The sequence below is a fragment of the Sphaerisporangium sp. NPDC005288 genome (assembly GCF_040607475.1).
GTDB classification, from domain to species: domain Bacteria; phylum Actinomycetota; class Actinomycetes; order Streptosporangiales; family Streptosporangiaceae; genus Sphaerisporangium; species Sphaerisporangium rhizosphaerae.
The window spans coordinates 1-57,671 of sequence record NZ_JBEXGT010000007.1; the positions used below are offsets into that span (position 1 = coordinate 1).

General features: G+C 72.0%; 48 protein-coding genes (1 of these 48 running past the window's edge). 23 read left to right on the forward strand and 25 right to left on the reverse strand.

Features of this window, described 5'->3' with window-relative positions:
• Positions 1–176: 176 nt before the first annotated feature.
• Complete coding sequence (locus ABZU32_RS09095) at positions 177–848, forward strand: HAD family hydrolase (protein WP_354851353.1); 672 nt, start codon at positions 177–179, stop codon at positions 846–848.
• 124 nt (positions 849–972) lie between these two features.
• On the opposite strand, the gene ABZU32_RS09100 is transcribed toward ABZU32_RS09095, so the two are convergent.
• The 6 genes from ABZU32_RS09100 to ABZU32_RS09125 form a co-directional block, all read right to left on the reverse strand.
• Positions 973–2,952, reverse strand: a complete 1,980-nt coding sequence (locus tag ABZU32_RS09100) for a nitrate- and nitrite sensing domain-containing protein (RefSeq protein WP_354919316.1) — start codon at positions 2,950–2,952, stop codon at positions 973–975.
• A 79-nt stretch (positions 2,953–3,031) separates the two neighbouring features.
• On the reverse strand, positions 3,032–4,357 hold the full coding sequence (locus ABZU32_RS09105; RefSeq protein ID WP_354919319.1) for an amidohydrolase family protein: 1,326 nt from the start codon (positions 4,355–4,357) through the stop codon (positions 3,032–3,034).
• Entirely contained in the window at positions 4,345–5,166 is an 822-nt protein-coding gene (locus ABZU32_RS09110; RefSeq protein WP_354851362.1) for an energy-coupling factor transporter transmembrane component T, read from the reverse strand. The genes ABZU32_RS09105 and ABZU32_RS09110 overlap by 13 nt, the downstream gene beginning before the upstream one ends.
• A gap of 4 nt (positions 5,167–5,170) precedes the next feature.
• Positions 5,171–5,734 (reverse strand): ECF transporter S component, encoded by a 564-nt coding sequence (locus ABZU32_RS09115; protein ID WP_354851365.1) that lies wholly within the window; start codon positions 5,732–5,734, stop codon positions 5,171–5,173.
• Entirely contained in the window at positions 5,731–7,389 is a 1,659-nt protein-coding gene (locus tag ABZU32_RS09120; RefSeq protein ID WP_354919322.1) for an ABC transporter ATP-binding protein, read from the reverse strand. The genes ABZU32_RS09115 and ABZU32_RS09120 overlap by 4 nt, the downstream gene beginning before the upstream one ends.
• A gap of 303 nt (positions 7,390–7,692) precedes the next feature.
• Positions 7,693–8,571 (reverse strand): hypothetical protein, encoded by an 879-nt coding sequence (locus ABZU32_RS09125; RefSeq protein WP_354919324.1) that lies wholly within the window; start codon positions 8,569–8,571, stop codon positions 7,693–7,695.
• Positions 8,572–8,768: 197 nt separating this feature from the next.
• On the opposite strand from ABZU32_RS09125, the gene ABZU32_RS09130 reads away from it, so the two are divergent.
• Positions 8,769–9,641, forward strand: coding sequence for a tyrosine-protein phosphatase (locus ABZU32_RS09130; protein ID WP_354919327.1), 873 nt, complete (start codon positions 8,769–8,771; stop codon positions 9,639–9,641).
• 11 nt (positions 9,642–9,652) lie between these two features.
• Here ABZU32_RS09130 and ABZU32_RS09135 read toward each other — a convergent pair whose 3' ends face one another.
• Both ABZU32_RS09135 and ABZU32_RS09140 read right to left on the reverse strand, forming a co-directional pair.
• Positions 9,653–10,705, reverse strand: a complete 1,053-nt coding sequence (locus ABZU32_RS09135; protein WP_354919330.1) for a Gfo/Idh/MocA family oxidoreductase — start codon at positions 10,703–10,705, stop codon at positions 9,653–9,655.
• On the reverse strand, positions 10,702–11,607 hold the full coding sequence (locus tag ABZU32_RS09140) for a PAC2 family protein (protein ID WP_354851379.1): 906 nt from the start codon (positions 11,605–11,607) through the stop codon (positions 10,702–10,704). Before ABZU32_RS09140 ends, ABZU32_RS09135 begins: the two co-directional genes overlap by 4 nt.
• A gap of 162 nt (positions 11,608–11,769) precedes the next feature.
• On the opposite strand from ABZU32_RS09140, the gene ABZU32_RS09145 reads away from it, so the two are divergent.
• From ABZU32_RS09145 to ABZU32_RS09155, 3 genes are all read left to right on the forward strand, one after another.
• Positions 11,770–12,078: a hypothetical protein gene (locus tag ABZU32_RS09145; RefSeq protein ID WP_354919332.1), complete on the forward strand. Its 309-nt coding sequence runs from the start codon at positions 11,770–11,772 to the stop codon at positions 12,076–12,078.
• A complete protein-coding gene (locus ABZU32_RS09150) occupies positions 12,069–12,242 on the forward strand; it encodes a hypothetical protein (protein WP_354919335.1) in 174 nt (57 codons plus the stop codon). The genes ABZU32_RS09145 and ABZU32_RS09150 overlap by 10 nt, the downstream gene beginning before the upstream one ends.
• 71 nt (positions 12,243–12,313) lie before the next feature.
• On the forward strand, positions 12,314–13,273 hold the full coding sequence (locus ABZU32_RS09155) for a 4-epi-cubebol synthase (RefSeq protein WP_354919338.1): 960 nt from the start codon (positions 12,314–12,316) through the stop codon (positions 13,271–13,273).
• 323 nt (positions 13,274–13,596) lie between these two features.
• On the opposite strand, the gene ABZU32_RS09160 is transcribed toward ABZU32_RS09155, so the two are convergent.
• The gene (locus ABZU32_RS09160) at positions 13,597–15,708 is read right to left on the reverse strand and encodes an ATPase (protein WP_354919341.1); all 2,112 of its coding nucleotides are present in this window, start codon (positions 15,706–15,708) and stop codon (positions 13,597–13,599) included.
• A 181-nt stretch (positions 15,709–15,889) separates the two neighbouring features.
• Between ABZU32_RS09160 and ABZU32_RS09165 the strand changes: the two genes are divergently transcribed.
• On the forward strand, positions 15,890–16,057 hold the full coding sequence (locus ABZU32_RS09165; RefSeq protein ID WP_354851080.1) for a hypothetical protein: 168 nt from the start codon (positions 15,890–15,892) through the stop codon (positions 16,055–16,057).
• A gap of 195 nt (positions 16,058–16,252) precedes the next feature.
• Here ABZU32_RS09165 and ABZU32_RS09170 read toward each other — a convergent pair whose 3' ends face one another.
• Positions 16,253–17,491 (reverse strand): hypothetical protein, encoded by a 1,239-nt coding sequence (locus tag ABZU32_RS09170; protein WP_354919344.1) that lies wholly within the window; start codon positions 17,489–17,491, stop codon positions 16,253–16,255.
• Between the two features lie 662 nt (positions 17,492–18,153).
• Complete coding sequence (locus tag ABZU32_RS09175; protein ID WP_354919347.1) at positions 18,154–18,786, reverse strand: MerR family transcriptional regulator; 633 nt, start codon at positions 18,784–18,786, stop codon at positions 18,154–18,156.
• 110 nt (positions 18,787–18,896) lie between these two features.
• Here ABZU32_RS09175 and ABZU32_RS09180 point away from each other — a divergent pair, with 110 nt between their 5' ends.
• Entirely contained in the window at positions 18,897–19,931 is a 1,035-nt protein-coding gene (locus ABZU32_RS09180; protein WP_354919350.1) for an aldo/keto reductase, read from the forward strand.
• A 138-nt stretch (positions 19,932–20,069) separates the two neighbouring features.
• Here the strand turns inward: ABZU32_RS09180 and ABZU32_RS09185 are convergent, their stop codons facing one another.
• Entirely contained in the window at positions 20,070–20,900 is an 831-nt protein-coding gene (locus tag ABZU32_RS09185; RefSeq protein WP_354919353.1) for an ABC transporter permease subunit, read from the reverse strand.
• A 548-nt stretch (positions 20,901–21,448) separates the two neighbouring features.
• The gene (locus ABZU32_RS09190) at positions 21,449–24,325 is read right to left on the reverse strand and encodes an alpha/beta fold hydrolase (protein WP_354919356.1); all 2,877 of its coding nucleotides are present in this window, start codon (positions 24,323–24,325) and stop codon (positions 21,449–21,451) included.
• Positions 24,326–24,448: 123 nt separating this feature from the next.
• Here ABZU32_RS09190 and ABZU32_RS09195 point away from each other — a divergent pair, with 123 nt between their 5' ends.
• Positions 24,449–25,675, forward strand: coding sequence for a hypothetical protein (locus ABZU32_RS09195; RefSeq protein WP_354919359.1), 1,227 nt, complete (start codon positions 24,449–24,451; stop codon positions 25,673–25,675).
• Between the two features lie 85 nt (positions 25,676–25,760).
• Here ABZU32_RS09195 and ABZU32_RS09200 read toward each other — a convergent pair whose 3' ends face one another.
• The gene (locus ABZU32_RS09200) at positions 25,761–27,020 is read right to left on the reverse strand and encodes a CopD family protein (protein ID WP_354919362.1); all 1,260 of its coding nucleotides are present in this window, start codon (positions 27,018–27,020) and stop codon (positions 25,761–25,763) included.
• The gene (locus tag ABZU32_RS09205; protein WP_354919365.1) at positions 27,017–27,673 is read right to left on the reverse strand and encodes a copper resistance protein CopC; all 657 of its coding nucleotides are present in this window, start codon (positions 27,671–27,673) and stop codon (positions 27,017–27,019) included. The genes ABZU32_RS09200 and ABZU32_RS09205 overlap by 4 nt, the downstream gene beginning before the upstream one ends.
• Before the next feature lie 123 nt (positions 27,674–27,796).
• Between ABZU32_RS09205 and ABZU32_RS09210 the strand changes: the two genes are divergently transcribed.
• Together ABZU32_RS09210 and ABZU32_RS09215 are read left to right on the forward strand one after the other, a co-directional pair.
• Positions 27,797–28,582: a class I SAM-dependent methyltransferase gene (locus ABZU32_RS09210; RefSeq protein WP_354919367.1), complete on the forward strand. Its 786-nt coding sequence runs from the start codon at positions 27,797–27,799 to the stop codon at positions 28,580–28,582.
• 94 nt (positions 28,583–28,676) lie between these two features.
• Positions 28,677–29,966: an MFS transporter gene (locus tag ABZU32_RS09215; protein WP_354919370.1), complete on the forward strand. Its 1,290-nt coding sequence runs from the start codon at positions 28,677–28,679 to the stop codon at positions 29,964–29,966.
• 4 nt (positions 29,967–29,970) lie between these two features.
• On the opposite strand, the gene ABZU32_RS09220 is transcribed toward ABZU32_RS09215, so the two are convergent.
• Both ABZU32_RS09220 and ABZU32_RS09225 read right to left on the reverse strand, forming a co-directional pair.
• The gene (locus tag ABZU32_RS09220; protein WP_354919373.1) at positions 29,971–30,900 is read right to left on the reverse strand and encodes a cupin domain-containing protein; all 930 of its coding nucleotides are present in this window, start codon (positions 30,898–30,900) and stop codon (positions 29,971–29,973) included.
• A gap of 427 nt (positions 30,901–31,327) precedes the next feature.
• Positions 31,328–32,341, reverse strand: coding sequence for a LacI family DNA-binding transcriptional regulator (locus ABZU32_RS09225; protein ID WP_354850789.1), 1,014 nt, complete (start codon positions 32,339–32,341; stop codon positions 31,328–31,330).
• 246 nt (positions 32,342–32,587) lie between these two features.
• Between ABZU32_RS09225 and ABZU32_RS09230 the strand changes: the two genes are divergently transcribed.
• The 7 genes from ABZU32_RS09230 to ABZU32_RS09260 all read left to right on the forward strand — a co-directional run bounded on the left by ABZU32_RS09230 (position 32,588) and on the right by ABZU32_RS09260 (position 44,120).
• Positions 32,588–33,883: an extracellular solute-binding protein gene (locus tag ABZU32_RS09230; RefSeq protein WP_354850792.1), complete on the forward strand. Its 1,296-nt coding sequence runs from the start codon at positions 32,588–32,590 to the stop codon at positions 33,881–33,883.
• A 141-nt stretch (positions 33,884–34,024) separates the two neighbouring features.
• On the forward strand, positions 34,025–35,023 hold the full coding sequence (locus ABZU32_RS09235) for a sugar ABC transporter permease (RefSeq protein ID WP_354850794.1): 999 nt from the start codon (positions 34,025–34,027) through the stop codon (positions 35,021–35,023).
• Entirely contained in the window at positions 35,020–35,877 is an 858-nt protein-coding gene (locus ABZU32_RS09240; protein WP_354919376.1) for a carbohydrate ABC transporter permease, read from the forward strand. The genes ABZU32_RS09235 and ABZU32_RS09240 overlap by 4 nt, the downstream gene beginning before the upstream one ends.
• Positions 35,878–35,937: 60 nt before the next feature.
• On the forward strand, positions 35,938–37,323 hold the full coding sequence (locus ABZU32_RS09245; protein ID WP_354919379.1) for a cellulase family glycosylhydrolase: 1,386 nt from the start codon (positions 35,938–35,940) through the stop codon (positions 37,321–37,323).
• Positions 37,324–37,527: 204 nt separating this feature from the next.
• The gene (locus ABZU32_RS09250; protein WP_354919382.1) at positions 37,528–40,530 is read left to right on the forward strand and encodes an endo-1,4-beta-xylanase; all 3,003 of its coding nucleotides are present in this window, start codon (positions 37,528–37,530) and stop codon (positions 40,528–40,530) included.
• 36 nt (positions 40,531–40,566) lie between these two features.
• Positions 40,567–42,105 (forward strand): glycoside hydrolase family 43 protein, encoded by a 1,539-nt coding sequence (locus tag ABZU32_RS09255; protein WP_354919384.1) that lies wholly within the window; start codon positions 40,567–40,569, stop codon positions 42,103–42,105.
• Between the two features lie 350 nt (positions 42,106–42,455).
• Positions 42,456–44,120 (forward strand): ricin-type beta-trefoil lectin domain protein, encoded by a 1,665-nt coding sequence (locus ABZU32_RS09260; RefSeq protein WP_354919387.1) that lies wholly within the window; start codon positions 42,456–42,458, stop codon positions 44,118–44,120.
• 102 nt (positions 44,121–44,222) lie between these two features.
• Here ABZU32_RS09260 and ABZU32_RS09265 read toward each other — a convergent pair whose 3' ends face one another.
• Positions 44,223–45,029, reverse strand: coding sequence for a hypothetical protein (locus ABZU32_RS09265; RefSeq protein WP_354919389.1), 807 nt, complete (start codon positions 45,027–45,029; stop codon positions 44,223–44,225).
• Between the two features lie 255 nt (positions 45,030–45,284).
• On the opposite strand from ABZU32_RS09265, the gene ABZU32_RS09270 reads away from it, so the two are divergent.
• The gene (locus ABZU32_RS09270) at positions 45,285–45,848 is read left to right on the forward strand and encodes a TetR/AcrR family transcriptional regulator (protein WP_354919391.1); all 564 of its coding nucleotides are present in this window, start codon (positions 45,285–45,287) and stop codon (positions 45,846–45,848) included.
• Positions 45,849–45,898: 50 nt separating this feature from the next.
• Complete coding sequence (locus ABZU32_RS09275) at positions 45,899–46,345, forward strand: SRPBCC family protein (protein WP_354919394.1); 447 nt, start codon at positions 45,899–45,901, stop codon at positions 46,343–46,345.
• Positions 46,346–46,526: 181 nt separating this feature from the next.
• Here the strand turns inward: ABZU32_RS09275 and ABZU32_RS09280 are convergent, their stop codons facing one another.
• Positions 46,527–47,504: a superoxide dismutase gene (locus ABZU32_RS09280; protein ID WP_354919397.1), complete on the reverse strand. Its 978-nt coding sequence runs from the start codon at positions 47,502–47,504 to the stop codon at positions 46,527–46,529.
• Positions 47,505–47,878: 374 nt separating this feature from the next.
• Here ABZU32_RS09280 and ABZU32_RS09285 point away from each other — a divergent pair, with 374 nt between their 5' ends.
• The 4 genes from ABZU32_RS09285 (at position 47,879) to ABZU32_RS09300 (ending at position 52,304) form a co-directional block, all read left to right on the forward strand.
• Positions 47,879–48,232 carry a tetratricopeptide repeat protein gene (locus tag ABZU32_RS09285; RefSeq protein WP_354850821.1) on the forward strand — a complete coding sequence of 118 codons (354 nt, stop codon included), beginning with the start codon at positions 47,879–47,881 and terminating at the stop codon, positions 48,230–48,232.
• A 419-nt stretch (positions 48,233–48,651) separates the two neighbouring features.
• Positions 48,652–49,365 (forward strand): HAMP domain-containing sensor histidine kinase, encoded by a 714-nt coding sequence (locus ABZU32_RS09290; protein ID WP_354919400.1) that lies wholly within the window; start codon positions 48,652–48,654, stop codon positions 49,363–49,365.
• 321 nt (positions 49,366–49,686) lie between these two features.
• Entirely contained in the window at positions 49,687–50,598 is a 912-nt protein-coding gene (locus ABZU32_RS09295; protein WP_354850827.1) for an RNA polymerase sigma-70 factor, read from the forward strand.
• 956 nt (positions 50,599–51,554) lie between these two features.
• The gene (locus ABZU32_RS09300) at positions 51,555–52,304 is read left to right on the forward strand and encodes a hypothetical protein (RefSeq protein ID WP_354919403.1); all 750 of its coding nucleotides are present in this window, start codon (positions 51,555–51,557) and stop codon (positions 52,302–52,304) included.
• A gap of 20 nt (positions 52,305–52,324) precedes the next feature.
• Here the strand turns inward: ABZU32_RS09300 and ABZU32_RS09305 are convergent, their stop codons facing one another.
• From ABZU32_RS09305 to ABZU32_RS09330, 6 genes are all read right to left on the reverse strand, one after another.
• Positions 52,325–53,677 carry a HAMP domain-containing sensor histidine kinase gene (locus ABZU32_RS09305; protein ID WP_354919406.1) on the reverse strand — a complete coding sequence of 451 codons (1,353 nt, stop codon included), beginning with the start codon at positions 53,675–53,677 and terminating at the stop codon, positions 52,325–52,327.
• Between the two features lie 81 nt (positions 53,678–53,758).
• Positions 53,759–54,739 carry a M24 family metallopeptidase gene (locus tag ABZU32_RS09310; protein WP_354919408.1) on the reverse strand — a complete coding sequence of 327 codons (981 nt, stop codon included), beginning with the start codon at positions 54,737–54,739 and terminating at the stop codon, positions 53,759–53,761.
• Positions 54,736–55,650 (reverse strand): ABC transporter ATP-binding protein, encoded by a 915-nt coding sequence (locus tag ABZU32_RS09315; protein WP_354919411.1) that lies wholly within the window; start codon positions 55,648–55,650, stop codon positions 54,736–54,738. The genes ABZU32_RS09310 and ABZU32_RS09315 overlap by 4 nt, the downstream gene beginning before the upstream one ends.
• Positions 55,647–56,459 carry an ABC transporter ATP-binding protein gene (locus tag ABZU32_RS09320; RefSeq protein WP_354919414.1) on the reverse strand — a complete coding sequence of 271 codons (813 nt, stop codon included), beginning with the start codon at positions 56,457–56,459 and terminating at the stop codon, positions 55,647–55,649. Before ABZU32_RS09320 ends, ABZU32_RS09315 begins: the two co-directional genes overlap by 4 nt.
• On the reverse strand, positions 56,456–57,337 hold the full coding sequence (locus ABZU32_RS09325; RefSeq protein WP_354850843.1) for an ABC transporter permease: 882 nt from the start codon (positions 57,335–57,337) through the stop codon (positions 56,456–56,458). The genes ABZU32_RS09320 and ABZU32_RS09325 overlap by 4 nt, the downstream gene beginning before the upstream one ends.
• Before the next feature lie 31 nt (positions 57,338–57,368).
• Positions 57,369–57,671: the 3' portion of an ABC transporter permease gene (locus ABZU32_RS09330; protein ID WP_354919417.1), read on the reverse strand. Its footprint extends 936 nt past the window's final position; 303 of the gene's 1,239 nt are visible here — the last part of the coding sequence; the start codon falls outside the window, past its right edge — the gene reads right to left on this strand; its stop codon occupies positions 57,369–57,371.

Consider the following 57,671-nt stretch of genomic DNA (forward strand, 5'->3'; position numbering starts at 1 on the left):
GTAACTGGTCATCTGATACTCGCCCTGGGTCTCTTGAATGGGGGGGTTGTGTCCGCCCGGGGCCCTGGCGGGGGCCCCGGCGGGGAAACGGCCGTGGCGTGGCGCCGCGGCGGTCGCCACGCCACTGCCGTTTCCCCGGCAAGTAAGGTCGGACACACGCATACGGGAGGAGTGTCGTGATTCGCGCGCTGGTGTTCGACGTCGGGGAGACGCTGATCGACGAGACCCGCATCTGGACGCGCTGGGCCGACCGGCTGGGGGTCTCGCGTTTCACCATGCTCGGCGTGCTCGGCGGGATGGCCGCGCTCGACCGGTCCTACAGTGAGGCGTTCGAGATCGTCCGCCCTGGTCTGGACGTCGAGGCCGAGGTGGAGGCCTGGCGTGAGGACGACCCGGACGGCCTGCGGGAGAACTTCGACGCCGGCGACCTGTACCCCGACGCGCGGCCCGGCCTCGCCCAGCTCCGCGCGGCCGGATACGAGCTGATCATCGCGGGCAACCAGCCGCCGCAGGCCTACGACGCGCTCGTCGCGATGGACCTGCCGGTCGACGCCGTCCACACCTCGGCGGGATGGGGCGTCAGCAAGCCCCACCCGGACTTCTTCGCCAAGGTGGTCGCGGTCGCCGGTCGCGAGCCCGGCGAGATCCTGTACGTGGGGGATCGGCTGGACAACGACGTGCTCCCGGCCCGCGAGGCCGGCCTGCGCACCGCCCTGTTCCGCCGCGGCCCGTGGGGCCACCTGCACGCCGACCGCCCCGAGGCGGCCGCCGCCGACCTGGTCATCGACGACCTGCCCCACCTCGCCGCCCTCCTCGCCGAGGGCCGCCTGGACGGCGCCCGCTCCTGATCACCCGCCGGGCCGCCCGCGCGGCTCCTGGCGGTGATCACAGACGATCGCCCGGCCCTTTCCCGGTCACATGAGGTGGCCGGGCCGGGTCCTGGTCACGTGAGGCGGCCGGGCCGGGTCCTGGTCACATGAGGTGGCCGGGCTCGGGCGCCGGCGCGTGGCGGGCGTCCGGCTCGCGGCGGGTCTCCGGCTCGTGGTCGGGGTCCGGCGGCAGGTCGTCGGCCGTGGTGATGATCAGCTCGTGCGGTACCAGGACGACGGCGGTGGTGCCGCCGTACGGGGAGCGGCGCAACGTGATCTTGACCTTGTGCCGCTCGGCGAGCTGGCTGACCACGAACAGGCCGAGCCGATCGCTGTCGGCCAGGTCGAACTCGGGCGGGTTGGCCAGGCGCCGGTTGAGCTCGGCGCGGTCCTCCTCGCCCATGCCGAGGCCGCGGTCCTCCACCTCGACGACGAAGCCCCGGCCGACCAGCTCCCCGCGGATGTTGACCCGGGTGCTGGGCGGGGAGAAGACCGTGGCGTTCTCGATCAGCTCCGCGAGCAGGTGGATGACGTCGGCGACGGCCGTGCCGATCAGCGAGGCGTCCGACATGGGCAGCACGGTGACCCGCGTGTAGTCCTCGACCTCCGCGACCGCGCCCCGCACGACGTCGTGCATCGGCACGGGCTTGCGCCAGGCCCGGCCCGCGGGGGCGCCGGACAGGATGATCAGGCCCTCCGCCTGACGGCGCATGCGGGTGGTCAGGTGGTCCAGCCGGAACAGGTCGGCGAGCGCGTCGGGCGCGCTGGTCTTGCGCTGCATCCCGTCGAGCTGGGTGAGCTGGCGGTGCAGCAGCGACTGGTTGCGCCGGGCCAGGTTGCGGAAGACCAGGCTGACCCCCTTGCGCAGCTCCGCCTGGCCGACGGCGGCCTCCACGGCGGTGCGGCGCACGGTGGTGAACGCCTGGGCGACGTCCTGCACCTCCATGGTGGTGCCGGTGGCCAGGATCGGCGGCGCCTCGCTCTCGACGTCGACCGGCTGGCTCTCGCGCAGCTTGGCCACGACCCTGGGGAGCCGCACGTCGGCCAGGTCGATGGCGGCGCTGCGCAGGTCGGCCAACTCCTGGGCCAGGCCGCGCCCGAACCGGGCCGACAGCACGACGGCCAGCAGGATGGCGACCAGGCCGAGGCCGGCGGCGGCGACGATCTGCGCGATGATGCCCGAGGCCGTAGCGTCGGTGCGGGTGTTCAGCAGCGTCGCGCGGTCGGTGGCGAGCTGGTCGAGCCGTGACCCCAGCGTGCCGGCGAGCGGCTGCCAGGCGGCCGCCTGCGCGGGGGTCCCGCCTCGCGAGATCACCTGGTTCTCCATGGTGGTCAGCCGCTTGTAGTCGGCCGAGGCCACCAGGTCGTCATAGGGGCGGCGCAGTTCGGCGTCCAGGGCCTCGGCCCCCCGGGCGAGCAGCAGGCGGCGCCCGGACACCATGTCGGCGAAGACGCGCCGCTCCTCGTCGCCGAGCGAGTTCTGCTGGATGGCCCCCGACAGCAGGGCGTCCTCCTGGGACAGCAGCTCGCGGGACCTGGCGATGGTCTGCAACCCGTTGGACTTGCGGTACAGCGCCAGGTCGGGCACGGTGATCAGCTCGTCGTACATCTGGTACAGCGCGTCCTGGATCTTGGTGTACTCCTGGATGGCCGACAGGCGGCTCAGCGTGCGGCCGTCGACGTCCTGGCGCACCGAGCTGAGCCTCAGCAGCTGCCTCTCCAGCTCCGCGAGGCTCTGCACCACCTCGGGCCCGGTCGCCGACTGCCCCTCCAGCGAGGTGGACCGCTGGTGGAACAGCCGCGCGGCCAGGTCGGTCTGCTCGCGCGCGGCCGACAGGCGCCCGCCGTCCGGGGCGCTGCCGCTGAGGAAGATCGCCGAAAGCTGGCGTTCCTGCTGCACGTGGTCGGCCAGCACTCCGGCGGGGGTGGCCACCTGGTCGAACAGCGTGACCGCCCTGCGCAGGTCGAAGAAGACGCCCACGAGGTGCGCGGTCATGACGACCCAGAGCAGGATGAGCGCGACGATGGGCAGGCTGAGCAGCGAGTACAGCTTGAAGCGAATGGTGCGATTCTGGGAAGCCATGTCTCCGCGCCTTGCGTGGAGGCCTACGAGAGGCCTTCGGGGGAATGCCGCGCGCACTTTCGTGGAGATCGCGGCGAGGTCAGTGCCCATGGCGCCGCTCCTGGGTCGAGCCGGCGAGGTGCACCCGTCCGGACGGGTCGCCGCCGGTCACCGTCGCGACGCACCTTCCCGGCCCGTCCTGGATCAGGGCGAGGTAGGGGTCGCGTTCGCCGGGATCGAGCGGGAAGACGGCGAAGTCGCAGCGCGAGCCCGCCGCGAGGACGCCGATGCGTCCAGGGCCCTCGTCCAGGCCGAGCGCGCGGGCGCCGCCGGCGGTGGCGGCCTCCACCAGACGGCGCGGCAGGTCCTGGCCGCGGTATCCCTGCCGCCGGGCGAGCTGGTGCAGCAGCCGCACGTCCTCCAGCAGGTCCAGCGACGGGCTGGAGGCCAGCGAGTCGGTGCCCACGGCGATCGGGGAGCCCTCTTCCAGCAGGGCCGCGATCGGCGGTCCGTCCAGGCCGAGGGTGCGGTTGGAGCGGGGACACAGCGCGACGCTCACCCCGCGCTCGCGCAGCAGCGCCCGCTCGGCGGCGTCCAGGTGGACGCCGTGCGCGACGTGGCAGCGCCGGCCGAGCAGGCCGAGGGCGTCCAGGAAGTCGACCGGCCCCTGCCCGGTGCCGCCCGCGCGCAGGATCTCGAAGTCGAAGCCGAGGTCGCGCACCAGGCGGGCGATCGGCCCGGTGCCCGAGACGGTGTACTCGCGTTCGTGGGCCGACTCCAGCAGGTGGATGTGCTGGCGCAGGCCGTACCTGCGGGCCAGGACGCCGAGGTCGGCGAGCACGCCGGTGTCCAGGGTGTAGGGGGCGTGCGGGGCCAGCCCGACCAGGCCCGCCCGCGGGGCGTCCCCGGCGCCGCGCAGTTCGCGCACCGTGGAGGTCAGGTGCTCGCGGCCGGTCCCGGCCCAGCTCTCGTCGGTGTCGCCGAGCACCTCCAGGTAGGAGACCCCGGCCAGCCCCGCCTGGTGCAGCACCGGCATGGCCTCGATGTCGGTGACCACGTCGGCGGCGGCCGTGGTGCCGTGGCGCAGCGCGAGCCGCGCCCCCTCGCGGGCGCTGGCCGCCCAGTCGGCGCCGCCGGAGGAGAAGTAGACCGCGTCGAAGGTGGTGGACCACTCCTCGAAGGAGCCGTACACGCGCGCGCCGACCTTCGCCATGCGGGTGAACTGCAGGTGGGTGTGCGCGTTGACGAGCCCGGCCACGACCATGCCCGGCCAGCGCAGCTCCTGCGCGCCGGGGTGGGCGGTCAGCATCTCGCGCCGCTGGCCGGTCGCGAGCACCCGGCCGTCCCGCACGGCCACGGCGCCGTCGCGGATCGGCGGGCGGGCGATGGGGAGCAGCAGCGGCGCGGAGTGGATCACGGCGCCCATACGGTGCCCGTCAGGCCGAGGATCTTGGCGGTGACCATGACCGCGGTCATGGCGGCGAAGCCGGCCAGCACCAGCAGGTCGACGCGGTCGAAGGCCAGCTCGCGCATCCAGGTGCGGTGCCGGCCGCCGAAGCCGCGCAGGTCCATGGCGTTCACCGTGTCCTCCGCGTCGATCAGCGCGTTCACCGTCAGGGGGATGACCACCGGCCGCAGCGACAGCAGCCGCCGCACCGGGTTGCGGCTGCGGCTGTGCTCGTACCCCCGGATGCGCTGGGCGTCGATGGTCTCGTGCAGGCTCGCCCAGGTGGAGGGCAGGAACCGGAAGGTCAGGTCCACCCCGTAGGCCAGCCGCTGCGACAGCCCGAGCCGCGCGAAGGCCACGCCGAAGTCCGAGGGCGCGATGTTGAACGCCACCGGGAAGCTCACCATGGCCAGCGAGATGTAGCGGACCAGGGTGGTGGCGGCGTACGACAGGGCGGCCCAGGTGATGGGGGTGTGGGTGAGCGGGACGGTGAACAGCACCTCGCCGGTGCCGCCGCCGCGGCTGATGGACGAGGTCAGGACGCTGTTCACCAGGACCAGGACCGTGGTGACGGTCAGCATGAACGCCCAGTTGGCCCGCACACCGCGCCACGGGATGCCCGCGGCGCGGTAGTACAGCAGGGCGGCCGCCGTGCACGCCAGCACGGCGCGCAGGTCGTCGACCCCCGCCACGGCCACGATGTAGAACACGGGAACCAGCAGGAGCACCCGCGGATCGCGGCGGCTCAGGAAAGAACCCGCGCCCAGGTAACGCGGCGTGACGTCCACCCGGTTACCGTCCGGTCCGCTTGGACAGCGGCTCCCAGATGGCGTCCAGCGCGGGGGTGAGGATGACGACGGCGATGGCGTCGGCGATCAGCGCGGGGACGTAGTTGATCGAGATGACGGTCGAGACGTCGATGTTCTGCACCCAGATGTCGGTGAACACGAACAGCAGGCCGATGGCGGTGGCCAGCAGCGATCCGAGCGCGGTGACGACCAGGCGCAGCGCCTCGCCGGCGATCGGCGGCAGGTAGGCGAAGAACAGCCCGGCGAAGGCGCCGACCAGGCCGTTGGCGACGCTCCAGTTCCAGTACGTCAGGCCGTACCCGGAGATCAGGTCGATGATGGCGTTGCCGACCAGGCCGACGAAGAAGCCGGCGATCACGCCGAAGCGCTTGCCGAAGAACGGCACCAGCGCGAACGCGGGTCGCACCGTGACGGCCTGCGTGCCGGGGATCAGGAAGCTGAACAGGCCGAGCACGCCGTACAGCGCCGCGCCGACCGCGCCGAAGACGACCGTCCGGGAGGAGATCGATAAGACGGGCTCTCGCGGGGTGGTTGCGTCTGTGGTCATGAGGGGGTGGTTCCTTCCGTGGGGGAAGAGGGGGAAGGGGTGAGGAGGGAGACCCGGCGGGCCAGGTCGAAGGGATGGGCGATCGCCCCCGAGGCGGGCAGGTGGTCGCGCACCGCGGCCACCAGGCTGGTCGCCGCCAGGCCCGCCCGCGACCAGAGGGCGCCTTCGGCGGCCAGTTCGGCCGGGGAGGCGTCGGCGGCGACGCCGCCCTGGTCCACGACGATGATCCGGTCGGCGTAGGTGAGGGCGAGATCGACGTCGTGGGTGATGAAGTACAGGCTCTCCACGCTGGGGGCGGCGAGCGCGTGGCCCATGAACTCGGTCGTGGTGCGCAGGTCCTGCCCGGCGGTGGGCTCGTCCAGGATCAGCGTGCGCGGCCGCATGGCAAGGGCGAGGGCGACGGTGAGGCGGCGCTGCTGGCCGAACGACAGCGTGCGCGGCGGCCGGTCCATGATGTCCTTCTCGTCGTCGAGCAGCACGGCGCGCAGCGCGGCGCGCGCGTCGGCGTCGATCTCCTCGGGGTCGCGGCCGAGGTTGCGCGGGCCGAACGCCAGCTCCTGGCCGACGGTGGCGCTGAACAGGGCCTGGCCGGGGTTCTGGAACACGTAGCCGAAGGTGGTGGCCAGGTTCCTCACCGAGCGCTCGGCGACGGGGGAGCCGTCCACCAGCACCTCGCCGCGCGAGGCCGTGATGAGCATGACGGCGGCGCGCAGCAGGGTCGACTTGCCGGCGCCGTTCGGGCCGAGGACGGCGACCCGCTCGCACGGGCCGAGCGCGAGGTCGACGCCCGACAGCACCGTGCGCTCGCCGTACCCGAGGCTCACCCCGCGGTATTCCAGCCGGGGGGTCGTCGTGTCGGCGGCCCGCGCCGGCGGTTCGGGGACGGCGGGCAGCTCGGCGGCGCGCGACACCAGTGTGGCGAAGGGCAGCTTGACGTGGCCGACGGGGGCCACGCGCAGGAAGCCCTCCACCGGGCCCTGGTAGCGGGGGGCGCCTTCCTCCAGGTAGAGCACCTGCGTGGGGGAGAACTCCAGGATCTCCTCGACGCGGTGCTCGACGACGACGACCGCGCCTCCCTCGTCGGCGAACCTGCGCAGTTCGCGCATCAGGCGCAGGCCGGCCGCCGGGTCGAGGTTGGCCAGCGGCTCGTCCACGACGACCGCCTTCGGCCGCATCGCCAGCACGCCGGCGAAGGCGACCATCTGCAGCTCGCCGCCGCTGAGCCCGGCGGTGGCGCGGTCGAGCAGGTGGCCGATGCCGACGCGGCCGGCGACCTCGGCGATCCGCTCGCGGATCTCGGCGCGGGGGAGGCCCAGGTTCTCCGGCCCGAAGGCGATCTCGGCGGCCACGGTGGTGCCGACGATCTGCTTGCGCGGGTCCTGGAGCATCGTGCCGACGACGGTGGAGAGCTCGCGGATGGTGCGGCCGGCGACGGGCAGGCCGCCGATCAGGACCTCGCCGGTCACCTCGGCGCGGTAGGAGTGCGGGATGAGGCCGTTGACCAGGCGGAGCAGGGTGCTCTTGCCGCAGCCGGACGGGCCGCTGACCAGGGCCAGGTCGCCGGGGCGCACGGTCAGGCCGGCTCCGCGGAGCGCCGTCTGACCGGTCGAGAGGTAGCGGACGCTCGCGTCACGGACCTCGATGAGCGCGGTCATGACGGATCACCCTTCTCCCTCCCGTGTTCTGGTGCCGGGCGGTGCGCGCCGGACATCGGTCCAGTGGAGATTAAAGGGGAGATCCATTGTCTTGCGCAATTGCTGGTGAAAGGCCGGGATTTGAGTGGCATGGCCGAATCATGGCGTTTCGGGCGGCTCGATTACGCGCACATGAACCGGCTGCCCGGACCGGTTACGGGACCGTTTCCGTGGCAGCCGTAAGCCACCTTTCATGGATTATTGCCGACGAAATGCACTTTCAGGGTTTATAGCGGACGTGTGGCGCGTTACATCGCATTCCCGTCATGCGGCGGAAAGTAGGAGGAGATGGGTGCCGGCCCGCCGGGCCTCCTCGATGCTGCTGCGGAAGACCCGCTCCACCTCGTGGGCCTGACCGCTCAGCCCCTCCACGGCGGGCAGCGCCGTCTCGTCCTCGGCGGTCTCCGCCAGCAGCCGCTCGTAGTCCGGGGTGCGCTCCCGCAGCACCCCGAGCTGCCGGTAGGCCCGGTACACCGCGTCCGCCCGCCGCACCTCGCGGGCGTAGTCCTCCAGGGATTCCACGCGGGCGGCCAGCGAGCGGTGCGCCCGTTCGAGCACCTGGTCGTAGGGCGTGAACATCCCGGCGATGTCGGCCGGCACGTCCCTGGGCACGATGCGCTCATGCTCGCGCCGGGTCCGGGTGAGGTCGGCCAGCCGCACGCCGAGCCGCCACAGCTCCGAGGGGAGGGTCACGGTGTTGGCGATCGCGTCCAGCAGGCCGTCACGGTTGACCCTGGACTCCAGCACCTCCGCGACCGCCCGCTGGGCCCTGGCCAGCAGTTCGCCGCATCGCTCGTCCAGGTCCTCGGGAAGGATGTATCGGCCGGCGTGCCGGTGCGCCACGCGCAGCCGGCGGCGGGCCTCGCGCAGTTTCGGGTCGCCCGCGAGGGCCTGGGCGCCGCCGAGGCCGGTGACGGCGGCGCCGAGCGCGATCATGCCCCACGGGCCGGCCAGCGCGAGGGCGAGCAGCAGCAGCACGGTGACGGCGCAGACCAGGACGGGGTTCGGGGCGTAGGGCCGGGGCACCGCCCCCGCGCGCACCGCGTGGAGCGCGTCCGGGCTGGTCCGCAGGGTGGCGGCGACCTCGGCGGGCAGCGCCGGGTCGAGCACGAGCCGGGGGAAGGGCGCGGATGTGTCCACCATGACCTCCTTCGGGGAAGGCGGTTGAGTCGGCGAGCCCCAGGCTCCGGGGGGCGCGGACCCCGGAAGGGCCCGCTCCTTTACATCACGGCCGGGCCGGCGTCACGATGGCAGCCGCCACGTAACGGACATGTTCTTTTGACACTCTGCCCCTGTCGCCTTCTTCGCGCGGACATATAGCGCATATAGGGTTGGATGTGATGAATGAACTAACGAGGTGGATAGCCCTTGACGGCGCCGTGAACGTGCGAGACCTCGGCGGTCTCCCCACGATCGACGGCCGGACGACGCGGTTCGGGCGGGTGATGCGCTCGGACAACCTGCAGGGATTGACCGACGCCGACGTGCAGCGGCTCGTCGGCGAGCTGAAGCTGCGCGACGTGGTGGACCTGCGCTCCTCCGCCGAGGTCGAGCTGGAAGGCCCCGGCCCGCTGACCCGGGTGCCCGAGGTGAGCATCCATCACCTCACCCTGTTCCCCGAGGGCGGCCGCCACACCGACGTCGAGGCCGACACCCCCGCCCAGGACGCCGACCCCGTGGAGGGCACGGCCGCGGGCGCCGGGAACGGGCCGGACGGCCGCGCGCGTCCCCGCATCGAAGGCGACCGCGTGCTGCCCTGGCAGACCAGGAACGAGGAACGCGCCGAGATCAGGGTGCTCGGGTTCTACTACGCCTACCTGCTCGACCGGCCCGACTCGGTGCTCGCCGCCCTGCGCGTGCTGGCGTACGGCGACGGCTCGGCCCTCGTGCACTGCGCGGCCGGCAAGGACCGCACCGGCGTGGTCTGCGCGCTCGCGCTGTCGGTGGCCGGCGTCGCCCGCGACGCCATCGTGGCCGACTACGCGGCGACCGGCGAGCGCATGGAGGCCATCCTCGCCCGCCTGCGCGCCAGCGACACCTACCGCGACGACCTGGACTCACGCCCGGCCGACAGCCACCTGCCCCGCCCCGAGTACATGGACCATTTCCTGCAGATGCTGGAGACCAGGGACGACGGCCCGCTCGGCTGGCTCGCCCGCAACGGCTGGACCCCCGAGGACTCCGCCGCCCTGCGCTCCCGCCTGCTCGACTGACACCGGACCCGTCATCGCCCGGGCTGCGCCACCTGCGGGTCCAGGGGGATGACGCGGCGTTCCGCCGCCGAGACGCGCGCCGCGCCGAGAACGGCGAGGGCCTCGGCGACCTCCACCGGGTCGACCGGCGGCGGCGCCCCCTCGGTCAGCGCGGCGACGACGCCGGCGTAGAAGTCCTGGTAAGCACCGGGCAGTGTCTCGACCCTGCGGGCCTCCCCGTCCACGCCGAGCAGGCCCCAGCGGTCGGCGGGCTCGGCGCCCCACCCGGGGCCGCCCGGCCGCTCGCCGGCGCGCAGGCGCTCCTCCTGCGGGTCCAGCCCCCACTTGACGTAGGCGCCACGCGAGCCGAGCACCCGGAACCTCGGCCCGAGCTGCGCGGCGACCGCGCTCATCCACAGGTGCGACCGGGCGCCGCTCGCATGGGTGAGCGCGATGAACGCCTCGTCGTCCGCGCCCACCCCGGCCCGCCGCACGTCGGCCTCGGCGTACACGTCGGTGACCGGGCCGAGGAACCGCAGAGCCTGGTCGACCAGGTGGCTGCCCAGGTCGTACAGCAGGCCGCCCAGCTCCTCCGGGCCGCCGTTCTCACGCCACCCGCCCTTGGGCACCGGCCGCCAGCGCTCGAAGCGCGACTCCAGGCGGTGGACCTCGCCGAGGTCCAGAGTGCCCAGGGTGCGGAAGTCGCCGTCCCAGCGGCGGTTCTGGAACGCCGTCAGCATCAGGCCGCGCCCGCGCGCCAGCTCGGCCAGTTCCAGGGCCTCGGCGGCGGTGGCGGCCATCGGCTTGTCCACCACCACGGGGACCCCGGCCGACAGGGCCTGCCGGGCGAGGGGAACGTGGGTGCGGTTGGGGGAGGCGACGACGACCAGGCCGGGGCCGCGGGCGAGCAGCTCGTCCACCGAGGGGACGACCGCGGCGTCCGGGTGATCGCGCGCCACCTGGGCCGCCCGCTCCGCGCTGCGCGTCACCACGGCGGAAAGGCGCAGCCCGGGGGTGGCCGCGATCAGGGGCGCGTGGAAGAACGCCCCGGCCGGGCCGTATCCGGCCAGGCCGACATCGATCATGAGTCCTTCTCGTCCCGCTCGGCCAGGAAGCGCTCGAACTGGGCGGCCAGCTCGTCACCGGTCGGCATCGGCGTGCTCTCGGCCATGAGGTTCTCCCGCTCGGCGCCGGCGTTGAAGGCGTCGTACTGCTGCTCAAGACCCTGGATGGCCGTCGAAAGCTCGGTCGAGGCGATGATCTGCTCCTCGATCTCGGCCGTGGTCTTCTCGGCGGCGTCGCGCAGGCCGTCCAGCGGGAACACCAGGCCGGTGCCGCGGCTGATCGCCTCCAGCGCCGTCACCGCCGCGCTCGGGTACTCGGCCTGGGCCAAGTAGTGCGGGACGTGGATGGCGTAGCCGACCGCGTCGTGCCCCCGCGCGCCGAGCCGCAGCTCCAGCAGGGCGGCGGCGCTGCCGGGCACCTGGATGCGGCCGAACGGGCTTCCCGGGCCGGCGGCCAGGCCGGGCCGGGTGCCGTGCGCGGTCATGCCGAGGGGACGGGTGTGCGGCGCGGCCATCGGGATGCCGTGCGCGGTGACCAGCCTGCCGACGTTGAGCCGGGTGGCGAGCGTGCCGATCGCCTCCACGAACAGCTCCCACTCGCGGTCGGGCTCCGGGCCGCTCATCACCAGGAACGGGGTGCCGGAGGCGTCATGGGCCAGATGCACGGCCAGCTCGGGCGACTCGCAGTCGACCCAGCGGTCGGTGTCGAAGGTCATCAGAGGGCGGCGCGAGCGGTAGTCCAGCAGCCGGTCGACGTCGAACGTCGCCACGACCCGGTGCTCCAGCTCGGCGAGCAGGTGACCCACGGCGAGCCGTCCGGCTCCTCCGGCGTCCACGAAACCCTCGAAGTGGTAGAGCAGCACCGGATCGGTCAGCTCAGGGACATCACCGCTGAGCCGGTAAAGATCCGTCGGGTCGAACACCTTGGGTCCCAGCCTTTCTATCGTCTCTCAACACAGAACCTATGGGATGCGCTGACGATTCCGCCCGGGCGGTCTCCGGCTACGGAAGCGGCCTGCACCCGCGGCGCCACCGGTGACCCCGCCGCGGCGCGGGGGTCGCTCGCGGGACCGCCCGGCGGGCCGGTGCACGACGGAGGCCGTGCGGAGGCGCGGGACGTCGAGGAGCTCGCCACCCGGCTGTTCCAGATGGCCGGGGCGGGGCAGGCCGATCGGCTGTGCGCCTACGTGGACGCCGGGGTGCCGGTCGACCTCCACGATGACAAGGGCGGCACCCTGCTGGTGCTCGCCGCCTGCCACGGGCACGCGGCGACCGTCCGGGCGCTGCTCGCGCGGGGCGCCGACCCCGAGCGGCTGGGCGACCGCGGTCGGAGGCCCGCTCGCCGGGGCCGTGTCCTCGGCAGGGTTCCACGCCGTGTCAGGCAGTGTTCCTGAAGAAGCCCGAGGTGGTGCGGGCTCTGCCGGAGGCGGGCGCCGACCCGGCGCGGGACACCCCGTCCGCGTGGGAGACCGCGCAGGTGTTCGGACACGCCGAATTCCTCGAATGGTTCGCGCGTGAAACGAAAGAACCGCGCACATCCGGGCCTATCGCCGTGTAGTTATATGGCCCCTTTGTTGTCATGATGTGGGGATGGCTGATTTAGCGCCTTCCAAGCTCCTTCTTCCGCCTTTGTCGTCCCCATTCCCCAGCCTGGTCAGCCCCTACGCGGAACAGATCGACGCCGAGACCTTCTCCTGGCTGGTCGCCAGCCGGATGATCGTCGACCCCGCCGAACTCGACCGCTACCGCGAGGCCGGATACGGCTGGCTGGGCGCCCGCACCTACCCCTACGCCGCCCACGACATGCTCCGGCTGGTCACCGACTGGTGCGTCTGGCTGTTCGCCTTCGACGACGCCTTCTGCGAGTGCGACCGCCGCGCCGCGGAGATCGCCCGCGCGCTGCCGCAACTGCTCGCCGTCCTCGACGAGGACCCCGCCCCGGGCGCGCCCGTGGACAACCCCTTCGCCCGCGCCATGCTGGACATCAAGGGCCGCGTGCGCGCCGCGGGCAGCCCCGACCAGCTCGACCGCTGGCGCACCGTCACCAAGGACTACCTGTTCGCCCAGGTGTGGGAGGCGGCCAACCGCGAGGACGCCGTGGTCCCCACCGTCGGCGACTACATCTTCATGCGCCGCAGGACGGGGGCCATGCTGACGGTCTTCGCGCTGATCGACCTGGCCACCGGGCGCCCGCTCACCCCGGACGAGTGGCGGCAGGCGGACCTCGCCGCGATCACCGAGAGCGCCAACGACGTGGTGGTGTGGGACAACGACCTGCTCTCCTACGCCAAGGAGCGGCGCGGCGTCAACGCCCGCAACAACCTCGTCAACGTGCTCGCCCGCCACCGGCACCGCTCGATCCAGGAGTCGATGAACCAGATCGGCAGGATGCGCGACGCCGCCGTCACCCGGATGGTCGCCCTCCGGGCCGTCCTGGAGGCACTGGGCTCGCCCGCCGTCTCGGCCTACGTCCGGGGCCTGGAGCACTGGATCAGCGGCAGCGTCGCCTACTCGCTCACCAGCAGCCGGTACACCAAGGCCTGGCAGGGAGCGATGCCCGTGTGCGTCGGCCACGCCGGGACGAACTGAACCCCGCCCCCGGGCGCCCGACCACCGCGCCGGGACGAACTGGACCCTGCCCCCCGGCGCCTGACCACCGTGCCGGGGCGAGCGGCCACGCGGAGACCGACCGAACCCCTCGCCGGGCGTGAGAGGCGGGCGGGGATCTCCGCGGGGTCGCTTGCCCGCGGCGTGGGCGAGCGGCTAGTGCGGTGACCACATACGTTCACCGGGCGCGGCTCTCCACCCTCGGCCACGTGCTGCAGTGATCGGCGCCGGGTCGGCGGGTCGTGGTACGGCGATGCCGGCGCCTGCTACGGCGCCCGAGCCGGTGAACGTTCGTGGACAGCGCACTAGGAGGTGACCTCGCCCGGGTCGATCTCGCCCATGGCGTAGCTGACGGCTTCCTCGAAGTTCATCAGAGAGCCCTGCTGGTAGTGCTCAAGGTAGTCCTCGTCGCCGAGCAGCCGCTTGCACTCCTTCACGCACGCCTCGTGCTCGGTGCCGAAGAACGGCGAGCCGAACTGCGGCAGGCCGAACAGGCGCCAGTTCGCCTGGGCGGCGCCGAGGATGCGCGCCGCCCTCGCCGGCTCGCCCTGGTCGACGGCGAGCTGCGACAGCGTCTCCATCGCCAGGACGGCGCCCAGCACGTCGTGGAAGTGCCGCTTGATGCGCAGCGACTCCTGCGCGCTCTGCACGGCGTCGTGCGTGCGGCCGGTCATCCGCTCGATCGCCGAGGTCGCCCACACCGCGTACGAGCGCAGCCACAGCTCGCCGCGCTCGGTGCACAGCTGGCGGCAGTCGCGCAGCAGCGACTCGGCCTCGGTCAGCTCGTTCTGCTGGGTCAGCACGACCGCCAGCTCGACGATGGCGGGGAGCAGGCCGGGGTTCAGCTCGCGCCCGCTGCGGTGGAACTCGATGGCCACCCCCAGCAGGGCCGTCGCCTTGTGCAGGTCGCCCTGCAGGAACGCGGCGGACCCCTGCATCTTCGTCGCCAGGATGACCGCGATCGAGTCGCCCACGCGTACGGCGTCGGTCGCGCACGCCTCGGCGGCGTCCAGCGCCGCCGCGGTGTCGCCCTGGGCGCTGCGGACGTAGGCGAGGACCCACAGCGCCTTGCAGCGCTCCTTGCTGGGCTGGGGGCTCGCGTGCAGCGCCCGCTCCAGATACAGCCGGCCCTCGCGGGCGAACCCGCAGGCGACCCACATGAACCACAGGGACGACAGCAGTTCGAGGCCGGTGCGCGCCTCGGCCGGGTCGCTCAGGCAGTAGTCCAGCGCGGCGCGGATGTTGTCGTGCTCCTGGCGCATGCGCCCGAACCAGTAGACCTGCCGAGGCCCCGACCAGGCGTGCTCGCCCCGTTCGGCGAGCTGCAGGTAGTACTCGCGGTGGCGGCGCCTGACCCGGTCGGTCTCGCCGAGCTTGTCCAGCCACTCCTTGCCGTAGTGCCGCAGCGTGTCGATGAGGCGGTAGCGGACCCCGGCCCGCTCGTTGCTGCTCAGCAGGATGGACTTCTCCACCAGGCCGGAGATGAGGTCCATGACGTTCTCGGCGGGCAGGTCCTCACTGGCGCAGACGTAGCGGGCGGCCTCCAGCTCGAAGTCGCCGGAGAAGATGGAAAGGCGCGCCCACAGCAGCCGCTCGGCCGGCTCGCACAGCTCGTGGCTCCAGCCGATGGCCGCGCGCAGCGTCTGGTGGCGGGGCAGCGCCGTACGACTGGCGCCCGCGAGCAGGCTGAAGCGGTCGGTCAGTAACGTGAGGATCTGCTCCACCGACAGCGCGCGCAGGCGCACCGAGGCCAGCTCGATGGCCAGCGGGATGCCGTCGAGCCTGCGGCACAGCTCCGACACCGCGGCGATGTTCTCCTCGTCCACCGTGAAGCCGGGCAGGACCGCGCAGGCGCGCTCGGTGAACAGCTGGACCGACTCGTTGACGAACGGGCTTTCGCCGCCGTCGTCGCCGGGCACCAGCAGCGGCGCCACCGGGATCGTCTGCTCGCCCTGCACGCCGAGCGACTGCCTGCTGGTGGCCAGCACCCGGACGTGCGGGGCGTCGCGCAGCAGTTGCTGGATCAGATGCGCGCACGGGTCGAGCAGGTGCTCGCAGGAGTCGAGGACGACCAGCAGATCGCGCGGGGTCATCCACTCGGTGAGCGTCTCGACCTCGGGCCGGGCGGACTGGTCGGCGATGCCGAGCGCGGCGTTGACGGCGTGCGGCACCATCGTCGGGTCCTGCAGCCGGGACAGGTCGACGTACCAGACGCCGTCGGTGAACTGCGGACCCACCTGGTGGGCGATGCGCAGCGCGGTGCGCGACTTGCCGACGCCTCCGATGCCGGTCACCGTGACGAGGCGGGACTCCTGGAGGCGCTGCCTGATGGTGGCCAGCAGGCGTTCTCTGCCGACGAAGCTGGTGAGCTCCGCGGGCAGGTTGCCCTCTCTGCGCCATCCTGACGGGGGTGCCATGGGCCGCCTCACGGGGGTCGTTCCGGCGTGCTACCTGCTTCCGCATCGTACCTGTGCGAGCGGTTGGCTGTCCTTGCGCCGCGAATGTACGGCGGCGCGTGGTCCCGGCGGTGACACTGGGACCGATGGTGCCGGTGGGGGTGGCGATCGCACCGCCCGCCGGCCGCGTAGCATTGTCCACGTGACTGTGCATGAGCCGGATGACCTGCGTCCGGTGGACCTCTTCGATGAGGGGCTGCCGGTGCTGCCAGACCAGACGAGCGACGACACCGACTCCGGTTGGGGCGAGTGGCGCTCATCCGACGATGTGTCCCACCTGCTGGAAGAGCGCCCACCCCACTGGGGCTGACGCCGGGAAGGCCCGCGAACGGCCACCTGGAGGAGCGGCCTTCAAGCCGGGGACTCACATCGTCGCCCGGGCTCCGCAGCTCGCGGAGCCCATCACCTGTCCGTCACGGCCCGAAGGTCCTCAACCGGCCTTCGGGCCGCCGCCGTCTTCCCCGGCTTCCTTCCTCTGTCTTCCCTCCGCCTTCCGGCCGCGCGGTCAGGCGCCGACGGCGTCGGCCGCCGGGGCCGAGCCGTTCACGCTGAGCACGCGCTCACGCTGCTCGGTGCGCTCCGCCTTGTCGGGCACCACGATCGCGGGGAAGGTGCCGGTGTCGACGATGCCGTGCTCGTTGTAGGCGATCTCGATGAGCGCGTGGGCGCGCGGCTCCAGCTTCCACAGCGCGCGGTACTCCCTGGCCGTGGTGAGCGAGATGCCGATCTCCCTGGCGATGTCGGCCGCCCGAGGGACGATCTTGCGCTCGATCTGCCGGTCCCAGTAGGAACGGGCCGCGCGCAGCAAGGCGGCACGCTGGGCGGTGTCCACCACCTGCGGGGCGGACTCGGCCTCCATGATCTCGGCCTCCTCGTCGTCGTCGGCGATGTACGCCGCGACGGGGGAGGCGGCCACCGGGAGCGCGTGCTGCCGCTCCTCCTCCGGCTCCGGGCCCCACGGCACCGGCGGGCGCAGGTCGATGAGGGCGCTGGTGTTGTACAGCGCGCCGATCTGCTGGAGCAGGGCCTCCTGGCGCCCGGCGTCCACCGCCAGGCCGGTGTGCTCCACGGCCTGGTCCATGACGCGGTCGAGCCTGGCGAGCGCGGCCCGCATCTTGCGGTCGGGGGCGCCGGCCTCGCGCAGCGCGCGCGCCCGCTTGGCGGCCAGGGCGACGCGGGTGAGCCTGCGATGGGCGTCGACCTCGCTGGCGGTGCGGTCGCTGACCTCGGCCAGCCCGAGCCGGACCATGGCGCGTTCGGGCGTCAGCCGCCACTTGATGCGGGAACGGCCGGTGATGCGGTGCCGTTCGATCGCCATGCCGCGCTCCCACAGCCACGCGGCGACCAGCGGAGCGGCCAGACGGAAGATGGCCTCGGCCATGCTGCGGGCGTCCAGGCTGGACAGCACCGCGGAAAGGCTCGTCAGCGCCCACACGGCGATGCCGTCGATGCCGGCCGAGAAGTTCTCGCGCATGTTGCGGCGGGCGCGCACCGCGCTGGTGATCACCGCGACCTCGATGAACGCGAACAACAGCAGCCGCAGCGGGCCGTCGAAGCCGAGGACGTCGCCGGAGAAGCGCCACATGCCCTGCGCGGACACGCCGGTGGCGATGCTGGCGGCGACGATGGTGAGGATGTCCTCCGCCGGGCGGTTCTCGGCGAACTTGCGGTAGGCGCGGGAACCCGCGCGGTAGGCGGTGCGAAGGACGAAGAAAGTCAGAACCAGAACGACCAGGGCGGACACACAGATGATGGCCGTCTGACCCGGATGTTCGGCTGCGAACGTAGATATCTGCTCGAAGGGGGGCATCAGCTCTGTCCGTCATTCTCGATGTCCGACAGGATTACCGAGAGGATCATTCCAGAATATCGCCGGGTTGTTCACACCAATGCGCATTCGTCTCCGGAAAGTCACATCGCCCACCAGCCCCAGGCGCCCCGCGCGTGCACCCATGGCCGGGGGATCCCCCCATGGTCAGCGGATTCGCCCATGGCCCGGCGGATTCGCCCAGGGCCGGTGGGCTCCCCTATGGCCGGCGGGTTCGCCCATGGCCGGCGGATTCGCCCATGGCCTCACGCCATGGCGCCGTAGGTGGCGTCCACGGTGGGTTCGCCCAAGGCCGGCGGATTCGCCCATGGCAGGCGGGTTCGCCCATGGCCGCTTCGCCGCGCCGCCGGCCGTCAATGCTTCACACGCCCTCGTGCCGGCATGCCCACCACGGCTCCCTGAGCGCCGCCGCGACCTTTCGCCACCGCCCGGTACCGGAACAGTGAGCGGCGGTCGGCCGGCGTGCGGGCGATCGAAGATGTGCGGTGGCGCGGCTCCACCGCGGCCCCGCGCGGCGCGGCTCTGCCGCCCGGGGCCGCGGTGACCTTCCCCGGGGACATGCGGCGCGTCCGGCCGCCCTAGTGCTCCGCCGGGCGCCCTTCGTAGGCGATGTCCTCCTGGGCGAGCCGGCGCAGGGCGCTGAGGACGAGGTCTCCGACGGCCGTCCAGACCACGGCGGTCTCGAGCATCGTGTGCGGGTCGGTCTCCCGGGCGATCAGCCCGAGGTCGGCCTCGGCGACCTGGCGTGCGGCCCGAGCGTACTCCGGCAGGAGCGTGAGCTGCCCGGTCTGGCCGAGCCGGTACAGAGTGGCGAGCGCCGAGGCGAGCGTCCGCCGTGCCGGGTTGGCCGGACGGACCCGCCAGCCGAGCTCTTCGATGAGCGCCTCGGTGTGCTCGGTGGCCGCCGCCCACGCCTCGTCCTCGATCACCGGCCGCGGGGTCGTCATCGCGAACTGGGCCTTGCCGGCCGCGTCGATGACGCTCATGCCCGGCGCGTACATCTGGCCGAGGACCTCGCGCGTGGCGGCGACGCTGAGCCCGCCGACGCCGATGAGCGCCTTGATCACCCTGAGCCGGTGCAGGTGGCCCTCGCCGTACCGGGCCTGGTTGTGGCTGGTGCGCTCGCCGGGAGGCAGGAGCCCTTCGCGGAGGTAGTACTTGATCGTCGGCACGGGCACGTCGGCACGCCGGCTCAGCTCGGCGATGCGCATCGATTCCTCCAGCGGTGACCCCGGAGTAGCCCGGTGGGGCTTGTCAGCGTACCAAGAAGATAGTAGACATCACTGCTATCCGTATTCCGTTCGGTCGAGGAGCTGATCCCATGGAGTACCGCCCCTTCGGACGCACCGGCGTGAAGGTCAGCCCGCTGTGCCTCGGCGGCATGATGTTCGGCTGGTGGGGTGAGAACGGCTACGACGAGTCGGCGAAGATCATGCAGCGGGCGCTCGACGCCGGCGTCAACTTCATCGACACGGCCGACATCTACTCCGGCGGCGAGTCCGAGGAGCTGATCGGCAGGTTCCTGGCCGAGAACGGCCTGCGCGAGCGCGTCTTCCTCGCCACCAAGGTGCACGGCCAGATGGGCGAGGACCCCAACCAGGGCGGCAACAGCCGCCGCTGGATCATGCGCGCCGTCGAGGACAGCCTGCGCCGCCTGCGCACCGACCACATCGACCTCTACCAGGTGCACCGCCCCGATCCCACCGTCGACATCGACGAGACCCTCGGTGCCCTGACCGACCTGGTGCGGGCGGGCAAGGTCCGCTCCATCGGCACATCGACCTTCCCCGCCCACCAGGTGGTCGAGGCGCAGTGGACGGCCGAGCGGCGCGGCAGGGAGCGGTTCGCCGCCGAGCAGCCGCCCTACTCGGTCGTGGCCCGCGGCATCGAAGCCGACCTGCTGCCCGTCTGTCAGCGGTACGGCCTGGGCGTGCTCGCCTGGAGCCCGCTGGCCGGCGGATGGCTCACCGGCCGTTACCGGCAGGAGGCCGAGCTGCCCCAGAGCAGGCGCTCAGCCCTCCTGCCCGCTCGCTACGACATCGAGCTCCCCGAGAACCGGCGCAAGCTCGCCGCCGTCGAGGCGCTCGCCCGGCTCGCCGAAGACAGCGGGCTGACCCTCATCGAGCTGTCGCTGCGCTTCGTGCTCCAGCACCCGGCCGTCACCTCCGCCATCATCGGCCCGCGCACGCTGGAGCACCTGGAGAGCCAGCTCACCGCCCCCGATGCCCCGCTTTCCGTGGACGTGCTGGACCGGGTGGACGAGATCGTGCCGCCCGGCCTGACCATCAACCCCGCCGACGCCGGCTGGCAGCCCCCCGAACTGACCACCCCCTCCCTGCGCCGCCGCCAAGGCTGAACCTCCCGCACCCCCCTTCAGGTGAGCACGACCCACTCCCACGAGGTCACCATCGGGGGAAGCACACCCACTTCCACGACGTCACTATCACCGCGAGGCCCCGCTGCCGAGCCGCTGAGCGCCGGAGCGGGCGAGGGGTCAGGACACGACGTCCTTGTGACGGAAGCGGCGGAAGGCCAGCGCCGTCAGCACGGACGCGTACGTCACCGACAGCGCCGCCCCCTTGGCCATGCCGCTCCAGTCGAGCTCGGGGACCAGGGCGTCCAGCCAGGCGGTGTTCCAGAAGGTCGGCAGGAACTCCCGCAGCGCGCCGAGCGCCTCCACCGCCTGCAGGATGTTGCTGACGATCACCAGCCCCACCGCGCCGCCGACCGCGCCCAGCGGCGAGTCGGTGCTCACCGACAACAGGAACGCCAGCGCCGCCACGACGAGCTGGCTGACCAGGGCGTACCCGACGACGATGGCGAATCGCGGCAGCACCGCGGTCGCCGGGAAGACCTCCCCGGTGCCGGGCAACCGCACATCGTTCCACCCGAAGGTCACCGTGCCGGCGAGCAACGCCATCAGCGGCACGGTGATCACCGCCACCGCGGAGAAGCCGAGGGCGACCACGAGCTTCTGCCGCAGCAGCCGGCCGCGCGGCACCGGGGCGGCCAGCAGGTAGCGCAGCGACGACCAGCTCGCCTCGCTCGCCACGGTGTCCCCGCAGAACAGGGCGACCGCCACCACCAGCAGGAACGTGGCCGACACCGACAGCGTGAACGCCGCGAAGTTCAGCCCGCCCTGTGTGGCGAGATCGGACAGCCTCAGAGAGTTCTGCTGCGTCGGCGCGGGGCCGAGCGAGAACGCCACGACCAGCACCCACGGCAGGGCCAGCAACAGCCCGAACATCACCGCCGTCCGGCGCCGCTTGAGCTGGCGCACGATCTCCACCCGCAGCGGCAGCGTGCGCCCCGGCGCATACGACACGCCCGCCGGGACATCACGAGCCCCCCCGGCCGCCACCCCCGGCGGCGTCACGCCGCGTCCCCCATCAGTCCGAAGAAGACGCCTCCAAGACGTTCCCCAAACCCGTCGGCCATCCCGCCCTCCAGGCGTGTCATGCCGTGTCTCCGATCAACTCCGGAGAAGACGTCTCGAAGACGTCCCCGAAAGCCGTTGCACATCTCGCCCTCTGGAGTGTCATGCCGTGTTGCCGGTCAACTCCGGAGAAGACGTCTTGAGGACGTACCTGGAAGCCGTCGGACATCTCGACTTTCAGGGCTGTCATGCCGTGTCTCCGGTCGGCTGGGGGAGGACATCTTGAGGAGGCCTCTGGGAGCCGTCGGACATCCCGCCCTCCAGGTGTGTCATGCCGTGTCTTGGGTCAACTACGGAGAAGACGTCTTGAGGACGTCCTCGAAAGCCGTTGGCCATCCGGCGTTCCGGGGGTGTCATGCCGTGTCTCCGGGTCGGCTTGGGGAGGACGTCTTGAGGACGTCTCTGGGAGCCGTTGGACATCTCGACCTTCGGCGGTGTCATGCCTTGTCTCCGATCAGGTCGAGGAAGACGTCTTCGAGACGTCCCCTGGAGCCGTTGGAGGGTGCTGTGCCGCCGAGCAGGTCGGTGACCGGGCCGGCGGTGACCAGGCGGCCGCGGTGCATCACCACCACGTGGTCGCAGGTCTGCTCGACCTCGGCCAGCAGGTGGCTGGAGACGATCACCGTGCGGCCCGCGGCGGCGTAGCGGGTCAGGACGCGGCGCATCTCGGCGATCTGCGGCGGGTCGAGGCCGTTGGTCGGCTCGTCCAGCACCAGCAGGTCGGGCAGGCCCAGCATCGCCTGCGCGATGGCCAGGCGCTGGCGCATGCCCTGGGAGTAGGTGCGCACGGCGCGGTCGAGCGCCGCGCCGAGGCCCGCGATCTCCAGTGCCTCTTCCATATGGGCGTCACCCTTCGGCCGGCCGGTGGCCCGCCAGTAGAGCTCGAGGTTCTCCCGGCCGGACAGGTGGGGAAGGAAGCCCGGCCCCTCGACGAAGGAGCCCAGCCGGGACAGCACCGGCGCCCCCGGCGTGACGCGGTGGCCGAAGATGCGGATCTCGCCCGCGTCCGGATGGATGAGCCCCATCATCATGCGCATGGTGGTGGTCTTGCCCGCGCCGTTCGGGCCGAGCAGGCCGAGCACCTGCCCCCGGTCGACCTGGAACGACAGCTCGTCCACGGCGGGATCGCCGTCGCGGTATCTCTTGGTCAGGCCGGTGATGCGCAGCGGCACCCCGGCCAGCGCCGGGTCGAGGTCGTCCGCGCGGCGCCGCCGCCCGGTGAGCACGATGGCGGCGGCGACGGCCAGCGCGGCCAGCGGCAGGGCCCAGGTCCACCAGCCGAGACCGCCGCCCGCCGCGCGCAGCGCCGGGTCGGTGGGCGCGGTCAGCGTCGGGGAGGCCAGCCCGACGCGGTGGACGGCCGGCGCGGTGGGGGAGGCGTATCCCATATCCGTGGTGCTCAGCACCAGGCGCAGCCGGTGCCCGGCGTCGAACCGGTGGTCGATGACCGGCAGGGTGAGCGCGACCGGCGTGCCCGCGGGGGTCGCCGTGACCCGGAAGGGCGCCACCAGGCCCTGGGGGAGCGACGGGCGCTGCCCGCCCACGTCGTACAGCTTGGCGAACAGCGTGACCTCGCCCTCGCCGTACACCTTCACCGTGGCCGACGGCGCGCCGGTGACCTCCAGCGGCGCGGCCAGCGGCGCCGACTCGAACGCGGCGACCTGGCCCGGCATGTCGATCGCCACGCCGTCGCCGCCGAGCCCGCCGAGCAGGCCGCTCATGCCCGGCACTGTGGAGATCGCGGCAGGCGAGCCGCCCGGCGGGCCCGCCACCTGCTGGTCGGGGCCGGCGAGCCGCACCGACGCGGACGACGCGCCCGCCAGGCCGGAGTAGCGGCTCGCCGCGGCGTGCACCAGGACGGGACGACGCGTGCCCGGATCGCGGCCGCCGTCCCGGGTGACGGTGAAGGCGTCGCCGAGCGGCGTGCCGTCCTTCTTCAGCCAGTGGCCGAACCAGGCGATGGTGCGCTCGGCCACCCAGTCGGGTTCGCCGTCCCCGCCGTCGTGGCCGCCGTCGAACCACGCCACCTGGACAGGAGCGCCGGTGGCCGCGATCGCCCGGGCGTTGGCGTCGGCGTGCGAGAGGGGGAAGAGCGAGTCGTGCTCGCCCTGGATGAGCAGGGTGGGCACGCGGATCTTTCCCGGCACGGAGATGGGGCTCGACCTGCGCAGGGTCTCGACGGCCGCCGGGGTGGCGCGCCCGGTCTCGGCCACCTGCAGGTACATGTCGCAGATGGCCGGCAGGAACCGCCCGCACTGCGCCTCCCGCACCCCGGCATCCGGCCCCGTCCCCCCGCCGGAGATCCCGCCGGAGATCCCGCCGGAGGTGCCGGAGGAGGTGCCGGAGGAGGTCTTGTCGGACGTTCCGCCGGACGTTCCGCTGGAGGCGCCATCGGCTGTTCCGCTGGAAGTGGCGCTCGGGGTTGCAGGGGATGTTCCGCTGGAGGTGCGATCGGCTGTTCCGCTGGAAGTGGCGCTCGGGGTTGCAGGGGATGTTCCGCTGGAGGTGCGATCGGCTGTTCCGCTGGAAGCGGCGCCGGGGGTTCCAAGGAGCGTTCCGCTGGAGGTGCCGCCGGACGTGCCGCTGGAGGTGCCGTTGGACGGGGTGCTCGAGGTGGTGGTCGGCTGGGTGGGGTCGGTGGGCACGTTTCGACCGTCGGCGCCTGGGGCGAGGGGGGAGTCGGCCGCGCGGCTGAAGAACAGGCCGGCCCACATGCGCTTGAAGACGCCCTCGGCCGGACCGGCGCCGGTCGCGTCGGGGAACAGCGCGTCGGCCAGGTCGTGCCAGGTGATCTGCGGGACGATGGCGTCGACGCGGCCGTCGTAGGCGGCGGCCATCAGCGTGATCGCCCCGCCGTACGAGCCGCCCGCCAGGCCGAGCCGGGGGTCGCCGGGGCCGTCCAGCAGGACCTCGGGACGGCGGGCCACCCAGTCGATCAGCTGCTTGACGTCCTTGACCTCGTAGTCGGGGGAGTTGAGCGCGATCTGCCCGGTGGAGGCGCCGAAGCCCCTGGCCGACCAGGTGAGAACGGCGTACCCCTCCTGCGCCAGCCGCACGGCCTCGTCGCGCACGCTGCGCTTGCTGCCGCCGAAGCCGTGCGCGAGGAGCACGGCCGGGCCCCTGCCCCCGGTGGCGGGGGGGAAGAAGGTGGTGTCCAGCAGCACGTGCTGGTCGCCCGAGGGGCCGTCGGTGACCGGAATCACCTGGTCGAACGCCCGCACCGCCGGTGAGGGCCAGACCGCCCACGCCACCGCGCCGATCACCGCCACCACCACGGCCGCCAGCGCGACCCGCGGTCTCCCCCGAACCCTCATGCCGAGAGCCTACTTACCCGCCGCTGAGAGATCGCTGAGACGCCAACCCCGAGGTGGATACAGGGTTATCTCGGGGTAACTCCCGATTGCGGAGCATGTCCGGTGACGGGCATCATGCTTGGCGTGAAGCAAGGCGCAGGTAACGAGGCCGAGGCCACCCGGACGGGCGGTCGCGCGCCCTCCCCATGGCGGTGGGGCAGGGGCAAGGCCGTCGAAGCCCTCGAATGGGCCCGCCCCTACTGGACGCGGGGGGAGGCCGGCCGCGAGACGCCGCCGGAGCTGCTCCGCGTCCTCTACCTGAGCTGGGTCGCCGCGTTCGTCCTGAAGGTCCTCGGGGCCTCGTGGGACGTGTCGTGGCACTTCAAGTGGCTGCGCGACGACCTGGCGCCGCCGCACCTGCTCAACAGCGCGGGCACGGCCATCGTGCTGGCCCTCACGATCGTGCACAGCTACACGGGGTACGGCGTCGACCGCACCGCCCAGCGGCTGGTCCAGTGGGGCACCGGCGCCTTCCTCATCGCGGTGCCCATCGACCTGATCAATCACCGGATCAACGGGGTGGACATCACCTCGTGGAGCCCGTCGCACATGCTGCTGTACATCGGCACGGCGTTCATGATCGCCGGAGTGATCCGAGGCTGGTACCTCTACGCGCCCGAGGGCAGGGCGCGCACGGTCGTGCTGGGCGCCTTGTTCGTCTTCATGCTGGAGAACACGCTCTTCCCGAGCGAGCACCAGGAGTACGGCGTGCTGGAGCTGGCCTCCTTCGTCCGCGGGGCGCCGTACGCCGAGCCGACACTGCTGGACTTCGCGGCCAAGCAGATGGGCCGGCCCATCGACGTCACCATGGCCGAGAAGTTCTCGCTTCCGGTGCCCGACTGGGTGTACCCGATGTGGTTCGGCATCGCCGCGGTGCTCGTGCTGATCATGGCCCGGGCGCTGGTCGGCCGCCGGTGGACCGCCACCGCGGTGGCGGGCGTCTACGTCGGCTACCGCGCCCTCATCTGGCCGATGTTGTACTTCACCGGCTTCCCGCCCTCGGCCGTCCCGTTCTTCCTGCTCGCCGCCGCCGTCTGCGTGGACGTGGCGTTCCTGCTGCGGCTGCCGGTCGCGCGGGCGGCGCTCGGCGCCGCCCTGGTCACCGTGGGCGTCTACGGCGGCCTCGCCGTGCAGGACCGGCTGCTGGAAGCCCCGCCGTACCTGCTGGCCTCGGCCCCGGTGACCCTCGTCGCGCTGGGCGCGGCCTGGTACGGGGTGGAGTGGTACCGCCGCCGTCGTTCCGGCGAGCCCGAGACCCCCGCCGCCCTGCCCCTCGGCACCCCCGCCGCCCCCGGCCCGGCGACCCCCTGACACAACCCCGGCCCGGCGTCTCCCGCGAGAGGCCGGGCCGGCGTCGTCCTGTGCCTTCGCGCCGAACGGGTGCCGCGGTCCCGCGTCAGGCTACGGGGGCGCGGGTGAGGGCGACGGCCACGCCGTAGGCGACGCCCATCACCGTTATCTCGAGCGCCGCCCAGGCGGCGAACGCCGTCGCCCGCCGCTGGGCGACGGCCGGCAGCAGGCGCCAGCGGATGTTGGCCCCCAGCAGGGCGACCGCGCCCACGCAGAGGACCTTGACGATCACCAGTTGGCCGTAGTGCGTGGTCAACAGCGACCCGGGCAGCCGCGTGGTAGGCGACAAGGCCAGCTCGACCAGCCCGTTGAACAGCCCGGACAGGGCCACCACGGCCAGGGCCACGGTGGCCAGCCGGGAGAACCTCGGCAGGGCCCGGGCCAGCAGGTCGCGGTGCCGGGCGAGCAGCACGGCCATCGCCACCAGGCCGCCCGTCCACATCGCGGCGGCGACGACGTGCAACTCCATCGAGACCATGCTCAGTTCGTGCCAGTACCAGTTGGACGCGTGCCCGCTGACCGGCAGGGGGAGCAGGCCGAACACCGCGACGACCACCCGGATCTCGGCGGGCACGTTCTCGCCGAAGCGCACGGCCAGCAGGCCGAAGAAGGTGAAGGCCAGGGCGCACGCGGCGCTCATCACCAGCCCCTGGCCCGAGCCGATGGCCTCGACGTAGGCCGCGGGGTCGGGCGCTCGGCCGGGGGAGAGCTCGGCCGCGCTGAGCACCATGGCGGCCAGCGCCGTGACGGTCCAGCCGAAGGCCGCGAGCACCGCCCAGGTGCGGGCCGTGGACAGGACGGGCTCGGTGCGTCCTGGGTCGTCGAAGCCGACCAGCTTGGGCAGCAGGCTGAGTCCGATGGCGGCCAGGGCGCACAGATTCATGGCCAGGCGGGTCACCGGCAGGCCGTACTCCACCAGCGGCCCCGGGATCGCGATGCCGGGAACGCTGTCAGGCGAGGTCCACCACGTCGCCACCACCACCGCCACCAGCGCCGCCCCGGCCAGCCTCCACACCGGCCCCCGTCGCGCTCCTCGCGACGCCGTCGCGACGCTCCGCCCGACGGTGTCCCTCTCCTCTCCGAGCCCGTCCTCCGCGCCCCGGCCCATGGCGTGCTCACCCTCGGGGGCCTCCTCCGCGACTTGGGCGATGGTCTGCTCGCCTGCGGGACCGGTCTCCGCGGGCCGAGCGGTGTCCTGTTCGCTTCTGGGACGGGCCGTCGCGCGGGGGTCGACGGGCGGGGGAGTCCGGTCGGTGCCGGAGTGCCGGGGGACGGTCGCGCTGGTGGTCTCGTCGGTGGGACTCACGCGTCGCCTCCGGGGGCCGGGCGGCTCTGGCGGGCGACGACGAGGATGCCGAGGCCCGACAGCAGCAGGGCGGCGACGAGCAGCCCCCATACCCAGCCGCCGCCGCTCGTCCCCGGTGCCGCCGCGCCGGCGATCGGCTGCGCGGCTGGGGGAGCCTGCCCCGCTACCCCGGACGGCGCCGGTGGCTCCCCCGCTCCGCCGGAGCCGGTCGCCGGTGTGGTCCCGCCGGGTTCGGCGGGGCCGGCGGAGGGCGTCGTGGACGGGGAGGCGGGAGCCGCGGACCCGGTGGCGGCGACGGTGAAGCCGATCTTGCCGGTGACCGGATGCCCGTCGTTGGAGACGATCTGGTATCCGATGACGTACGCGCCGGCCGCGCCCGCCGCGACCGACGCCGGCACCTCGGCCGTCACCTTGGCGTCCACGACCCGCACGGCCGCCTTGGCGACCCTGCCGTCGGGCCCGGTCAGCGCCACCTGGGCGAAGTCGGCCCGCACCGGCTGGTCGAAGGTCAGCGTCACCTGGGCGGGCAAGGAAGCGAGCCGGGCGCCGTCCTTGGGGTCGCTGCCCGTCAGCACGTTGTGCGCCAGGGCGGGCGCGACCGCCACCGCGAGCGCCGCGAAGGCCACCGCCAGGACCGTCAGCAGTCGTCTCACTCGGCGCTCCGGCCGTGACAGGACCTCAATTGACTTGACCTTTCCGTCGTTTCCACCGGACGCTGCCATGGTGCCACCTATGAGTCCCGGTGAGGCGGCCGAGGGCGTGGCTAGGATTGGCGGGTGGAGCCAAGGCTGCTGTACGACGGCGCGGCCGCGCATTACCGCCGCTACCGCAACGCATACGGCGACGAGGTCATCGCCTACATCGCGCGCGTGCTGGCCCTCGGCAAGCGCTCCAGGGTGCTCGATCTCGGCTGCGGTCCCGGCACGCTGGCCATCCCGCTGTCCCGCTTCGCCGGCACGGTCCTCGCCGTCGACCCGAGCGAGGACATGCTCGCCGAGGGTTCGCGCCGGGCGCCGTCCGGCATCCTCTGGATGCAGGGGGACTCCACCCGTCTCGCGGGGCTGCCGCTCGGCCGTGTCGACCACGTCGTCATGGGCCGCTCGTTCCACTGGATGCGGCGCGCGCGGGTGCTGTCCGACCTGGACGCCATGCTCCCGCCGGACGGGGCCGTCGTGCTCGTGGGGCCGACCCGCGATCCGGTGGAGCCGCCGTGGGAGCCGGTGGTGCAGGCGGTGCGCAACCGGTTCGGCCTCGAATGGCGGGTGAACGACGAGTCCTTCCGGCAGTCGGGGCGCCATCACAGGGAGGTGGTGGCCGAGTCGGCGTTCCGCGAGATCTCCACGGCGCGGTTCGACCGCGTGGTGCGGCGCGACACCGAGCAGGTGGTGGGGTTGCAGCTGTCGTTCTCCTACTCCACGCCGGCCCGGCTCGGCGACCGCACCCTCGACTTCGTCGAGGCCCTGGGCGCGGCCCTGGCGGCCGCCAACCCCGGCGGCGTCTGGGAGGAGCGCTTCACCACCGAGGTCCTCACCGCCCGCCGCCCCCCGACCACCGGGTCCTGACGCCGCCGTCGGTTCGGGGGAGAAGTGGGTCTTTATCGGAGGGGGGTGCGGCGACTACCATCCGGGCACGCCTCGTCACTCAGGAGCCGCGCCGGTGAGCACCCTTCCCCCCGTCACCCCGCCGTACGACCCGCCTCTCGCCTTGGCCGAGCCGGTCAGGAGGGTCGGCCCGCGCTGGGTCGCCTTCATCTCGCTGGCCAACCTGGTCCTGTGGATGGCGTACTTCGGCCCGCTCCAGGTGCTGCTGCCACGGCAGATCGCGCTGGTGACGGACCTGGGAGGCAAAGAGGGCGCCCTGGCTTGGGTGACCGGCGCCGGCGCCGCAGTGGCGATGGTGTTCAACCCGGTGGCCGGGGCGTTGTCCGACCGCACCGCCGGGCGTTTCGGCAGACGCCACCCGTGGACGCTGCTCGGTGCGGTGGCCGGTGGGCTCGGCCTGGCCTTTCTCGCCTTCCAGGGCTCGTTCGCGGGCGTGCTCATCGGCTGGTGCCTCGCGCAGGCCGGGCTGAACGCCATGCAGGCCGCGCTGACGGCCGGCGTCCCCGACCACGTGCCGGTGGGCCAGCGCGGCGAGGTGTCGGGGTGGATCGGCGTGCCGCAGACGCTCGGGGTGGTGCTGGCGGTCGTGCTGGTGACGATGGTCGCGACGACCACGGGGGCCGGATACCTGCTGATCGCCGCCCTGGTGCCGCTGGGCGTGCTGCCGTTCGTCCTGACCACGCGGGACGCGCCGCTGCCGGCGCGGCTGCGGCCGCCGTTCAGCCTGAGGGGGTTCGTGGGCGGCCTGTGGGTGAGCCCGCGCGCGCACCCCGACTTCGCCTGGGCCTGGCTGACCCGCTTCCTGATGCAGCTCGGCAACGCCGTCGCGCTGTTGTACCTGCTGTACTTCCTCACCGACGCGGTCGGCTACGAGCGGCTGTTCCCCGGGAGCAGGGCCGAGGACGGCCTGCTGGTCCTCATCCTGATCTACACCGCGGCGGTGGTGGTCACCGCCGTGGCCGGCGGGGTGGTCTCCGACCGGATGGGACGGCGCAAGATGCTCGTCACGGTCTCGGGCGCGATCAGCGCGGCGCCTTTCGTGATCATGGCGTTCTGGCCGCTGTGGCCGATGGTCGTGGCGGCCGCCGTGATCATGGGCGTCGGCTTCGGCATCTATCTCGCGGTGGACAACGCCCTGGTCACCCAGGTGCTGCCCGCGGCGACCGGCCGGGCCAAGGACCTGGGCCTGATCAACATCGCCAACTCGGGCCCCCAGGTGCTGGGGCCGGTGATCGCCGGCCCGATCGTGTCGGGCCTGGGCGGCTATCCGGTGCTCTACCTCACCGCGGCCGCGCTGACGCTGCTCGGCGCCGGGCTGGTGTGGAAGATCCGCGCTGTTCCCTGATCGCTCATTCGCCCAGCCGGTAGGTCTCAAGGCGCCCGCACATGCCGAGACGCGGCTCGGCGGCCGCGGACATGACGCGCGCCTGCCTGAGGTGCGCGGTGTCGCCGTCGCGAAGCGCCCGCAGGTGGGCGCCGGTGGCCTCGGCCGCCCGCAGGGCCCCCGACCGCCACCGCTCCTCGAAGGAGCCGAGCTTGCCCGACACGATGCGCGCGGCCTGCCGGTGGAAGGCGGCGAGCCCCTCCTGGCCGCGCTCGCGCAGTGCGAGGAACCCCTCGATGGCGACGTCCCTGCGCCGCCGCGCGTCGGCCTCGTCCGTGACCGCCGCTATCTCGGCGTACGCCGCCGGGTCGTCGAGCACGTCGGGCGGGAAGGTGAACACGGCGTCGCCCGCCTCGGGCAGGCCGCTGTTCTGCATGACGACCACGATGCGCAGGCGGGCGTCGTCGTTGACCAGCCGGTGGATGGTGCCCGGTGTGAACCACACGACCGCGCCGGGCGCGAGCGGGGTCTCGTCGTACCCCTCCCACGTCAGCGTCTGGACCGAGCCGGCGCCCTCCACGACGACGTACGCCTCCGAGCACAGCAGGTGCATGTGCGGTGAGCCGCCGCAGGCGCCGTCGGCCGAGGGCCAGTCGTAGACGCGCAGACCCGAGACGCCGACGCCGCCGGGAAAGCCCATGACGGGGCCCATGACGGGGCCAACGGCAGAGGGCGTGACGGTGGGCATGGTGGAGGGCATGGTGGAGGGCACCTCGAGCGCCCTTGAGATGCCCTCCACGTCTTGGGCGGCCGGCTCGCGGACCATGCCGGCCGAGGACTCCGCGTACGCCGGGGACCCTTCGGGCGTCGGGGACTCGGAGGATTCGCGCGGCTCCGGAGCCTCGCCGGCTCCGGGACCTTCCGGGTGCCCGCCCGGGCGTCGGTGCGCGCTCATCGGGCGGCGTCCCCGGAGAGACGGGCCCGCCGGCGCTCCTCGGACGCGCCCGTGGCGACCCCGTCCGGGAGCGGCGCTGGAAGATCACGGCGGCGCAGGTGCCGCTCTCCGCCGCCGTGATCCGATCGTGTCCCGCCGGCGACGGGCGTCGCGGCCGGCGTCCCGCGGGGAACTCTGGCGCCGGGGACGGTGGCGGCGGGCGCGATCGCGCTGCGTGCGCGCGCGCAGGCGGTGGCCTGGCCGGACGCGCCGTCCGTCCGAGACGTGGCGGCCCGCGCTCGTCTGCGCACCCGACCCTCCGAAACATTTCATAAGTTTTATGACAGTTTTCGTGGCAGCAACCTAAAACGGCCGGGCGATAAACGTCAAGGCCGTCCACCCGTGGGGTGGACGGCTGAAAGTTTCACGGACGGGACGCGACGGGCCGTTAGAGCTGCGGCCGGGCGGTGCTGTCGCGGATGAGCAGGTCGGTGGCCAGTTCGACCCGCCGGGTCTCCAGCGAGTCGCCGCGCGAGATCTCCAGGGCCATGCGGGTGGCCAGCGCGGCCATCTCCTCCAGCGGCTGGCGCACGGTGGTCAGCGGCGGCCACGCCGAGCGGGCCAGGGGCAGGTCGTCGAACCCCACGACGCTCAGGTCGTCGGGCACGCGGAGCCCGGCCCGGCGCACGGCCTCGAACACGCCGAACGCCTGCATGTCGCTGCCGGCGAAGACCGCGGTGGGCCGGTCGGGCAGTTCCAGGAACGCCTTGCCGTGGATGTGGCCCGAGTCGACCAGGAAGTCGCCGTAGCGGATCAGCTCGGGGTCGACGGCCACCCCGGCGGTCTCCAGGGCGGCGCGGTAGCCGTCGATGCGCGCCCGGCTGCACAGCATCTCGGCCGGCCCGCCGATCATCCCGATGCGGCGGTGGCCCAGCTCCAGCAGATGGCGGGTCGCCGCCAGGCCGCCGTGCCAATTGGTCGCGCCGACCGAGGCGACGTCGGGAGCGGGCTCGCCCTCGGGGTCGACGATGACGAAGGGGATGGACCGCGCGAGGAGCTGGCCGTGCTGGCGGCGGGTCAGCTTCGAGGCGACCAGGACGACGCCGTCGGTGCGGCGGGCGGCGATGCGGTCGAGCCAGTCGCGGCCCGGCCCGGAATGGGTGTGCAGCACGGAGACCACCACGGCCGCGTCGGCCTCGCGGGCCGCCGTCTCGGCGCCGCGGATGATCTCCATGGCCCACGGGCTCTCTATCTCGGCGAAGACCAGGTCGATGAGGCCGACCGGGCCGTCCCCCTGGCCGGTGCGGCGCCGGTAACCGTGTTCGTGGAGCAGGCGCTCGACCCGGCGGCGCGTCTCGGGCGCCACCTCGGGGCGGCCGTTGACGACCTTGGACACCGTCGGGACCGAGACTCCGGCCTCCTCGGCGATCAGAGCGATGGTGACCCGCCTCTTCGCTGACATGCGACGGAGTGTATCCGAAAGCTTTCGGAATTTCCCGGCCGGGGCCACTGTTCCGTGCGGCCCTCGGGACGCCATGCTGTCCTCGGCATCGCGAACCCGTTCCTGTGTGGCTATTGACGTGTTACGTGCGGTTTACGTACTCTCCGGGTCACGAAATATTCGGGGGTGCCAAAGAAACTTTCAAAGTTCTCGGGGCGGAGTACGGAGCTCTCGCAGCGGGTGCGTTATGAGGAAGGAACCACGAGGATGTCGTTGAGTCGGCGAAGTGTGGTCTTACTGGCCGCGACGGCGGCGCTGCTGGCGGGAGGCTGCGGCGGGCAGACGAACACGGGCGGCGCGGCGACGGGGACCGCGTCGGCGGGCAAGGTCACCGTCGAGTGGTGGAACATCTCCACCACCGAACCCATGAAAAGCTTCTACGCGCAGAAGGTCAAGGAGTACCAGACCGCACACCCGAACGTCACGATCAAGAACGTCCCCATCGAGAACGAGGCGTTCAAGGCCAAGCTCGCCACGGTGACGCAGTCGGGGAAGACCCCCGACGTGTACACCACCTGGGGTGGTGGCGTGCTGAAGCAGCAGATCGACGCCGGGCTGGTGAAGGACCTCTCCTCCGAGGCCGCCACCTGGATCGCCGACTTCACTCCGGCCTCCCTGGCGGCCTACCAGTTCGACCAGAAGACCTACGCCATCCCGCAGGACATCGGCATGGTCGGCTTCTGGTACAACAAGGACCTGTTCAAGAAGGCCGGCATCGCCGCGGCGCCCGCCACCTGGACCGAGTTCATCGACGCCGTCAAGAAGCTCAAGGCGGCGGGCGTCACCCCCATCGCCCTCGCCGGCAAGGAGAAGTGGCCCGGTCACTACTACTGGGCCTACCTCGCCATGCGCATCGCGGGCCTGGACGCGCTCAAGCAGGCCGCGGTCGACCACGACTTCAACAAGCCCGACTTCGTCGCGGCCGGCCAGAAGCTCAAGGAGCTGGCCGACCTGCAGCCCTTCCAGAAGGGCTTCCTCGGCGCCGCCTACTCCACGCCCGACGGCCAGGCCGCCCTCATGGGCAACGGCAAGACCGCCATGGAGCTGATGGGCCAGTGGGCGCCGACCGTCGAGAAGGACGCGAGCAAGAAGGACCTGGGCGACAAGCTCGGCTTCTTCACCTTCCCGTCCGTCGACGGCGGTAAGGGCTCGGCCACCGACGCCTTCGGCGGCGGCGGCGGGTACGCGGTCGGCGTGAACGCCCCGCCCGCGGCCGTCGACTTCCTGAAGTTCCTCTCCAGCAAGGACGTCCACGCCGCGGCGGTGGAGACCGGAGGCATCCAGCCCGTGCTCAAGGGCGAGGAGAGCGTCGTGAAGGACCCGAACCTCGCCGTCGTCGCCAAGACGCTGGCCGGCGCCTCCGGGTTCCAGCTCTACCTCGACCAGGCCTACCCGCCGGCCGTCGGCCAGGAGGTCAACGACAGCGTGGCCGCGCTTATCGCCGGCTCCAAGACCCCCGAGCAGGTCACCCAGGCCGTCACCGAGACCGCCAAGTCCGAATAGCCGGAAGGCGGACGGGGGACCACGCGCGCCGGGACGGGCGCGCGTGGTCCCCCATCCGCGGCCCGCCCCCCATCGACCACCGAGCGGCACCGCGCCGCTCTTCCCCAGGGCTGCGCCCGGGGCTCCACGCTGAGGAAGACGATGACACGACCCGCGCTGACCGACAGGCCCGCGGCCGCGGCCGACCTGCCGCGCCGGGCCGGGCCAGGCTCCGCGCCCTCCGCACGCCGTCGCCGGTTCAGGGGTCTGGCGACGATCACGCTGTTCCTGCTGCCGGCGCTCGTGTTGTTCGGGCTGCTGGTGCTGGCGCCGATCGTGCTGGCCGCCTACACCAGCCTGTACAAGTGGAACGGGCTCGGCGGACTGCCGCAGAACTGGATCGGGCTGGACAACTTCACCCGGATGTTCGCCGACGACGTCTTCCTCGGCGACCTCCGCCGCGGCGCCGTGCTGATCATCCTGTCCCTGGTGATCCAGCTCCCGCTCGCCCTGGCGATCGCCATGCTGCTCAACCAGAAGATGCGCGGCCGGGCGTTCTACCGGCTGCTGTTCTTCGCCCCGTACGTGCTCTCCGAAGTGATCACCGGTGTGCTGTTCAACATGATCCTGTCGCCGGAGTCGGGCCTGGCCAACCAGATCCTCGGCGCCATCGGCCTTTCGAGCCTGGAGTCGAGCTGGCTGGCCGAGCCGGACACGGTCATGATGTCGCTGTTCCTGGTCATGGTCTGGAAGTACTTCGGCTTCCACATGATCCTCTACTTGGCCGGCCGCCAGTCCATCCCCAAGGAGCTCGGCGAGGCGGCCTCGATCGACGGCGCCGGCCCCTGGAAGCAGTTCCGGTACGTCACCTTGCCGCTGCTCGGGCCGACGATCCGTATCAGCGTGTTCCTGTCCATCATCGGGGCGATCCAGCTCTTCGACCTGGTGTGGGTGCTCACCGCCGGCGGGCCCATCCACTCCTCCGAGACCATGGCCGTCACGATGTTCCAGTTCGGCTTCAAGCGCTCCCAGATCGGCTACGGCAGCGCCATCAGCGTCGTGATGTTCCTGATCAGCCTGGTGTTCGCGCTCGGCTATCAGCGGTTCGTCATGCGCCGCGACACACAGGGAGCGATCACCACCATGGGAGACCAGCGATGACCGCGCACGTCAGGGAGCGGACGGGGCCCCGCCTCGGCATGCTCCGCTCCATCTCGCTGCACACGGTCGTGATCATCCTCGGCGCGTTCGTCGTGGTACCGCTGCTGTTCGCCGTGATCGGCGGGTTCAAGGACACCGGCCAGCTCTCGACCAACCCCTTCGGCCTGCCCTCGCCCTGGGTCCCCGAGAACTACACCGACGTGCTCTTCTCCGGCTCGTTCTGGCGCCAGCTCGTCAACAGCATCTTCGTCGCGGTGGCCACGACGCTCATCGTCGTCGGGCTGTCGGCCATGGCGGCGTACGTGTTCGCCCGGTTCGCCTTCCGCGGCAGGGAGTTCCTGTACACGCTGTTCGCGATGGGGCTGATGTTCCCGTTCGCCGTGGCCATCCTGCCGCTGTTCGTCCTGCTGCGGACCCTGGGGCTGCTGGACAACCCCTTCGGCGTGATCCTGCCGCAGGCCGCCTTCGGGCTGCCCATGACGATCATCATCCTGCGCGCCTTCTTCCGCACCATCCCCCGGGAGGTGGAGGAGGCCGCGACGATCGACGGCTGCACTTCGTTCGGCTTCTTCTGGCGCATCCTGCTGCCGATGGCCCGGCCGGCCCTGGCCACCGTGTCGGTGCTGGCGGTCGTGGCGAGCTGGAACAACTTCTTCCTGCCGCTGGTGATCTTCAACGACCCCAACTGGTGGACCATCCCGCTCGGCGTGCAGCAGTTCACCGGGCAGTACTCCGCCGACACCGCCCGGATCCTCGCCTACATCGTCCTGGCGATGGTGCCCGCCCTCGCGTTCTACGCCGTGGCGGAGCGCCAGCTCATCGGCGGACTCACCGCGGGAGCGACGAAGGGGTGACCGACCCGAACGACATACCGAGCTTCCACGGCCGATAAGGCCATCTCCGAAGGAGCGCTGATGACCCTGCGTGTGTCCGGACCCCAGTTAGTCGCCGCCGACGGTACCCCGGTGCGGCTGCGCGGAGTGGGTCTCGGGGGCTGGATGAACATGGAGAACTTCATCACCGGCTACCCGGCCAACGAGTCGACCATGCGCGACGCCGTGCGCGACGTGCTGGGGGAGGAGCGGGCGGCGCTGTTCTTCGACCGGTTGCTCACCTCCTTCTTCGGCCCCGACGACGCCGCCCTGCTCGCCGCCATGGGAGCCAACTGCGTCCGGATCCCGGTGAACTACCGTCACTTCGAGTCCGACGACCGGCCGATGGAGATCATCGAGGACGGCTTCCGCCACCTCGACCGCGTGATCGGGCTGCTGGCCGAGCGGCGCATCTACAGCGTCATCGACCTGCACGCCCTGCCCGGCGCGCAGAACCAGCACTGGCACTCCGACAACCCCACCCACGTCGCGTCGTTCTGGCGGCACCGGCACTTCCAGGACCGCGCGGTCCACCTGTGGGAGGTGATCGCCGACCGCTACAAGGACAACCCGTGGGTCGCCGGGTACAACCCGATCAACGAGCCCGGCGACGTCGGCGGCCGGGTCATCGGGCCGTTCTACGACCGCCTGGTCAAGGCGCTGCGCGCCGTGGACCCCGCCCACGTGCTGTTCCTGGACGGCAACACCTACTCCACCGACTTCTCGATCTTCCGTGAGGTGTACGAGAACACGGTGTTCGTCTGCCACGACTACGCGCTCGCCGGGTTCGCCCACGGCGGCCCGTACCCGGGGTACACGCGCGGCGAGTGGGTGGACCGCGGCGAGCTGGAACGGGCCTTCGAGAAGCGCACCACCTTCCAGCGGCAGACCGGCACCCCGCTGTGGGTCGGCGAGTTCGGCCCGGTCTACACCGGCGACCCCGCGATCGACGCGCAGCGCTACCAGATCCTGGCCGACCAGCTGGAGATCTTCGACGGCTACCAGGCCGGCTGGTCGCTGTGGACCTACAAGGACGTCGGGTTGCAGGGCCTGGTGCACGCCGACCCCGAGGGGCCCTACCTGCGGCGCTTCGGCGACTTCGTGGCCAAGAAGAAGCGGCTGGGCGCCGACCGCTGGGGTTCCACGATGGAGGAGTCCTCCGACGTGCTCGCCCCGCTGCACCGGCTGGTCGAGGAGGAGTTCCCGCACTGGGAGCCCTACCCGTGGGGCGCCCGCTACCAGACCGACGACCTGCTCCGGCACATCCTGGTCGCCCAGGCGCTGGTGCCGGAGTACGCCTCGCTGTTCGGCGGGCTGGACGACAGCGAGCTGCTCGCCCTGGCCGACTCCTTCGCCCTGGCCGGCTGCGCGCGGCGCGACCGGCTCATCGAGCTGCTCACCGCCAACCTCACCTCGGGCGCCGCCTGACCGCGGGACCCGCCACGACCCGAAGTGCTCCTGCGACCGGTTCCCCGCGCTCCTCCGGCACCTGACCTCGGGGGAGGCGCCAGAAGCAGGACCGCCCGTATATCCGGCGCATGATCGCCGGGGCCGACGCCGGCCCCGGCGATCACTGTTGACCGGCCCGCTCCATCCATGGCCCTACTCGGCCTGACCCTGAGGAGACCAGTCATGCGCTTCCCGCGCTCGTGGGCGGCGGCCGCCTTGTTATGCCTTCCGCTGTCCCTGTCGCCGTGCATCACGGCCGGGACGGCACAGGCCGCGGCGCCGGTGACGATAGCGAGCTACGACTTCGAGGACGGCACCGCCCAGGGCTGGTCGCCGCGCGGCTCGGGGGTGTCGGTCGCGGCCGTCCAGGACGCCGCCCACTCGGGCTCGGCGTCGCTGCTGACCACCGGCCGCACCGACACCTGGAACGGCGCCTCCGTCACCCCGCCCCTGGAGAAGGGGGTCACCTACTCGGTCACCGCCCATGCGCGGCTGACCGCGGGGACGTCCGCGAACACCATCGCCCTGACCGTGCAGCGCACGCCCGACGGCGGCACCACCACCTACGAGCGGGTCGGCGCGGGCACCGTCACCGACGCGGCCTGGGTGGAGATCAGCGGCACCTACTCCTTCACCACCGACTCGCCCGACCTGCTGCTGTACGCCGAGAGCTCCGACGCCACCGCCTCGTTCTACCTCGACGACGTCACCATCACCGCCGACACCGACCCCGGACGGTCCGGCGTGACCACCGACTTCGAGACCGGCACCGCCCAGGGCTGGTCGCCGCGCGCCTCGGCCACGCTGGCCGTCGCCACCGACCAGGCCCACGGCGGGACCGCCGCCCTCCTCGCCACCGCCAGGAGCGCCTCCTGGGACGGCCCGGCGCGGAGCGTCCTGGGCAAGATGACCAAGGGGTCGAAGTACACGCTGTCGGTGTGGGTGCGGCTCGGACCTGACACGACCGCCGGCGACCTCGGGCTGTCGGTCGAACGCCGGCTGAACGGGACGGCGAGCTACGACCAGGTCGCCGCGCCCACCGCGATCGCCGCGGGCGGATGGACGCAGCTGAAAGGTTCATACACCCTGGCCTACGACGTGGACTTCCTCAGCGTCTACGTCGAGTCGTCCAGCGGAACCTTCCCGTTCTACATCGACGACTTCACACTGACGTACGTGCCCGCCAAGCCCATCCAGACCGACATCCCGGCGGTCAAGGACACGCTGCCGTTCCAGGTCGGCGCCGCCATCTCCCGCGCCCAGACCCTCGGCGGCCATGAGGAGCTGCTGACCCGGCACTTCGACAGCGTCACCCCGGGCAACGCGCTGAAGTGGGACGCCACCGAGCCCCGCGAGGGCGAGTTCACCTTCGCCGACGGCGACTACCTGGTCGACTACGCCGCGGCGCACGGCCTGCGGTTCCGCGGGCACACCCTCGCCTGGCACAGCCAGACCCCCGACTGGGTGTTCAAGGACGGCGACCGGCCCCTCACCGCCGCCCCCGCCGACAAGGCCCTGCTGCTCAAGCGGCTGGAGAACCACATCAGGGCCGTGATGGGCCGCTACAAGGGCAGGATCCAGACCTGGGACGTCGTCAACGAGGTCGTGGACGAGAACCAGCCCGACGGCATGCGCCGCAGCCCGTGGTTCCAGGTCACCGGCTACGACTTCATCCGCACGGCCTTCCGCGTCGCCCGCGAGGCCGACCCGGCGGCCAAGCTGGTGCTCAACGACTACAACACCGAGCTGCCGCGCAAGCGCCAGGCCGTCTTCAACCTGGTCAAGAAGCTCAGGGCCGAAGGCGTGCCGATCGACGCCGTCGGCCACCAGCTGCACGTCAACATCGAGCAGCCCGCCGCCGCCGAGATCGAGAAGACCATCGAGCTGTTCGCCGGGCTCGGCGTGGACCAGCAGGTCACCGAGCTGGACGTGAGCGTCTACACCGACTTCGTCTCCACCTACACCACCGTCCCGCCGGAGGTCCTGGCGCTCCAGGGGTACCGCTACAAGGAGATCTTCGACGTCTTCCGCCGCCAGGCCGCCCGTCTGTCCTCGGTGACGCTCTGGGGCCTGGCCGACGACGGCACCTGGCTGTCCACCTTCCCGATCACCCGGCTCAACGCGCCGCTGCCGTTCGACGACGAACTGCAGGCCAAGCCGGCGTACTGGGGCATCGTCGACCCTGCCCAGTTGCCGCCGCTGACCCGCCGCCTGGACGCGCCGCAGGCGAGCGTGAAGATCGACGCCGAGCGCGAGCAGCAGTGGAACCTGCTGCCCGACACGCCGATCGCCCGGGTGGGCGACCTGGCCGCCCGCTTCCAGGCCCGCTGGTCGGCCGCCGGCCTGGCCGTGCTCGCCGAGGTGGACGACCGCACCTGCGACAAGGCCGACACGCTCACCCTGCGGCTCGGCGGCGCCGCCCGCGTGGTCGCGCGGGACGGCCGCGCCTCCTGGTACCGCACCGCCGCCCTCACGGGCGGATACCGCGCCGAGGCGCTGCTCCCCGCCTCCGCCGCGCTCGGCGGGAAGCTGCCGTTCGAGCTGGTCGCCCACGACGCCAAGGGCGGCAAGGACGTCTCCTGGAAGGGCGAGCTGACGCTGACCGCGCCGGTCAAGCCGACCACCGCCGCCAAGGGCACCCCGGTCGTCGACGGCGTCGCCGACGCCGCCTGGTCCAGGGCCCCCGAGGTCACCACCGCCACCTGGATCCAGGGCGGCTCCGGCGCGACCGCCAAGGTGCGGGCCCTGTGGGACGCCGGGCACCTGTACGTGCTCGCCCGCGTCACCGACCCCGCGCTCAGCGAGGAGTCGCAGAACGCGTGGGAGCAGGACTCCGTCGAGATCTTCGTCGACCCGAACAACGGCAAGAGCAAGGGATACGACGATGACGACGGGCAGTACCGCGTCTCCTTCTCCGGCCGGCAGACCATCGGGGGCACCTTCGACGCCGCGGGCGTGAAGAACAACCTGGTGAGCGCGGCCAAGGTCGTGCCCGGCGGGTACGTCGTCGAGGCGTCGATCGCGCTGCCGACCATCACCCCCGCGAAGGGGGACCTGCTGGGGTTCGACGTCCAGGTCAACGACGCGACGGGGGCCGCCCGCACCGGCGCCGTCACGTGGAACGACTCCTCCGGCCGGTCCTATCTGAGCACGGCGGGATGGGGAGTGCTCGAACTGGGCAAGTAGCCCGGATCGTACAGATCGCAACGAGAAAGGCCGTCCGTGGTGCGCTTCAGCAACCCGATCCTGCCGGGGTTCCATCCGGACCCCTCGATCTGCCGGGTGGACGAGGACTACTACCTGGTGACATCGAGCTTCGAGTGGTTCCCCGGGGTGCCGATCTTCCACAGCAAGGATCTGGTGCACTGGCGGCAGCTCGGTCACGTGCTCGACCGGGCGTCGCAGCTGCCCCTGGACGGCGTACGGCCCAGCGGAGGCATCTACGCACCCACGCTGCGCCACCACGACGGCCTCTTCTACATGATCACCACGCTGGTCGACGGGCTGATGGAGTCGGGCAACTTCATCGTCACCGCCGCCGACCCCGCCGGGCCGTGGAGCGAGCCCTACTGGCTGCCCGAGACCGAGGGCTTCGACCCGTCGCTGTTCTTCGACGACGACGGCCGGGCGTGGGTGCACGGCGCGCGCCCCGCCCGGCAGCGGCGCCACGAGGGCCACACCGAGGTCTGGCTCCGCGAGCTGGACCTCGACGGCATGAAGCTCGTCGGCGAGGAGCACATCCTGTGGGACGGCGCCGTCAAGGGCGCCGTCTGGGCCGAGGGGCCGCACCTCTACAAGATCGGCGGGGCCTACTACCTGCTGGTGTCCGAAGGCGGCACCGAGCACGACCACGCCATCAGCGTCGCCCGCGCCGGCAAGGTCACCGGCCCCTACACCGGCAGCACCCGCAACCCGATCCTGACCCACCGCAACCTCGGCCGCGACCACCCGATCGTGGGCACCGGCCACGGTGACCTCGTGCAGACTCCCGGCGGCGACTGGTGGATGGTGCTGCTGGCCATGCGCCCGTACGGCGGCTACCACTACAACCTCGGCAGGGAGACCTTCCTGACCCCGGTGCGCTGGGAGGACGGCTGGCCGGTCGCCGGCCTCGTCGAGCCCGCCGGGGACGCCCCCTCCGTCCCGCCCTGCCGCTGGCCCGCCCCGCCGGCCTGCGACAACTTCGACACCCCGCGGCTGATGCCCCAGTGGAACCACCTGCGCACGCCCCGCGAGCCGTACTGGACCCTCACCGAGCGCCCCGGCTTCCTGCGGCTGCGCGGCCGCCCCGAGTCGATCACCGAGCGCACCAACCCCAGCCTCATCGCCCGGCGGCAGGAGCACGCGCACTTCGCCGCGCACACCGCCATGGAGTTCGTCCCGGAGAACCGCGAGCGGGCCGGGCTGGCCCTGGTGCAGAACGACGACTTCCACATCCTGCTCGTCATGACGGCCTCCGGCCTGACGGTGATCCGCAGGCAGGACGGCGTGGACCACACCATGGTCCAGGCCGACGTGCCCCCGGGCCGGCTGTGGCTCGGCGTTGAGGCCCACGGGCAGGAGTACCAGATGCTGTACGGCACCCGGCCGGGCGAGTGGCGCCGGCTCGGCGAGCCGGTCGACGGGCGTGTGCTCAGCAGCAGCATGGCGGGCGGCTTCATCGGCGCCTACATCGGCATGTACCTCAGCGGCGAGAACCACCCCACCGGCAACGTCGCCGACTTCGACTGGTTCGAGTACCTCCCCCTCCCGGAGCACTGAGTCACTCCGGCCGCCGGCGGGGCATCGGCCGGCGGCCGCGGCGGGATCGTGGTCGCGCGTCTCTCGTTCGCGGCGCCCGGTGGACCGCGGCGGTCCCGCGCACACCGTGGGGTCCGGGCTGCAACTTTCAGGCGGGATGCGGCGTCGGCGCAGCTCGCGTGATCACGGCTCGTCCCATGCTTGACAGAGATCCAGTGCCGAAGCACTCTCCACTGGACCACCTACGCCCTTGCGTCCGTGACCCACCCGGCGATCGATTGTTAGCGCTAACAACCGAAAGCCGCCGGTCCGGACGGCGCTCGTCCAGCCTGCCGGACCGAACCGGCCGCCCGCACCCCCGAGGAGCCTCTTTGCACAGCAAACGGATACGCGCCATTCTCGCCCCGGTCGCCGCCGCGGCCCTGGTCCTGGCGTCGGGTGCCGCGGCCGTGACCGCCGCCGCGCCGGCGCAGGCCCTGGAGAACGGTGTGGCGCGTACGCCGCCGATGGGCTGGAACAGTTGGAACACCTTCGGGTGCAACATCAGCGAGTCGCTGATCAAGCAGATGGCCGACGCGATCGTGAATTCGGGGTTGCGTGATCTGGGTTACCAGTACGTGGTGGTGGACGACTGCTGGATGAACTCCACCCGTGACTCCGCCGGGAACCTGCAGCCCAACTCCTCGCGGTTCCCCAGCGGGATGAAGGCGCTGGGGGACTACCTGCACGGCAAGGGGCTGAAGTTCGGCATCTACCAGGCTCCGCTGGACAAGACCTGCGCGCAGTACTTCAACAGCTACCCCGGCGCCACCGGCGCCCAGGGGCACGAGGTCCAAGACGCCAGGCAGTTCGCCGCCTGGGGGGTGGACTACCTGAAGTACGACTGGTGCTCGCCGAGCGGCACCATCGACGACCAGGTGCGCACGTTCGCCAAGATGCGCGACGCGCTGGCGTCCTCCGGGCGGCAGATCCTCTACAGCATCAACTCCAACAGCGTGCACGACAAGACCGGGCCACGACGCAACTGGGGCGATGTCGCCAACATCTGGCGGACCACCGAGGACATCACCAACAAGTGGGACACCGGTCAGACCAACGGCTACCCGATGGGCATCCAGAACATCGTCAACGTCACCGTCCCGCTCGCCTCCTACGCCAAGCCGGGGGCGTTCAACGACCCGGACATGATGGAGATCGGCCGCGGCGGCATGACCGACACCGAGATGCGCAGCCATTTCGCCCTCTGGGCGATGATGGCCTCCCCGCTGATCATGGGCAACGATGTGCGCAACATGGACTCCGCCACCCAGACGATTCTGAAGAACGCGAACCTGATCGCGATCAACCAGGACACCCTCGGCCTGCAGGCGACCCAGATCAGCAATGACGGCACCCGCCGCGTACTGGCCAAAAAGCTCAGCAACGGCGACGTCGCGGTCGCCCTGTTCAACCAGAGCGGCAGCACCACCACCATCTCCACCACCGCCTCCGCGATCGGCAAGTCGGGCAGCTCGTTCACCTTGACCGACGCCTGGACCAACGCCACCACCAGCAGCACCGGCTCCATCTCGGCCGGCGTCCCGGCGCACGGCACCGTGGTGTACCGCGTCAGCGGCGGCGGCACCGTCACCCCGTCCCCGACGCCGTCGAGCACGCCGTCGAGCACGCTGGTCAGCGCGGCGTCCGGTCGTTGCCTGGACGTGCCCAACAGCAGCACCACCAACGGCACCCAGCCGGTCATCTGGGACTGCAATGGCCAGGCGAACCAGCGCTGGACGTTCAGCGGGCAGAGCATCCAGGCTCTCGGCAAGTGCCTGGACGCGCCGTCCGGAGCCACGGCCGGTACGAAGGTGCAGATCTGGGACTGCAACGGCGGAACCAACCAGCAGTGGAACCTCACCGCCGAGGGCACGATCCGCAGCGTGCAGTTCAGCAACCTGTGCCTGGACGTCTACAACAACAACACCGCCAACGGCACCACGGTGATCCTGTGGACCTGTGGCTCCGCTGCGAACCAGCGATGGAGCCGGGTGTAGGCGAGCCGCGGCCACCGGCCACGGAGTTCCGAGAGACAGGCCGTCGCGCGGCGGGCAGGGTCGACGTCCTGCCCGCCGCGCCGGCGGGTCAGGCGGCCACGGTCAACGCGCGCTGGTCTCCCAGACCTGGTTGAGCTGACCGCTCAGTGGCGTGTAGTCGATTCTGACGGCGACGGGGCGCTTCGCGGACCTCAGGGCCTTGGTGAAGTCCGCCGTCGAGCAGTACTTGTGGCCGAGGCCGTTCTTCTGGGCGTTATGGCGGTCGGCCGCCCAGGCGGCGCCGCACGAGCGGGTGGTGCGGCTGAACGACAGCCCCGTATACCCGAGCTTGGTCGACTTCCCGCCCCTGGTGAACATGACCGTCGTGTCGTTCACCCGCTTGATCGTGCCGTAGGCGGTCTTCGGCGAGCCGGGCATGGCGAGGACCTCGTAGACGCGCGTGGTGGCGCCCAGCGAGATCCTGACCGGCGTGGGCCCGAGGCCGAGCGCGAACGTGAGATCGGCCGGCTTGCAGCGGGTGGTGCCCAGCCCCTTGGCGTCGACCTTGACGACGCCCTCGGTCTCCTTCAGACCGCACGCCGAGGTGACCCTGCGGACGTCGGCACGCGCGTAGGCGACGCGCTTCTCCTTGGCGCCCGCGATGGGAGCGAAGGTGTAGCGAGGAGGACCGCCCTTCGGGTGGAGGGTGGCCTTGAGCGGCCTGACGCGCAGGACGCCCTTCCCGTCCGCCCACGCGAACCCGTAGATGACCCTCGCCCCGGAGGCGGCGAAACCCCCGGACGTCGCGGAACCCCCGGACGACGGGGACGTCACGGTCATCGCGACCGGTGCGGCCGCCTGAGCCGAGCCGGTGAGCGGAGCGGCGACGCAGAACGCGACGAGCGCGGTGACGGCGAGCGGGCGCAACATGAAGATGATCTCCTGGGGTGGATCGGGCCAGATGTACGGCCCGACCTTATGTTCCCTGATCGCCCATCCAAAAGGGACAAATACCCATAAACAAAGAACCGACCGGTCGCCGAGCCAGGACGACTCCCCGCTCGTCGGCCCCCCCAACGTTCAGACCGGTCCGGCGTCTGAACGACCGGCGACGGTGATCGCCCGTCCGCGGTGGTCAATCGCGTGCCCTGCGGCCGCTACATTACAGTCGTAATGGAGGTGGGCATGCGAGAACGGTGGATGCCTGATGCGCGCCGCACCGCGGTCGCCGACGCGGTGGGAAGGCTTCTGATGCGCGGCCACGGCACGTTCCCCGGCATGCGGGAGATCGCCGCCGAGGCCGGGGTGACGACCGGGACCCTGCAACACCACTTCAGCACCAAGGAGGAGATGCTCCTGTTCGCGCTGGAACACCACTGCCGGCGCTGCGCCGACCGGCTCCGGGCCCAGTCAGGAGAAGACGCGCGATCCCCGCGTCAGGTGCTGTCCGCGATCGTCAGGGCGTTGCTTCCACTGGATGAGGAGCGCGCCGCCGAGACGAGCGTGGCCAAGGCGTTCATGTCGCACGCCACGACCCACCCGGGTTTCGCCGAGCACTACCGCGCGCAGCGGGAGATCCTGCTCGATCTGCTCAGGGAACAGTTCGAGCGCGCGGACGTCCCGCGTCCCGCGGTCGCCGCCACGATCCTGTCGCAGGCGATCGACGGGATGCGTACGGACTGCCTGCTCCTCGGCCCGGACGCCGTCCAGATCGACGCCGTCCTCGACCAGCTCCTTCCGCGCGCGTGACACCAACGCCACGCCGTCTTCGCATTCACCTTCGTTCACCGGGATGCCGCATGAGAAGCGTCGAGTTCAGCACCACGACGATCCTGTCCGCTGCCGTCGAGGAGGTCTTCGAGCACCTGGCCGACCCGGACAACCACGTTGGCCTGTCCCCGCTGGTCGTCGAGGTCCGCGACGTCCGCCGCGGGCAGGACGCGGTGCACTTCACGGCGGTCGAGCGGTTCACCTTGGGGCCGTTGCGACATGACAACGTCATCGAGGTCACGCTGCACCTGGGGGAGGGCGCCATAACCGGCGACGTGGTCAGCCCCGGCGGCGTCCGGGTGGCCTACGGCTACCGCATCGACCCGGTGCCCGGTGGAACCCGGGTGGTCGACCACTACCGGCTGTCGGCGCCCTTCGGGCTGCTGCGGTTCGCGACGAGCCAGGCGAAGAAGGTGCAGGTGGCACGCGGCAGGGAACTGGCACGCCGTTTCGCGGCGAAGCGCTCCCAAGCGTGACAACGCGGGAGGCGAGCAGGCCGCGGCCGTGCGCTCCGCACGCCGACACCGTGAGCGGGCCTGACCCGAAGGCCTCCGCTGGAAGCGGGCACCCGTCAAGCGGCTTGCGCGCGAACTCCGGTTCCAGGCGTACGGGTCGCCGGGTGGTGCGCCTGGAACCGGACACCGGTGGTGCGGGGGGTCAGGTGCGGGCGACGGCCACGACGTTGTACGGGGTGGTGGGGGTGGGGGGTGTGGTGAAGCGGCCGTTGGGGAGGTAGAGGCGGTCGCCGAAGGCCGCGATCGTGGTGGGGATGTCGAAGCGGTCGTCCACCAGCCTGCGCACCACCTTCCCTGAGGTGGCGCCCCGGTCCAGAAGCAGGGACGTCACGGTGTTCAGGCTGTTCTGCACGACGTGCAGGACGCGGCCGTCCAGCAGCAGGCCGTCGCCGTCGATCAGGGACTCGCCGCCGAGGTCGATCGTGGTGGCGACGCCCGTCGAGGGGACGACGCGGAACAGCTTGCCGGTGCCCGACTGGACGATGATCAGGCCCGTGCCGTCGGGGGTGGGGGCGATGCCGTTGACGTTGAACCCGGCCGTGTAGACGATGTCGCCGGTCAGGGGCACCCGCACCACCTCGGTCGGCAGCGCTCCGCCGCGCCCGAACGGCAGTTTGTACAGCACCGGGTTGACCGAGTCGGTGAAGTACGCCGCGTCAGGGGTGAGCACGACGTCATTCACGAACGAGGCCTCGGTGGCCAGGCGGTAGCTCGCGAGCACCGCGCCGCTGCGGGTGTCGATCACGCGGGCGTCGCCGCCGGTGCCGCCGGCGACGAACAGCCGGCCGCGCGGGTCGATCTTCAGGCCGAGCGAGGGGGTGCCGGGTCCGGGGCTGATGACGCGGCCCTGGCCCGTGCGCAGGTCCGCCCGGTAGATCTCGCCGGTCGCGCGGGAGCCGAAGTACGCGACAGGGCCCGGGCCGATGGCGATGCCCTCGGGCGGGAAGCCGTCAGGGAGGGGGAAGTCGCTCGGATAGGCCTGGTGAGCCGGCCCGCCCGCGGGGGTGAAGGTTCCGGAGACGGAGGTCGGGGACGTTCCGGGGCTCGCTCCTGTCTCGGCCGTCGCGGCGGCCGGCGCTCCGACGAGCAGACCCAGGAACCCGGCTAAGAGAACTGCCACCTTCATCAGACAACATCCCATCTGTCGACAGTGCGGCGAGTGTGGTGATCGTATCCGATGCCCACTCGGCTGATCCGTTCTGTAGGGAGGAGTGGGCGACTGCGGTCGCCTACGGCTCCGAGTGGGTGACGGCGATCACCCGAGGCACGCTCCTCACACGTCGGTGACCATGAGGCATGGGGTGAACACGCCGATCGCACGTTCCCCGCGCATCGCTCTCGGCCTGCTCGAACTCGTGTGTCCGCCTTGATCCGCAGATCGCTCGGCGGAAGGGGCGGGCGCTGGTCGCGTCCTGCGGAAGAGAGAGGGGGGTGGGGGTGTTGTGGGGGGTCGGGTGTCCGGCGAGGCGCCGGGGGCCGCGAGGGGAGAGGTCGATGAGCTACGAGGAGTACCAGCGCGGGTGCCTGTTCTTCGAGGCCAGGGACTATGCCGAGGCGGCGCGCATCCTGGCGCCGGTGGTGGCCGCCGAGCCGGGCAACCGGGCGGCCGTCGAGCTGCTGGGCAGGGCCTACTTCCACAGCGCCCAGCTCGGCCGCGCCGAGCAGAGCTTCCGTCGCCTGCTGGAGCTCGACCCGGCCAACGGCTGGGCGCATGAGGTGCTGGCCCGCACCCTGGAGCGCCGCAGCCGCCACGACGAGGCCGACCGCTACCGCAAGCTGGCCCGCGCGATGGGCGCGGAGGAGGTCGAGGGCACCGACGTGTCGGTGTACGCCGCGAACCTCGCCTAGCGAGTGCGCCCCGGCCCCGAACGTGCACGGGTCCGGCGCCGTAGACGGCGCCGCCCTCGCCGTACCACGACTCGCCGACCCGGCGCCGATCACCTCCAGCACATGCCTGGGTGAAGAGCCGCGCCGGGTGAAGGTGGGTGGTGATCGCACCGGTGCGTCGTTGTTCTTCAGGTCGGGTGCCGTAGGCGTCCGGTCCGTGGCGGGGTGGAGGATCGTGCCGGTTGATGGGGCGCTGGCTTTGGGAAGGGGCGGGGCTGTCACGAATGTGGGGGGTGTTCGGTCTCAGTGGGTGACCGGCCGATGATGCGCCGACCCGAGCGGGGACTCGACTGCGGACGGAAGGGTGGAGGCCGTGGTCTGCGGGCCGTACCGCCCGCTCAGGCCGTTGGCATCGTCGGGATCTCTGGGGGGAGTGCATGATGACCTTGACATGTGTGGATCCGGCCGTCGAGCGGGACCTCGTCCGGCAGCGCCGGTTCGCCGCCGACGCCGCCCATGAGCTCCGCACGCCCCTCGCCGGGCTGCGGGTCAAGCTCGAGGAGGCCGGGCTTCACCCCGAGCAGACCGACCTGCCCGCGCTCATGGAGGCGGCGCTCGGCGACGTCGACCGGCTCCAGGCGATCGTCCGCGACCTGCTGCTGCTCACGCGGGTGACGGCGGAGGCGCCCTCCCCCCATCAGCCCGTCGACCTTGCCGCGGCGGTTCGCGACCAGGTCGTCCCGAGGCAGGGCGGCCCGGACGTCCGGTTGCGCACCGTCGCCGCGGTGACCGTGGACGTGGTTCCCGCCCACCTCGGCAGGCTGCTCGCCAACCTGCTCGACAACGCGCGCAAGCACGCCCGGCGGTGGATCCAGGTCCAGATCCGCCCGCACGACGCCATCGCCGAGCTCACCGTCACCGACGACGGACCGGGCATCCCCGCCCATGAGCGTGAACGGGTGTTCGAGCTCTTCGCCCGTCTCGACGCCGCCCGGTGCCGCGACGCCGGTGGCACCGGTCTCGGCCTGGCCATCGCTCGCGACATCGCGAGGGCGCACGAGGGCACCCTGCATGTGGAGGACGGTCCCGGCGGCGGCGCCCGCTTCGTACTCCGGCTCCCGCTGGCCGCCCGCCCGGCCCTGGGAACCTGCTGACCCGCCGTGACGGAGATGACCGTCCGTCCCGTCCGCTCGGCGTCCGATCCCAGAGGCCCGCTGATCTGCCGTGATGGTGTGCGTCCTGTCTGCTTGGTGGTCGGCGCCGGAGGGGTGTTGGTCTGTTGGGCGGTGGTGGCTGTCCGTCCGGTGCTCGGTGGTCGGCCGAGGGGCCTTCCTGGCTCTCTGTGGGGTGGGTCGGCATGCACGGGTGTCGTCGAGGGGGGCGGCGTTCGCGTGGCTCCGGTGGAGGTGGCGGTGGCGGCCCTTTATAGGGTGCTTTGTGGAGGGGAGACGGGAAGCGGGGAGGCGAGCACGATCATGCAGTCCGGAGATCCGCGGGCGGCCGGTGAGCTCGACCAGGCCGTTTCGGTCTTCGCCGGACTGCGTCCCCGGCTGTTCGGCATCGCCTACCGGGTGCTCGGCAGCACCACGGAGGCCGAGGACGTCGTGCAGGAGATCTGGGTACGGTGGCAGACCACCGACCGCGACGTCGTGGCCGACCCCGCGGCGTTCCTGGCCACGGCGACCACCCGCCTGGCCATCAACGTCGCCATGTCCGCTCGCAAGCGGCGCGAGGTCTACGTCGGCCCGTGGCTGCCCGAACCGGTGGACACCGGCTCCGGCCCCGAGACCGGAGCCGAGCAGGGCGCCGAGCTGGAACTGGCCGTCCTGTTCCTCCTGGAGCGGCTCTCGCCCACGGAACGGGCGGCGTACGTCCTGCGGGAGTCCTTCGACTACCCCTATGGCGACATCGCGGGCATCCTCGGGCTCAGCGAGGCGAACACCCGGCAGTTGGTGAGCCGGGCGCGCAAGCACCTCGCCGCCGAGCGCCGCAAGCCGGTCAGCTCGACCGCGCACCGGCGGCTGCTGAAGGCGTTCCTCGCGGCGGCTCGGAAGGGCGACCTCGCCGCCCTGGAGGAGCTCCTGGCCGCGGACGTCGTCAGCTACTCCGACAGCGGGAAGGCCATGCGGAACGTCGCCCGGGTGCCCGTGGCCGGCCGCACGCGGGTCGCGAGGTTCATGGTCGCGTTCGCGCCGAGGTTCTGGCCGGGCACGGAGATCACGTGGATCGAGGCGAACGGGCGCCCCGCGGTGCTGATCTCGCAGGGCGAGAACGTCACCGCTTTCCTGACCATCAGCGCCTCCTCGGAGGGCATCGACCGGCTCCTGTGGGTGATGAATCCGGACAAGCTTGCGGTCATCGCGCCGGCGGGAGTGGGGTCGGGCTAGGCGTACCGCGACGGGCCCGGCCATACCGTGCAATACCGCGTCAGGCCAGGCTATTTCGGAGTATCCAGAGTATTCCGGGCTGGAGCGTATCCGCGCCGGCCGCGCTGTGCCGGGCCGTTCGGTGACGTGATTTGGGCAGGTTGGGGCCTCTACTGGCGAGTATTCAATGCCATTTCCGGTACTGGTGGGTCTGATGGGATCACGTGCACCACAATGGAAATATGGCTTATCCTCCCCAGTCGCCCCAGCCCCAGCCGAGGGATGAGGACCCGTACCAGCCGATGGGAGGGCCCCCGGCGCCGCCACCCGGATACGGCTCGCCGGCCGATGCGCCGCAGGAGCAGGGGCACGGGGCATACCCACCGCCGGGCGCGGAGCCGCACCCGGGGATGGGATATCCGCCGCCGGGGGCGGGGCCGTACCCCGGCCAGGGGTACCCGCCATCAGGCGCAGGGCCATTCCAGGGTGGAGGAATGTCCCAGGGCGGAGGAGCGCCCGAGGCCGGAGGAGTGCCCCAGGGTGGAGGGGCGTACCCGGGTGGAGGGTCGTACCCGGGGCCGTACTCGGACGGCAGGACGCTCGTCGACGGGGGGTACCCGTCCGGAGCGGGAACGTCCCAGGCCGGCGGGCCGTATGCGGGTCGGGGGCCTTATCCGGGTGAAGGGCCTTATCCGGGTGGAGGGGCGCCCGCCGACGGGGGATACCCGTCGGGCGCGGGGGCGTCCCAGGGTGGGGCGCCGTATCCCGGTGCGGGGTACCCGCCGAGCGGCGGAGGGCCGTATCCCGATCAGGGGCGTCAGTCGCCCGGCGGAGGGCCGTATCCCGATCAGGGGCGCCAGTTGCCGGGCGGAGGGCCGTACCCGGAGCAGGGACGCCCGATGCCCGGCGGAGGGCCGTATCCCGCGCAGGGGTACCAGATGCCGGGCGGGGGGCCGTATCCGGGCGGGGGATATCCAATGCCGGGCCAGGGGCCGCCGCCGCCCGCCAAGAGCGGTAAGGGTGTGCTCGTCGGGCTGATCATCGGTTTCACCGTCGTGCTGCTGGGCGGCGGGGCCGTGCTGGCGGTCATCTACGCCAACTCCAAGCCGGCCAGGCGCGACGTGGCGGTGCAGGTGCCGACCTTCGATCCGCCCACGGACCGGGTGGCGCCGTCCGCCGACCCCTCCGCCGAGGAGTCGCCCGCGAGTGAGCCCGGCGAGCCGACGGCGGCTCCCAGCCAGACCGCGACGTCGCGCCGGACCGAGCCGGGGACCCGGCTCACCAGCGCGGAGTTCGACGACTGGAACTTCAAGTTGGGGAGCGTCAAGTACAGCGCGCGCAAGGTCGGCGGCTGGGACTACGACAGCTGCGCTTCAGTCGACGGCAAGGGCGTGCTGGCCAGGTACGGCTGCGACCGCGCCGTCCAGGTCGCCTACTCCGCCTACGGCGGCAACCTCAAGGCCGTGCAGATCCTGCTGGCCTTCTCCGCCGAGACGGACGCGAAGACGGTCGCCGCCCGGCTGCAGAAGCTCTCGTCCGACGCGGTGAGATGGCGCCGGGACCAGACGCACGCGAGCTACGCTTACGGCAAGATCCGCTGGGGCCAGACCGGGAACTACGTGGTGGTCACGGTCGTCACCGCCACCAGGGCGGCCGCCGCGAAGGCCCCGAAGTTCCACGGCTATCTGCAGTCGGACACCCAGAGCTACTTCGTGTTCCGGCACTAGCGGCCGCCGGCGGGGGGCGGTCAGGGGCCGCTCAGCAGGGGGAGCCGCAGGACGAAGCGGGTGCCGACCGGGGAGTCCTCGATGACCAGCGTCCCGTCGTGGTGCTGGGCGATGTCGCGGGCGATGGCCAGCCCGAGGCCGGTGCCCTGCTTGTCCTTCTCGCGGCCCGAGGGCAACCGGGTGAAGCGCTGGAACACCAGCTCCCGCTTGTCGGGAGGGATGCCCTCCCCGTCGTCGATCACCTGGAGCTCGGCGGTCGCGCTGTGACGTTCGACGATGACGGTCACCGTGGAGGTGGCGTGCCGCTCGGCGTTGTCCAGCAGGTTGGTCAGCAGCCGCAGCAACTGGAGCCGGTCGCCGCTGACGACCACGCCGGGACGCAGGTGCAGCACGACGCGCCTGCGCCGGGGGCGGCGGCCGACCTCGGTGCGCACCAGTTCGGCCAGGTTGATGTAGCTGCGCGAGATCTTCTCACCGGCGTCGAGCTTGGCCAGCACCAGCAGGTCGGTGACGATGGCCTGCAGCCGGTCCAGGCTCGAGACCAGAGCTTCGGCGATCTTCATCCAGTCGGCGTCCTCCGGGTGCAGCAGGGCCTCCTCCACCTGCGTGCGCATGGCGGTGATGGGGCTGCGCAGGTCGTGGCCGGCGTCGGAGGCGAAGCGCCGCTGTTGCTCGACCGCCTGCTGCAGGCGGTCCAGGGTCTGGTTGACGGTGACGGCGAGGGCGCTCAGCTCGTCGTGGCGCGCGGAGACCGGCACCCGGCGGCTGAGATCCGAGACGGTGATCTCGGCCAGCTCGAGGCACACGTTCTCGACGGGCGCGAGCGCCCAGCGCACAAGACGGTGCGTCCCGACGGCGGTGGCTCCGGTCAGCGCGAGGCAGGCGCTGCCGACCAGCAGGAACAGGACAGGGTTCACATACCAGGGGATGGGCTCCCCGACGCCGTACATCGTGTAGTCGCCCTCGGGCCGGTAGACGCGCAGCGCCACGACGTCCGGGCACCTGTCCGGGAATCCCGGCGGTGAGCAGACCCTCTGGAAGGCGACCACGGCCTTCTCCGACGGGACGAACCGGGCCATCGGCGGCAGGCCCCGCAGATCGGGGGTCGCCGCCAGCACGCGGCCCGAGTTGTCCACGACCTGGATGTGCCATGCCTGGCCCTCAGGCGGCAGGACGGACCTCATCCTGCCCTCGTGGAGCATGCGGGAGACGTGCATGAGGTTCGCCACGATCTCCTGGCGCTGGTGGGACTCCGCGAGCCGGTACAGTCCGATGAAAACGAGCACGCTCGCGCCCACGCATAGCAAGGCCGTCATGACGCTGGCGACCCACGTCAGCCTGGTCCGCACGGACCAGTCGCGCCAGAGCCTCACTGAGCCCCCTTGTCCGCCTCGTGATCACCCTAAATCCGCATCATTCGAGGTCAGGCCAGTGAAAGGGCAAGATGACACAAACTATGGATCAAGGACATGTAGTGTGCGGGGTGCGTGGTTCATCGTCCGCACCCCACTTTCGGTGCATTCCACTACGTCTCCGACTCGCGCTCCGTAAAGGTCGGGTACCTGGATCCCCGGCTCGACCGTCAGGGTCATGCCCGGGGCGAGCACGGTGCGGTCGGCGGCGGTGAGCCAGGGGCCCTCCTGCGGCTCCAGCCCGACGCCCTGCCCCGTCGCCCGCGTGACGTAGGGCCCGTACCCGCTCTCGTCCAGCACCCTCCAGGCGGCCGCGTCCACCTCGGCGGCCGTCGCGCCCGGCCGCACGGCTTCGGCGGCGGCGTCGCGGGCCGACAGCAGCACCGCGTGCAGCGCCTCGAAGTCCTCCGGCGGCTCGGCCACGACGAACGCGCGGCTCGCGTGCGCGTGGTAGCCGCCCGACCGCGCCGTGACCCGCACCGCCACCGCGTCGCCCGGGTTGATGACGCGGCCGGAGGGCACGTGCCGCGGCCTCGCCGTGTTCTCGCCGGCCGCGACCACCACCGAGACCCGGGCCTCGTCACCGGCCTCCGCGGCCAGCCGGCGGGCCATGCCCTCCTCGGTGGCGCCGAACCAGGACGGCTCGCGCGCGGCCGACAGGACGCGGTCGGCCGCCGCGGCGGCCCGTTCGATCGCGGCGACCTCCTCGGGGCGCTTGCGCATCCGCAGCGGGTCCAGCACCGCCGAGGCCAGCACCAGGTCGGCGTCCACCCGCAGCACGAACAGCTCGTGCGCCCGCATCTGCGCGTCCACCCCCACCCGCGACACCGAGGCGGGGATCAGCCCGGCCGCCTCGGCGGCGTCGGAGGCGAACCCCGGCGGCAGGCCGGGGACCAGCACGAGGAACCCCGAAGCGTCGTGCCCGGCGACGTACCGCAGGTCGGGCGAGGGGCGCAGCACCAGCGCGTCCAGGCCCGCCTCGGCCATCCGCGCGAGGACGGCCTCCATGACCTCCCCGGTCATGCGGGCGGATGCAGCCAGCACGCCACCGGCCCGAACGCCGGCTCCTTCTCGGCGCACACGTCCATCGCCACCGGGCACCGCGGATGGAAGCGGCATCCGGACGGCGGGTCCGCCGGGTCGGGCACGTCCCCGGGCAGCTCCTCCGGAAGCCGACCGAGGCCGTCCGGTTCGGGGATGGCCCGCAGCAGCGCCTGGGTGTAGGGGTGGCGGGGCTCGGCCCAGACCTCGGCGGTCGGCCCGGTCTCCACGATCTTCCCCAGGTACATCACCGCGATGCGGTCGGCGATCAGCCGCACCACCGACAGGTCGTGGCTGATGAACAGCAGCCCCGCACCCGACTCCACCGCGAGGTTGCGCATCAGCGTGGCCACCTGCGCCTGGGCGGAGGCGTCCAGCGCCGAGATCGGCTCGTCGCCGATGAGCAGCGACGGGCGGGCCGCCAGCGCCCGGGCGATCGCGATGCGCTGGCGCTGCCCGCCGGAGAACTCGTGCGGGTAGCGCTCGGCCATGTGCCCGGGCAGGCCGACCCGTTCCAGCATGCCGGCGGGCGTGGTCTCGCGGTCGCCGGCCGCCGCCAGGCCGTCGGCGATCTGGGCGCCGACCCGCCGCCGCGGGTTCAGCGAGGCGTAGGGGTCCTGGAACACCATCTGGATCTTGGCGAGCGCCGGGTCCCTGCGGCGCAGGCCGAGCGGGGTGACCGGGCCGCCCTCGAACGCGATGGCGCCGCCGCCGGCCGGGACCAGCCCGCACACGGCGCGGGCCAGCGTCGACTTGCCGCAGCCTGACTCCCCGACCAGGCCGACCACCTCGCCGGCCGCCACGCTGAGGCTGGCCCCCGCGACCGCCCGCACGGCCGGCCTGCCGGGCGTCCGGTAGTCCACGACCAGGTCCCGCACGTCCAGCATGCTCATGACTCCTCCCTCGGCAGCGCGTCCAGTAGCGCCCGGGTGTAGGGATGCTCAGGTTCCCGCAGGACCCGGCCGCGCGGGCCGGTCTCCAGCACCAGCCCCTCCCGCATCACGCTGACGTCGTCGGCGACCGCCGACATGACGCCGAGGTCGTGCGTCACCAGCAGCACGGCGAGCCCGAGGTCGTCGCACAGGCTCCTGATCAGGCGCAGCACGCCCGCCTGGACGGTCACGTCCAGCGCGGTGGTCGGCTCGTCGGCGATCAGCACCTTCGGGCCGCAGGCCAGGGCGATCGCGATCGCGACGCGCTGGCGCATGCCGCCGGAGAACTGGTGCGGATAGCGGTCGAAGGCCGCCGCCGGACCGGGGATGCGGACCTTCCCGAGCAGGTCGACCGCCCGCGCCCGCGCCTCGGCCCTGCCCAGGCGCAGATGGTGCCGCATGTGCTCGGTGATCTGCCGGCCGACGGTCAGCATCGGGTGCAGGCTCGTCGCCGGGTCCTGGAACACCATGGCGATGTCGCGTCCCCGCACGGCGTTCAGGTCGCGCTGCGAAAGGGCGAGCAGGTCGCGGCCCTCCAGCGCGACGCGGCCGCCCGCGCGGGCGCCGTGCGGCAGCAGCCCGAGCGCGGCCAGCCCGGTCATCGTCTTGCCCGAGCCGCTCTCGCCGGCCAGTCCGTGCACGCGTCCCGGGCGCAGCAGCAGGTCCACCCCGCGCAGGATCTCGTGCCCGCCGATCGAGACGGTCAGCCCTTCGACGCTCAGCACCGGCGCGGCGTCCTCGCGGTCGTCCAGGCGGTCGTTCACGGTCACAGCGCACGCTCCTTGATGGCGCGCGCTGTGCGCGGGTCCAGGGCGTCGCGCAGCGTGTCGCCGAGGAAGTTGAAGGCGAGCACCACGGTCAGGATGGCCAGGCCCGGGAAGGTCGCGACCCACCAGCTGTCGAAGACCTCGACGCCGGAGGCGACCATCGCGCCCCACTCGGGGGAGGGCGGCTTGGCGCCGAGCCCGAGGAAGGACAGGCCCGACAGCAGCAGCAGCGCGGTGCCGATGTCCAGCGTCGCCAGCACCAGGATGGGGCCGGTCACGTTGGGCAGCACGTCCACGCGCAGCGACTTCCAGGCCGAGAAGCCGAGCAGCCGGCCGCTGAGCACGAACTCGCGCTCGCGCATGCCGAGCACCAGGCCGCGCGTCACCCGGGCGTAGGCGGGCCAGGCCACCACCAGCACGGCCAGCACCGCGTTGGTGAGGCTGGCGCCGAGGGCGGCGGCGACGACCATGGCGAGGATGACGGTGGGGAAGGCGAAGACCAGGTCGGCCAGCCGCATGATCCCCTCGCCGACCCATCTACCGAAATATCCGGCGCAGGCGCCGAGGACGCCGCCGATCAGCAGCGACAGCACCACCAGCAGCAACGTCAGCGGGATGGACACCCGCGCCCCGTACATGACCCGGGACAGGATGTCGCGGCCGAGCTGGTCGGTGCCGAACCAGTGCCCGGGACCGGGGGAGGCCAGCCTCGGCAGGTCCTGCGCCAGCGGGTCGTGCGGCGCGAGCAGCGGGGCCGCGACGGCGACGACCAGCCAGGCGAGCGCGACCACCGCGCCCACGACGGCGAGCGGCTGCCGCCACGCCTCCGGCAGGCGCGCCAGCACGCCCTTCCTGTCCGGCGGGCCGGGAAGGATCCTCACGCCGGCCCCCCTCCGCGGCGGACGCGGGCGATCACGACAGCCTCACTCTCGGGTCGATGATCCCGTACAGGACGTCGACCACCAGGTTGATCAGGACGTACACCAGGCCGACCACCAGGCCGACGCCCATGACGGCGGGCAGGTCGAGCGTCGTGGCGCTCTTGTAGGCGTACTGGCCGATGCCGGGACGGGCGAAGACCGACTCCACCAGCACCGTGCCCGACAGCAGGCTGCCGAACGCCAGACCGGCCACCGTGATGATCGGCACCAGCGCCGACCGCAGCACGTACCGGAAAAGGATCACCCGTCCGGGCAGGCCCTTGGCCCGCGCCGC

Bases quoted from the DNA above. Each gene is read 5' to 3' on its own strand.
- ABZU32_RS09315 (WP_354919411.1), bottom strand. From the start codon at position 55,650: ATGAGCATGCTGGACGTGCGGGACCTGGTCGTGGACTACCGGACGCCC.
- ABZU32_RS09235 (WP_354850794.1), top strand. From the start codon at position 34,025: ATGACACGACCCGCGCTGACCGACAGGCCCGCGGCCGCGGCCGACCTG.
- ABZU32_RS09300 (WP_354919403.1), top strand. From the start codon at position 51,555: ATGCCGGGCCAGGGGCCGCCGCCGCCCGCCAAGAGCGGTAAGGGTGTG.
- ABZU32_RS09160 (WP_354919341.1), bottom strand. From the start codon at position 15,708: ATGGCACCCCCGTCAGGATGGCGCAGAGAGGGCAACCTGCCCGCGGAG.
- ABZU32_RS09135 (WP_354919330.1), bottom strand. From the start codon at position 10,705: ATGATCGATGTCGGCCTGGCCGGATACGGCCCGGCCGGGGCGTTCTTC.
- ABZU32_RS09290 (WP_354919400.1), top strand. From the start codon at position 48,652: ATGACCTTGACATGTGTGGATCCGGCCGTCGAGCGGGACCTCGTCCGG.
- ABZU32_RS09285 (WP_354850821.1), top strand. From the start codon at position 47,879: ATGAGCTACGAGGAGTACCAGCGCGGGTGCCTGTTCTTCGAGGCCAGG.
- ABZU32_RS09295 (WP_354850827.1), top strand. From the start codon at position 49,687: ATGCAGTCCGGAGATCCGCGGGCGGCCGGTGAGCTCGACCAGGCCGTT.
- ABZU32_RS09130 (WP_354919327.1), top strand. From the start codon at position 8,769: ATGAATGAACTAACGAGGTGGATAGCCCTTGACGGCGCCGTGAACGTG.
- ABZU32_RS09250 (WP_354919382.1), top strand. From the start codon at position 37,528: ATGCGCTTCCCGCGCTCGTGGGCGGCGGCCGCCTTGTTATGCCTTCCG.
- ABZU32_RS09275 (WP_354919394.1), top strand. From the start codon at position 45,899: ATGAGAAGCGTCGAGTTCAGCACCACGACGATCCTGTCCGCTGCCGTC.
- ABZU32_RS09225 (WP_354850789.1), bottom strand. From the start codon at position 32,341: ATGTCAGCGAAGAGGCGGGTCACCATCGCTCTGATCGCCGAGGAGGCC.
- ABZU32_RS09245 (WP_354919379.1), top strand. From the start codon at position 35,938: ATGACCCTGCGTGTGTCCGGACCCCAGTTAGTCGCCGCCGACGGTACC.
- ABZU32_RS09265 (WP_354919389.1), bottom strand. From the start codon at position 45,029: ATGTTGCGCCCGCTCGCCGTCACCGCGCTCGTCGCGTTCTGCGTCGCC.
- ABZU32_RS09230 (WP_354850792.1), top strand. From the start codon at position 32,588: ATGTCGTTGAGTCGGCGAAGTGTGGTCTTACTGGCCGCGACGGCGGCG.
- ABZU32_RS09180 (WP_354919350.1), top strand. From the start codon at position 18,897: ATGGAGTACCGCCCCTTCGGACGCACCGGCGTGAAGGTCAGCCCGCTG.
- ABZU32_RS09175 (WP_354919347.1), bottom strand. From the start codon at position 18,786: ATGCGCATCGCCGAGCTGAGCCGGCGTGCCGACGTGCCCGTGCCGACG.
- ABZU32_RS09240 (WP_354919376.1), top strand. From the start codon at position 35,020: ATGACCGCGCACGTCAGGGAGCGGACGGGGCCCCGCCTCGGCATGCTC.
- ABZU32_RS09190 (WP_354919356.1), bottom strand. From the start codon at position 24,325: ATGAGGGTTCGGGGGAGACCGCGGGTCGCGCTGGCGGCCGTGGTGGTG.
- ABZU32_RS09125 (WP_354919324.1), bottom strand. From the start codon at position 8,571: ATGGTGGACACATCCGCGCCCTTCCCCCGGCTCGTGCTCGACCCGGCG.
- ABZU32_RS09220 (WP_354919373.1), bottom strand. From the start codon at position 30,900: ATGAGCGCGCACCGACGCCCGGGCGGGCACCCGGAAGGTCCCGGAGCC.
- ABZU32_RS09100 (WP_354919316.1), bottom strand. From the start codon at position 2,952: ATGGCTTCCCAGAATCGCACCATTCGCTTCAAGCTGTACTCGCTGCTC.
- ABZU32_RS09310 (WP_354919408.1), bottom strand. From the start codon at position 54,739: ATGACCGGGGAGGTCATGGAGGCCGTCCTCGCGCGGATGGCCGAGGCG.
- ABZU32_RS09120 (WP_354919322.1), bottom strand. From the start codon at position 7,389: ATGACCGCGCTCATCGAGGTCCGTGACGCGAGCGTCCGCTACCTCTCG.
- ABZU32_RS09115 (WP_354851365.1), bottom strand. From the start codon at position 5,734: ATGACCACAGACGCAACCACCCCGCGAGAGCCCGTCTTATCGATCTCC.
- ABZU32_RS09270 (WP_354919391.1), top strand. From the start codon at position 45,285: ATGCGAGAACGGTGGATGCCTGATGCGCGCCGCACCGCGGTCGCCGAC.
- ABZU32_RS09105 (WP_354919319.1), bottom strand. From the start codon at position 4,357: ATGGGCGCCGTGATCCACTCCGCGCCGCTGCTGCTCCCCATCGCCCGC.